Origin of the sequence: Mycobacterium persicum (assembly GCF_002086915.1) — a bacterium.
Classification (GTDB): Bacteria; Actinomycetota; Actinomycetes; order Mycobacteriales; family Mycobacteriaceae; genus Mycobacterium; species Mycobacterium persicum.
The window spans coordinates 4,293,738-4,341,264 of sequence record NZ_MWQA01000001.1 but is presented as its reverse complement, the minus strand read 5'-3'; the positions used below and the strand labels follow the sequence as shown (position 1 = coordinate 4,341,264).

The window sequence follows — 47,527 nt, the reverse complement described above, 5'->3', positions numbered from 1 at the left end:
CCGGCGCCACCGGCGGTATGGGTGGCGCCGGCGGCAGCCCCGCCAATCAAGGTGGTAACAGCGCTCTAGGCACCCAGGCGTACGGGGGCGGCGGCGGCACCGGCGGCAGCGGCGGAACCGGCGGAACCGGCGGGCACGGTGGCGCCGCGGGATCCGGCGGTGATGGCGGCGCCGGCGGCTGGCTGCTCGGCAACGGCGGCAACGGCGGCAACGGTGGCACTGGAGGCTTGGGCGGTGCCGGCGGCGACGGTGGCATCGGCGGGGACGGCGCCCTCGGCGGCAACGCCAAGAGCACGTCGTTCACCCCCTTCGACGCCCACGGCGGTAACGGTGGCTCTGGTGGTGACGCTGGCCATGGCGGAACCGGCGGCGACGGCGGTGACGGGGGGCATGCCGGCGCCGGCGGACGTGGCGGGTTGCTGGCCGGCCAGCAGGGCAACTCCGGCAATGGCGGTGGCGGCGGCACCGGCGGCGACGGCGGCATCCATGGCACCCCCGGCAGCGGAAAAGCAGGCGGCATCGGCACCGGTAACGCTGACAGCACCAACGGCGCCCCCGGCAAAGCCGGCCTCGGCGGCGATACCTTCAACGGCGCTCACGGCAGCGACGGCAACCCGGGCTAGTCACCAGCCGTTCCTGGGTGTCAGGCTCTCGGCGGGTGTGGCACATCGCCGATTTCACTGTCGGCGCCGAGGGTCAGCGGAAGTCGCGGGACCTCGAGCCCACCGCCAGGCTGATGGGGCCCAGCCGCTCGGCCACGACGGTGATTGCGCCGCTGGCGTTTTGGAGCTGGCCGCGGATCAGCAGCGCCGGCGCCGTATTCGCCAGCTTGCGGTGCCGTGCCCACACCCCCGGTGTGCAGAGCACGTTGACCATCCCGGTCTCGTCTTCGAGGTTGATGAAGGTCACCCCTTGGGCCGTCCCAGGCCGCTGCCGATGGGTCACCGCACCGGCGATCAGCACCCGGTCGCCGTCGGGCACCGATCCCAGCGTGTCGGCGGGGAGCACCCCCATCGCGTCCAGGTCGGCCCGCAGGAACTGGGTGGGATAGCTGTCCGGGGAGATTCCGGTGGCCCACACGTCGGCGGCGGCCAGCTCCAGCTCGCTCATTCCCGGCAACGCCGGGATGTGCGACCCATCAGCACCGTGGGCACCCACCCCGGGCAGCCGGTCCGGCCGTTGGGTGGCGGCGGCGCCGGCGGCCCACAGCGCCTCCCGCCGCGACATCCCGAAGCAGCCCAGTGCTCCGGCCGTCGCGAGCGCTTCGGTCTGCGGCACGGAAAGTTGCACCCGGGATGTCAGGTCCAGCAGCGAGGCGAACGGGCCGTTGACTTTACGCTCGTCGACCAGCTTCTCGGCGAGGTCGTCGCCGATGTAGCGGACGGCGCCCAGTCCCAGCCGGACCTCCATACCCGCGTTTTCCAGAGTCGCGTACGCCAGGCTGGCATTGACGTCGGGACCGTGTACCACCACACCGTGCCGGCGCGCGTCGGCCACCAGCGACTGGGGTGAATAGAAACCCATCGGCTGGGCGCGCAGCAGCGCCGCGCAGAACGCCGCCGGGTGGTGCAGCTTGAACCACGATGAGTAGAACACCAGCGACGCGAAGCTCAGCGCATGGCTTTCCGGGAAGCCGAAATTGGCGAACGCTTCCAGCTTTTCGTAGATCCGGTCGATCACCTCGTCGGGGGCGCCGTGCAGCGCACGCATGCCGTCGTAGAACCGCCCGCGCAGCCGCTGCATGCGTTCGGTGGAGCGCTTGGACCCCATGGCACGACGCAGCTGGTCGGCCTCGGCGGCGGAAAAGCCGGCGCAGTCGACCGCAAGCTGCATCAACTGTTCCTGAAAAAGCGGTACTCCCAGCGTCTTCCGCAATGCCGGCGCCATCGACGGATGTTCGTAGACGACCGGGTCGACGCCGTTGCGCCGCCGGATGTAGGGGTGCACCGACCCTCCCTGGATGGGTCCGGGACGGATCAGTGCGACCTCGACCACCAGGTCGTAGAACTCCCGTGGTCGCAGCCTGGGCAAAGTGGCCATCTGTGCACGCGACTCCACCTGGAACACGCCGACGGAATCGGCGCGGGCCAGCATTTCGTACACCGCCGGTTCGGCAAGATCGAGCTTGGCCAGGTCCACCTCGAGGCCCTTGTGTTCGGCCACCAGGTCTATGGCGTAGTGCAGTGCCGAGAGCATGCCCAGCCCGAGCAGGTCGAACTTCACCAAACCGATTGCCGCACAGTCATCTTTGTCCCATTGCAGGACGCTGCGGTTTTCCATGCGCGCCCACTCCACCGGGCACACGTCGGCGATCGGACGATCGCAGATCACCATGCCGCCGGAATGAATGCCCATATGCCGCGGCAGATTCCGGATCTGGGTGGCCAGGTCGATCACCTGCTCGGGGATGCCGTCCACCTCAGCGGCCTGCCCGTTCCAATGACTGATCTGCTTGCTCCACGCATCCTGCTGGCCCTGCGAGAAGCCCAGCGCGCGGGCCATATCGCGCACCGCACTGCGTCCCCGGTAGGTGATGACATTGGCGACCTGGGCGGCGTAGTCACGGCCGTATTTGTCGTAGACGTACTGGATGACCTTTTCCCGCTGATCCGACTCGATGTCGATGTCGATGTCGGGTGGGCCGTCGCGGGCCGGTGATAAGAAGCGCTCGAACAACAACTCGTTGGCCACCGGGTCGACGGCCGTGACGCCGAGGGCATAACAGACCGCGGAGTTGGCCGCCGATCCCCTGCCCTGACACAGAATGTTGTTGTTCCGACAAAACTGGGTGATGTCGTGCACCACCAGGAAGTAGCCCGGAAATCTCAGCCGGGCGACGACTTTCAGCTCATGCTCGATTTGGGCGTACGCGCGCGGCGCACCGTCGGGTGGTCCGTAGCGGTGACGGGCGCCCACCATGACCAACTGCCGTAGCCAGCTGTCCTCGGTGTGCCCGTCGGGTACGTCGAACGGCGGCAGCGCCGGCGCGATGAGCGCCAACTCGAACGCGCACTGCTCGCCCAGCTCGGCGGCGGCGGTCACCGCCTCGGGGCGCCAAGCGAATAGCCGAGCCATCTCCTCGCCGGACCGCAGATGCGAGCCACCCAGCGGCGCCAGCCACCCGGCGGCGGAATCCAGGGACTGCCGGGCGCGGATCGCGCCCATCGCCATGGCCAGCCGGCTGCGTGACGGGTGGGCGAAATGCGCTCCGGTGGTAGCGACGACGCCGACGCCGAAGCGTGGCGCCAGCCCGGCCAGCGTCGCGTTGCGTTCGTCGTCGAGCGGGTGACCATGGTGGGTCAACTCGACGCTGACCCGATGCGCACCGAACCGATCCACCAAATCGGTCAGCGCCCGCTGCGCCGCGTCCGGGCCGCCTTCGGAGAGTGCTTGGTGCACATGGCCTTTCCGACATCCCGTCAGGATGTGCCAGTGGCCGCCGGCGGCCTCGGTCAACGCGTCGAAGTCGAAGCGCGGCTTGCCTTTCTCACCGCCGGCCAGATGGGCTGCGGCCAGTTGCCGGGACAGCCGCCGGTAACCCTCGGGGCCGCGGGCCAGGACCAGCAGGTGCGGGCCGGGCGGGTCCGGCTGCTCGGTGCGGGCCTCCGATCCCAGCGACAGCTCGGCGCCGAACACGGTACGCATATCGAGTTCGGCAGCCGCTTCGGCGAAGCGAACCGCCCCGTACAGGCCGTTGTGGTCGGCGAGCGCCAGTGCGCGCAGATCTAGCCGGGCGGCTTCTTCGACCAGTTCCTCGGGCGTACTGGCCCCGTCGAGGAAGCTGTACGCCGAATGCGCATGCAGCTCGGCATACGCGACCGGCGAACGGACCCGAGCATTCTCTGGCGGCCGGTACGTCCCGCGCTGACGCGACCAGGGGCCCTCCAAGCCGGCATCATCGGCCGGCTCGGCCGCAACCGGCGCACCGGCATGGCGCGGCTTGCCGTCCAGCACCCGCTCCATTTCCGCCCAGCTCGGCGGCCCGTTGCCCCAGCCCATGCGAGAAGTGTATCGAACATTTGTTCGATTGTCGATGCCATCCCGCCGCCGCCCGTTCGCCGCCGTAAACCCTTCGTTAACTCGCAAAACGCGTTCTTAACCTGGCAGGCCTATCGCAGCCGGGCGCTCACGACGGATACTGGACGGATTCACAAAAGGCGGTGGGGAACCCGGCATGGCACAACTGACCACATTAGACACCGGCTGGCTCAAGGCCGGGGATTCGCAGTGGCACCCGAGCCTGGCGACCGGTGCGGTGGCGGTCGTCAACGGCGTCGTGCCTGACTTCGATCTACTCAAAGACGTTCTGGCCCAGCGGCTTCGATCAATGCCACGATACGCGCAGGTGCTCCGGGCCGAGTGGGTCGAACATCCGCAATTCGATCCGGCCCAGCACATGCAACGGATGGCGCTGCCCAGCCCGGGCGACGACGCCGAATTGTTCCGGGCGATTGCTCACGCCCTGACCCGGCCCCTCGACGTGGACCGCCCGCTGTGGGAATGCTGGATCATCGAGGGCCTCAACGACAATCGCTGGGCGATCCTGCTCAAAATCCATCCATGCATGGCGGACGGCATCTCGGCCGCGCAGCTCCTCACCGGCCTCTGCGACGATGCCGACGACGACACCTTCGCCAATCGCGGTGCCGTGACACCGCTTCCGGCTCCGCACACCGGCGCGCGCAGCCGGTCCGATGCGCTGTGGCGAACTGCCGCCGCCGTCACCACAACCCTGTTCCAGGCGGCCGCCCGCACTGTGACCTGGCCGGTGCCGCGCACGTCGTTGACCGGACCGCTGATCACCATGCGGCGTTATCACACGGTGCGAGTTCCGCTCGCCGACGTCGACAGGGTGTGCCGCAAGTTCGGGGTCACCGCCGACGACGTCGCGCTCACGGCCATCAGTGAGGGCGTTCGGACCCTACTGCTGAACCGCGGCAACCAACCGCGTCCGGCGTCATTGCGGGTTCTCGACAAGACCGACCGCCAGATCGCCATCCAACTGCCGTATCTGCCCGTCGAGCAGGAAGACCTGATCAAGCGACTGCGCACGGTACACACCCAATTGCACCTGGGCCGGCAGAGCGGCCGGGACAACCCCGCAGGACTTTCGCAATACCCGCCTTTTTCACTGTGTACCAAGGCGATCCAAGCGTTGACCCGGCTCTCGCCGCGCAGTGTGGTGACCCTGGCAACCGACATGACCGGGCCGCGCCACCGGCTACGGCTGATGAGTCAAACGTTGGACCGGCTGCTGCCGATCCCACCGACCGCCCAGGAGTTGAGCACCGGGGTCGCGGTGCTGAGCTACGGCGACGAGCTGGTATTCGGCATCACCGCCGACTACGCCGCCGAGCCCGACATGGCGCGACTTGCCGCCGGTATCGAGCTGGGGATGGCGCGTCTGGTGGCACTCAGCCAAGACTCCGTTCTGCTGTTCTCCAGGGACCGCCGCAGGCGTGTGACCGGCGCCCGGACCGGCGGTGCGCGCGGCCGCACGGCCGCGGCCCCGGTGCGCCGCTGAGCCCGATCCGTCGGCATTGACCACCGTGAGAAGGTGGGATGATGTCGGTCACCATCGACCCGCGCCGCCACGATGCGGTCCTCTTCGACTCGTCAGCTGAGTCCGCCGAGCCGCTGATCGGGCAGCTACGCGAAGCCCGGGTCGGTACCGGGGTGTTTTCGTCCAGCGGTGATTGCCGAGACGCCCTGCGCGACGCGGCCGATCGGCTGACGGTGCGACCGGGCAGGTGCGTCGTCGTCGCCGTCGACCCTGCCGGCGCCACGGCGGCGCGCGAGAGCGGGTTCGCGCTGGTGATCGGCGTCGACTGGAACGGACACGGGGACGCGCTGCGTCGCTGCGGCGCCGACGCCGTCGTCACCGAACTGGCGGATGTGCGGGTGCGCACCGGCGACCGCCGGATGTCCGAACTTCCGGACGCACTGCAGGCACCTGGCCTCACCGCCCACCGGCCCGCGGTGTTCTACGACTTCGACGGCACCCTGTCCGACATCGTCAACGATCCCGACGCGGCCCGCCCCGTCGCCGGTGCGGCGGAGGCGCTCATTCAGCTGGCCGCGCAGTGCCCCGTCGCGGTGCTCAGCGGCCGTGATCTCGCCGACGTGACAGCACGGCTGGGCGTTCCCGGGATCTGGTATGCCGGCAGCCATGGTTTCGAGCTGACCGCACCCGACGGAACACACCACCAGAACGAGGCAGCGGCTGCGGCCATACCGGTGCTGGAGCAGGCGGCCGCAGGGCTACGCGAGCGACTCGGGTCCATTCCCGGTGTTGTGGTGGAGCACAAGCGGTTTGGCGTAGCCGTGCACTACCGCAACGCGGCACGCGACCGCGTCGGCGACGTCGCCGCGGCGGTGCGCAGCGCCGGCCAACGCGATGCGCTGCGGGTGACGACCGGCCGCGAGGTGATCGAGTTGCGCCCGAACATCGACTGGGACAAGGGAAAAACGCTGCGCTGGGTGATCGACCACCTGCGTTCAGGCGATGCTCCCCTGCCGGCTCCCCTGGTGCCGATCTACCTGGGTGACGACATCACCGACGAGGACGCGTTCGACGCCGTCCGGCCCGACGGGGTGCCGATCGTGGTGCGGCACACCGAAGATGGCGACCGGGCCACGGCGGCGCTGTTCGCACTGGACAGTCCGGCGCGGGTCGCCGAGTTCACCGCGCGGTTGGCCCGTCAACTTACTGACGCTCACGTGAATTAGCCGGTGGCGGTCGGTTTCCGTCAATCCCTGGGCTAACGAGTTCGCGAATGCCGGAACGAGTATGCAAGCGTTAATGGCGCTGCTCGTCCATCGCTTGCTGCATATGACGATCCGCTACACCACCCTTGCCTCGCCCGCCATGCGCGCCGCCTACGACGACGCCATGGGCAAGATGCGTCGCCAGTTCACTCTCACCCCGGTGGGTCGACCCATCCTGCCGGACAAGCTCAGTTTGCTCCATAGTGAGATAGTGAAAACCCTTGTTGGGCAAGGCTACTGCGCGCCACCCAACCCGTTGGCGCCTGCCCATATGCCAGCCCTTGCAAAGCCTGCGACAACTACGTCACCGCGCCCGAATTCCGCGGCACCCTCACCAACCAACTCGCCGCCGTCCAAGCCCTCAAAACCGACGCGGAGAACCGCGGCCGCGCCGACGAAGCAGCCCGCCATGACCGCGTCGCCCTTTCCCTCCCCGACCACCTCCAACGACTCGACCGTTGAAGCCGGCAACCCCACACCGGGATGACCACCGCCTTCGAGGGCCGGATAAAGGAGCGGCTCAATCGAGAGGGTCGGCTCCGGACCGATCGTCGTGGACATCTTCCTTGGCCGCACCGCATCATCGGCCTCGTCGGCGGCATTAGCTGAACAGCACGACGAATGGATCGAAGGCCGCAACGACCTGGGCCTCGATGTGCTCGCCCGCGCCCGCCCCGCACTGGCCGGCGCAGACGAACCCCAATCACCGACCAGCTCGTGCTGACGGCCTAAACTGCACCACGAAGGATCACGCAACGAGCGCTTTTACTCCACCCCCGTGGGCTTCGCCGCAGGCTGGGATCGGATAACGATCCCATCAAGCCCACACCCGTTGCCAGGCAACGATATTGGTGACCCCAGGAGGACCCGCCGTGTCATATGTGAGCATCGCGCCGCAAGCATTAGAATATGCCGCAACCGATTTAGCTGCCATCGGGTCGGTGTTTAGCGAAGCAAGCGCTGATGCGGCCATCCCGACCACAGGGCTACTGCCCGCCGGTGCTGATGAGGTATCGGCAGCGCTAACAGTTTTACTGACCCGCCAGAGCCTAACCTGGCAGGCTTTGAGTCGCGACTATGAGTGGCTGCACCAGAAATTTGTCGGCCTGCTCAACGGCAGCACCGAGAAATACTGGGTCACCGAGATCGACAACGCCGCGCACGATGCGATCTACACCGCCAACGCCGAAAGCGAATGGCTCCTCGGACGTCCGATGATCGGCAACGGCGCCAACGGGCTTAATGACACCGGACAAAACGGTGGGGCCGGTGGATGGCTCTGGGGCAACGGCGGCAACGGCGGATCAGGCGCATCCGGTCAGAACGGAGGAAACGGCGGAGCAGCCGGACTGTTCGGCCAAGGCGGCAACGGCGGCGCCGGCGGAACCGGCGGCACTGGCGGCAACGGAGGAAACGGCGGACTACTCTTCGGCAACGGCGGCAGCGGAGGAAACGGCGGAACCGGCGCCGTGGGATTCTTCGGCCACGGCGGCAACGGAGGAAACGGCGGAACAGCCGGACTCATCGGCAACGGCGGCGACGGCGGCAACGGCGGAACCGCGGTCCATGGTCCCCATGTCCCCAACCTCGGCGGCCAAGGCGGCCAAGGCGGCCAAGGCGGCCTAGTGATTGGCCATGGCGGCAACGGAGGAAACGGCGGAACCGGGCCCGTAGCCGGAGGTGGCGGTGGCAACGGCGGCAATGGCGGAGCAGCCGGACTCATCGGCAACGGCGGCCACGGCGGAGCAGGCGGAACCGGCCCAGTCGGCGGAGGCGGCGGTGACGGCGGCGAAGGCGGAATATTGATCGGCAACGGCGGAGTAGGCGGTAACGGCGGCAACGGCGGAGCAGGGGGGAACGGCGGCAACGGCGGAGCAGCCGGACTTATCGGCAACGGCGGCAACGGCGGAGCCGGCGGTGTGGGCAGATCAGGCGGTGGCGGCAGGGGCGGCAACGGCGGGGAAGCCGGACTCCTCGGCGACGGCGGCAACGGCGGAGCAGACGGAACCGGGACCCAGAGCTCCGGTAACGGGTGGTAACGGCGGTATGGGTGGAGTGTTGTATGGCAACGGCGTATCAGGCGCAACCCGTGGGCCTATGAGGTCACGGCGGTAACGGTGGACAAGCCGGAACGTCCGGCGCTGGAGGGAACGGCGGGGCGGCGGCGCTGGTAGTCATGGCACCGGTGGTGCCGCAGGGGTCCGGCCCTGGCGGGGCCGGCGGGTGGGGCGGTACGGGGTGGTATTGGCGGGATACTGTACGGCAACTCGGGATCAGAGGGGTTGACTTTCCCGGTCTCGGAAAGTCTTGAAGCGGACATTCGACCTGCGATATTGCGGGTGTGACGCGGGAGCGGTGTGGTTACGGGGCCGCATTGCTGACCCACCTAGCGCACGTACCGACGCCAACGGCAACGGCGGCAACGGCGGCAACGGCGGCAACGGCGGCGTCGGCGCCAACCCCGGAACCGGCGGGATTGGCGCCGCCGGCGGCACTGGCGGAACGTTGTTCGGCGTACCCGGGACCCACGGCGCCAACGGAACTTAACGCAACCCCGGCAACGGCGGGCGGTAACCCGCAATAAGTGCGCCCCGCGTCAATCTATGGCACCGTCGCACGTCCAGTGCTAACAAACGAGTGCTAACACTACGTGCAACGGCTGTCATGAGGAGGACCCGCGATCGGCAAACTTGGCTTCCGGAGCGTTGTGATGCTCGGGATCAACTCGATAATCGGAGCCGGCATCTTTCTTACCCCCGGTACGGTGATCAAGCTCGCGGGACCGTGGGCGCCCGTCGCCTACATCCTGGCGGGTCTTTTCGCGGGCATCATGGCACTGGTCTTTGCCAGTGCTGCCAGATACGTCAAAACCAATGGCGCATCATATGCCTACACGACAGCCGCTTTCGGGCAGAAAATCGGCATCTATGTCGGTGTGACCCATGCCATCGTCGCGTCCATCGCCTGGGGCGTGCTGGCGTCGCTGTTCGTCTCGACATTGTTGAAAGTGACTTTCCCGGAGAAGAATTGGGCTGACGCCAGCGAGCTGCTGAGCGTGAAGACGTTGGTGTTCCTCGGGTTCATCGTCGTGCTGTTGGTCATCAATATTTTCGGTAACCGGGCAATCAAATGGGCAAACGGAACCTCGACGATAGGCAAGATTTCGGCGCTGTCGGTCTTTATCATCGGTGGCCTGTGGCTCCTCGTCACACATCACCCGAGCCATTACGGAACGGCAAGTGCGTCAGGCGTTTACCAACCGGCCCCCTATGCGCTGTTCGGCGGGATCCAGCTTGCTCACGGTGCCGTCTCGGGATTGATCCTTGCCACCATCGCGGCGCTGTACGCATTTACCGGTTTCGAATCGATCGCCAACGCCGCCGAGGAGATGCACGAGCCGGAGCGGACGCTGCCTAAAGCCATACCGGTCGCGATCCTCGGTGTCGGCGCCGTCTACGTGCTTGCTGTCGCGGTGGCGATGCTGCTGGGATCGGACAAGGTTGTCGAATCCGACGCCACGGTGCGATTGGCGGCGGCCATCGACGACGGTCCGTTACGCACCACCGTCGTCCTCGGCGCCTTGGTCTCGATGTTCGGCATCAACGTAGCCGCCTCGTTCGGCGCGCCGCGGGTATGGACAGCGCTGTCGGACACCCGGATCCTGCCGGCACGCTTGTCGAGGCAGAACCGATTCGGCGTCCCGATGATCGCGTTCGCGATCACGGCATCGTTGGCCTTGGCTTTCCCACTGGCACTTCGCTTTGACAGCGTGAACCTGATCGGGCTTGCGGTGATCGCCCGGTTTATCCAGTTCATCATCGTCCCGGTCGCTCTGGTCGCCCTGGCTCGGGACACAGCCGGCAACCAGGCGGCGGCGGCGAAGCGAAACTTGTTGACCGACAAAGTATTACCGGTAGCTGCCGTCATCGTCTCGGTGGCGTTGGCGGTGTCTTTCGACTACCGGACCATCTTCGCCACACCGCAGGGGGGCGCCAACTATTTCTCGATCGCGTTGCTGGTGATCACGTTCCTGGTGGTACCGGCGATCGCCTATCTGCACTACTACCGAACCTGCGAATCGCTGGGCGCCGGGACGGAGCTGAGCTAGTGCCCCAGGGCGCAGGATGCAACCGGCCGGGGCACTCGACACCCGCATCGAGCGTCGCGCAATGATTCACAACTTGAGGACACGACCCGAGATCAGCAAGTGCACCTCGTCGCACACGTTTGCCACCCGTTGGTTGATCGTGCCCAGCAGATCGCGGAATATCATCCCCGAACGATGGGCGGGTACCACACCCAAGCCGACCTCATTCGTCACCACGACCGCATCGGATACTTCGGCCAGTGCCGCGCACAACTCGTCCAGTCGTTCCCCGACCGCAGCGTAGGCCTGGGCGGTCGTCGTGTTCCACAACGCCTCACGATCCATCAGAGCCGTGAGCCACGTGCCCAGGCAGTCCACCAGGACAGGGCACCGGATGTTGGACAAAGCCGTTGCGACGTCCGCGGTTTCGACCGTCAGCCAGGTCGGCGGGCGACGCGCGCGGTGTAGTGCGACCCGGGAATCCCAGTCCGGGTCGCTGCCATCGGCGCCGCGGCCCGGCGCGATGTAGACAGCCTCAACGGCAGTGGCCAACAACGCTTCGGCATGCCTGGACTTTCCCGAGCGGACGCCACCGGTGACCAGTATCCGCATCGCGTCATCGTAAGCACGTCGTTCGCAACCGATGATGGCCGTCGGGGCGGCTGGTGACGTCGATGGCTGCCCCGCCGCGACAAGATCCCCCCTACGAAGGTGGGTCATGGGGCGGCGCGGCATCGACGCCCCACGTGCCCGGCAGCATCGGCGCGCCCGGGCTGCTCGGAAATGTTTCGTTGGATAGCGTGATCAATCCTGCGGCCGGTTTGGAACCGGCCAGTTGCGTGGTTCCGGCGAACCCCAGGGGCGCTGCTCCCTGGTCTGGTGCCGCCGAGGTGGTCAGCTCGGTCGGGTCGTCGGCGTCCGGGCCCACATCCAGGTATTCATAACCGCGGCCGAGCCGTTTGGCTTTCACCCGTCGACGCCACTGCGGTCGAGGCTTTTCCTGAGGTGTGGCCGCGGCCGCCGGGGCCTCGGCGCTGTCGGGTTCTGGTGCCTTCCTTCGGGAACTGGCGGTTGTGGGCCTCTTGGCATCCGCGCTCAGCCCACCCACCAAGTAGCCGAAGTTGTCCATCCCCACACCCAGCCCGGCATCGCTCACCGGTGGCGCCGTGGGGGCCGGCGGCGGTGGTCCGGGCGTGGGCGCCGCGACGGTCACCTCCACGGACGCCTGAACCGGGGCCGTGGTCGAGCTCGGGGCGCCGGTGCCGAGGGCCGCAAGGGGCGGCGTGGTTGGTGTGACAGGTGGCGACGGTGGCGGCACGGCAGCCAGTGCCGCTAGCCCTTTGGCGCCGATCGGTGTCAGCACAGCACCGGCCGCCAACGGCACCAACGGGGCAGCCAGCAGCGGCGCCACCACCGTCAGCAGCACCGCAGTCTGCTCCAACAGCGTCTTAAGCAGCGCAATCGTGTCGGTGATGACCGTGCCGATGGCTTCGACACTGGTGAACAAAATGGTGAAACCGATCGTCACCGGGTTACCCGTAGCGAAGGCCGCGGCGAGATCTGCCCCGATAAACGCAAAGGTTTGCGACAACAGGGCCACATACGTGCCGATATCCATCGGGTAGCCGAGTGCGAACGCGATGTTCAACGGGCTCAGATAGGTAAGCGGGTTGCCGAGTATGACCAGGTAAGGGTCGATCCCCGCGAACATCGTGTGGAAGAACGGCAGGTTCGCCAGCCAATCGACAAACGGTTGAATGACGTTGTTGTAGAAGGCGGTATACATCTGCCACAGCCATTGCTCGAACTGGCGCAGCGGGTCCGCACTCGACATCCCTGCCTCAGCGGCCCTGACCAGCTCCGCGTCGGCTTTCATGATCGGCGGCGCCGGCGCGGCCTGCGGTGCGGCGCCAATAGCCGCAGTCGAGACCGCATGATAGGTGCCCATGACGGCGGCGGCCTGCACCCACATCCGTACGTAGTCGGCCTCGTTGAGCGCGATCGAGATGGTGTTGATGCCAAAGAAATTTGTCGCCGTCAATACCGCGTGCGCGGCATGGTTGGCGGCCAGCTCAGCCAACGTGGGCATCGCAGCCACTGCGGCGGTGTATGCGGTGGCCGCGGTTTGTTGGTGAGCGGCCATTGCGGCGCTGTCGGTGCTGGCCTGCGTCAGCCAATCAAGATAAGGGACATGGGCGGCCACATAGTCTTCGGCGCTCGGACCTGCCCAGCTGTCCGCCTGCGCCCCGGCCACTACCGCGGCCAGCTCGTCTGCCGTCTCGGCGTAGGCGGCGCTCAACGAATCCCATGCTGCCGCCGACGCCAGCAACGGACCCGGGCCGGGGCCGCTGCTGAGCAGCGCCGAATGGACCTCCGGGGGTGCGGCCAACCAGATGGGGGCGCTCATCGCCAGCCGCCCGCCAGTGGCCGGCGTGCGCAGTGCACCGCCGGCACCCGATCAGCGTTTGGACGAGGACGGCAACAGCCGGGCGGCCGGAAATTCGAATGCGTCATGACGGTTCGCTCTCTCCGGGGTACACCGCCCCAGGCTCGCCGGACGCGATGACGCGAGTCTCCTGGCTCTCGGATCGCCGCTCGCCTCGCCTTCCAGCCCGTGGCCGTGGCCGATGAGGGTCGCTCCCCGATTACAGTGGCGGGACCGCGCCGGTTTCGCACCGGCTTCCTGCATTCGTCATCGCCTTACGCGCAACATCATCGCACCCCGGCAGCACCGTCGCCATCCCATCGCGCACCTGCGTCTGCCGGCAAGGAGTACCCGATCTGGGGCGGCGCGGTTACCTATCCACCACACTGGGTCCAGCCCAGGGCGTTTCCCCACCTGATGTCACGGCATCAGGCGACGCCGCCGCGATGTACCCGCTCAAAGCCGGCAGCCGTAGCAGATAGCCAGCGGGACGGGCACTTTCGCCTATCAAACACCAGGGCCGGCTGAGTGGTCGCGCCCGAAAGTTCGTCGGGGGTCAGGCTGGTCCCGACGAGCACGCGCTGCGGCGCCCTGCCGGCGGTCGAGCAGAGCATGGGGTGGGCGCGTGCGGGGATCGCACACACCAATGCCCGCCGGGCTGGCTCGAAGTCGTTGTGCGCATGCGGATTCGTCGCGGGAGGTGCCCGAAGGCTGACCGACCCCGTCAATCGGGTTCGTCGTCGTCGGGCGCGAAGAGTTTCTCGGGATGATGGAAGGTGTTGACCCGCGGTTGGCCGTGATCGAGGTGGGCCGGCGGGAGCCATTCGGTGTCACCTTTTGCATTCTTGCGAGTCGTCCAACCTTTTTCGGCGAGACGATTGTCTGGGGCCAAAGGCCCCCAAAAGGCGGAGTCAGGTCGTTGATGTCGGTGCAGTGGGTGTTGCGCCAGCCCGAAACGTGATGCGCTTGGCTGTGATAGGCCGGGGCGTCGCAACCCGGCTTCGTGCAGCCACCGTGCTGGGCCAGCAGCATCAGTCGCTGCGCCAGCGAGGCGAACCGTTTGGTGTGAAACAGCGCCAAGGGCTTGGCCTGGTCGAACACCGCGAGATAGTGATGCGACGTGGCGGCCCAGCGGATCAGCTGCGACATGGGTACCCGGGTGCCCCCGCCGGTGCGGGCCCGCCCGGCGGCGGCTTCCAGATCCTTCAGCGTGGTGGTGACGACGATGGACACCGGCAGCCCGTTGTGGCTGCCCAGGTCCCCGGAGGCCAACAGCGCGCGCAGGCCGGCGATCAGCGCGTCGTGCTGGCGTTGGGGTTGGCTGCGGGTGTCGCGGCGGCCCGGGTCGGGCTCCGAGACTGGGGTGTCGTCCTCGGGATGGCACGCGCCGGGCGCGGCCAGTTTGGCCCAGGCGGCTTCGAGCAACGCCCGTAGTTCGGGGGTGATCAGGCCGCTGAGGCGCGACATACCGTCGTATTCCTGTCGACCGAGGATGAGGCCGCGTTTGCGGGCGCGTTCCTCATCGCAGTAGTCGCCATCGGGGTGCAGCAACGCCATCAACTCATGGGCGTACTTGGCCACCTGGTCGGGGCGGAAGTCACACGCCTTGCCGGCCAGATCTTTCTCGGCGGCCACGAAGGTGCCGGGGTCCACCGCGGCGGGCAGGTGGGAGACAAAGTCACGGATCACCCGGATGTGCGCGTCCCCGATCATCCCGTCGCGTTGGGCGGCGGCTGTCGCCGTCAGCTTGGGCGGCAGTGGTTCCCCGGTCAGGGCGCGACGCTCTCCGAGGTCCTCGGCCTCGGCGATCCAGCGGTTGGCTTCGCCTTTGGTGATGCGCAGCCGCTCGGCCAATGCCGCGGGGAGTTTGCCGCCAAGGTCTTCCTCGCTGGCCCGGGCGCGCAGTTGATTGATCAGCGTTTCCCGGCGTTCCAGGCGCTCCATCACCCGCAGCAGCTCCGGGGTCGTCAGCGCATCAAACGTCAACTCGCACAACTGGTCCTGGGAGTCGTCAGACGCATCGAGGACCGCCACGATCTCCTCACGCGTGCTCGCTGACATACCCCGGATTCTACGAGGGGGCACCGACACGTTCTGATCGGCGCGAAGGCCCAAACCTGTTGATATCGGCGGCGATATCGCGTTTCACGACCGAGTGCCGCCCAGCTCGCGTTACCCAAGTCACGACAGGGACGGCGCTCCGCAAACCGTGGCATCAATGTCCGCGGCGTCCGGCGCGCAGTCACCGGCACCGCGCACCAGCGTGGCCAACGCACTGACCGTATGAATCCGCGGCCCAAAGACCGCCATGAGCACACGTGGGGCGAGCCTCAGCCACGCCAGCGATGAGCTGGCACGCCAGCCCCGACGAACATACGGGCGCGACAACTACGCCACGTATTCCACCGCGCCGTCGTCGAGGACCACTCGCGCCTCGGAACCGGCCAGCCCGGACGCCTCGGTTCGATACACCGCCTTGCCCGGCTCGGTGCGCCAGATCAGCGTGGTCAGCGTCTCGCCGGGGAACACCGGCGAGCTGAACCGCGCCGCGATCGACGTGATGTTGGCGGCCACGCCGCCGCCGAGCTCGGCGACCAGCGCGCGTCCGGACACGCCGTAGGTGCACAGCCCGTGCAGGATTGGTTTGGGAAAGCCGGCCATCTCCCGCGCGAACCACGGGTCGCTGTGCAACGGGTTGCGGTCGCCGGAGAGCCGGTAGATCAACGCTTGATCCTCACGCGTGGGCAGGGCGACCCGGGCGTCGGGCTCGCGGTCGGGGAATTCCGGGGCGGCCGGCCGCTGACCCGGCTCCCCCCCGAAGCCGCCTTCGCCGCGGATCACCAGGGTGGTCAGTGTTTCGGCGATCAGCGCGCCGCTGTCCGGGTCGCTCCCGCGGCCGCGCAGCATGATGATGGCGTTCTTACCTTCGCCCTTGTCCTGGATGTCGGCCACTTCGGAGACCACCGACAACTTTCCGGCCGGCGGCAGCGGCGCATGCAGCCGCACGGTCTGCGAGCCGTGTAACAGCTTGGCCCAGTTGAACTTTCCCACCTTGCCCGCCGCCCCGAAGGCCGGGCAGCAGATCACCGCGTAGGTCGGCAGCACCTGCTGGGCAATACCGTGGCTGTTCTCCGTCGTGAACGACAGGTCCTCGGTCCCGGCACCCACTCCGAGTGCGTAGAGCAACGTTTCCCGGTCGGTCCATTCGAACAACATCGGCTCGGTCACCGCACCGACGGCGCCGGGGTCAATGGCCATGCGAGTCTCCTCTCGATTCCAAATCGAAGCTTTTCCGCACTCAACCATCGCAAACCCTTCCCAGCGACGGCATCGGCAGGGCAGGCTATCGCCATGGCCAAGCGCACCATGATCTGGAAGATGACCTGGAAAACCTCCCACGTCCTAGCTGTGCTCGCCTCGGTCATGATCGTCGGCGCCTGCGGCGGCGGCGGCACGCAGGCCCGCAACATCACCGTGACCTTCATCCGCAACGCGCAATCGCAGGCCAACGCCGACGGAGTGATCAACACCGAGATACCCGGCACCGGGCTCACTGCCGACGGCAAGGGACAAGCCCAGCAGCTCGCCCATCAGGTCGCGCACAACGAATTCGACAGCATCTACTCCTCGCCGATGGCCGAAGCCCAGCAGACCGCCGCACCGTTGGCAAGCGAGATGGGCAAGCAGGTCGAGATCATCGACGATCTGCAGTCCATCAATGCCGGCTGGTACAACGGCGAACCCGAATCAAGGGCCAACTCGACGTATCTGCTGGCGCCTACGGGTTGGATCAACGGCGATGCCACGCACTGCATCCCGGGGTCGATCACCGGCGACCAATTCAACAGCCGGTTCAGCAGTGCCATTCGCAAGATCTACGACAGCGGCCACAACAAGCCGGTGGTGTTCTCCCAGGGCACGGCGATCATGGTGTGGACGCTGATGAACGTGAAGAACCCCAAGCTCAACCTGTTGAACAACCATCCGCTGCCCAACATCGGTCGGGTCGTGGTCACCGGCAACCCGATCGACGGCTGGAAGCTGGTGGACTGGGATGGCATCCGCAACTTCACCTGACCGGTTGACGGGTGCTGCCGCCAGCCGCCACGATGGGCTGCATGCGATATGTCGTTACCGGCGGTACCGGGTTTATTGGTCGCCGGGTCATCTCCCGGCTGCTCGATACCCGGCCCGACGCGCAGGTGTGGGTGCTGGTCCGCCGTCAGTCGCTGGGACGTTTCGAGCGCCTGGCGGCCGACTGGAGTGAGCGGGTCAAGCCGCTGGTCGGCGAGCTTCCGGAACTCGCGCTGAGCGATGAGACGCTCGACGAGCTGGGCCGGGTGGACCATGTCGTGCACTGCGCGGCGATCGGCCACCGCACCGCCATCACCGCGGGCGAGCCCGAGCAGCGCGCCACCAACGTGGCGGGCACCCGGGCCGTCAGCGAATTGGCGCGACGGCTGGACGCCACCTTCCACCACATGTCGTCGATCGCGGTGGCCGGCGACTTCGCCGGCGAGTACACCGAGGACGACTTCGACGTCGGCCAACCGCTGCCCACGCCGTATCACCGAACGAAGTTCGAAGCCGAGCAGCTGGTGCGCTCGGCGCCCGGGCTGCGCTACCGCATCTACCGCCCGGCGGTGGTGGTGGGCGATTCGCGCACCGGCGAGATGGACAAGGTCGACGGGCCGTACTACTTCTTCGGGGTGCTGGCCAAGTTGGCGCTACTGCCCACGCTGACCCCGATCCTGTTGCCCGACAACGGACGCACCAACATCGTCCCGGTCGACTATGTCGTAGACGCGCTGGTGGCGCTGATGCACGCCGACGGTCTCGATGGTCGGACGTTTCACCTCACCGCACCGAAAACCATTGGCCTGCGCGGCATTTACCGCGGCGTAGCCCCGGCGGCCGGGCTGCCGCCGCTACGCGGGACACTGCCCCGCTCGGTGGCCGCCCCGGTGCTGAAGGTGCGCGGGCGGGCCAAGGTGCTGCGCAACATGGCCGCCGCCCAGCTCGGCATCCCCGCCGAAATCTTCGGCCTGGTCGACCTCCAGCCCACCTTCGCCGCCGACGAAACCCGGAAGGCGTTGCACGGCACCGGGATCGAAGTTCCCGAGTTCGCGGCGTATGCACCCCGGCTGTGGCGGTACTGGGCGCAGCACCTCGATCCCGATCGCGCCCGCCGCGACGATCCACGAGGACCGCTGCATGGCCGGCACGTCGTCATCACCGGGGCCTCCAGCGGCATCGGGCGGGCGTCGGCCATCGCCGTCGCGCAGCGCGGCGCAACGGTGTTCGCGCTGGCCCGCAACGCCGACGCGCTGGACCGGCTGGTGGCCGAGATCCGGGCAAGCGGCGGGCAGGCGCACGCCTTCACCTGCGATGTCACCGACTCGACGTCGGTGGAGCACACCGTCAAAGACATCCTGGGCCGCTTCGGCCATGTCGACTATCTGGTGAACAACGCCGGCCGGTCGATTCGCCGCTCGGTGGTCAACTCCACCGACCGCCTCCACGACTACGAACGGGTCATGGCGGTCAACTACTTCGGCGCGGTGCGGATGGTGCTGGCGCTGCTGCCCCACTGGCGCGAGCGCCGGTTCGGTCACGTGGTCAACGTCTCCAGCGCCGGGGTGCAGGCCCGCAACCCGAAGTACAGCTCGTATCTGCCCAGCAAGGCGGCGCTGGACGCGTTCGCCGACGTGGTCGCCTCCGAGACGCTCTCCGACCACATCACCTTCACCAACATCCACATGCCGCTGGTGGCCACACCCATGATCACCCCGTCACAGCGGCTCAACCCGATGCGGGCGATCAGCGCTGAGCATGCGGCGGCCATGGTGGTGCGCGCGCTGATCGAGAAGCCGGCGCGGATCGACACCCCGCTGGGCACGCTGGCCGAGGCCGGCAACCACTTCGCGCCCAAGGTTTCGCGGCGCATTCTGCACCAGCTGTACCTGGGCTACCCCGATTCGGCTGCGGCTCAAGGACTGCCGTCCGCCCCGGCGATGCCCCCGAGACGTATGCCGAAGCGCCCGGCGCGTGCCGTCACCGGCGGCATCCGGACACCCCGGCCGGTCCGGCAGCTGGCACGGTTGGTGCCCGGCCTGCATTGGTAGACCGACGGTTCGGCGGCTTCAACGGCGCCGGATCGCGGTAGCAGCGGATGTCACATCGCACAGGTAAATTGGTTGACGTCGATGTACCCGATGCGGAACATTTCGGCGCAGCCGGTCAGATACTTCAGGTATCGCTCGTAGACTTCCCGCGATTGCAGGGCAATGGCCTGGTCTTGGTGGGCCTGCAATGCCGCCGACCAGATGTCGAGGGTTTTCGCGTAGTGCGGCTGTAACGACTGAACCCGGGTGACGGTGAAACCGTTTGCGGTGGCGCGTTCTTGGACCATTGGGATCGACGGCAGCCGCCCGCCCGGAAAGATCTCGGTGACAATGAATTTGAGGAACCGGGCGAAGGTGAACGACATCGGCAGGCCGCGTTCGTGTATTTCTTTCGGGTGCAGCCCGGTGATGGTGTGCAGCAGCATGATGCCGTCATCGGGTAACAGCCGGTGCGCCAGCGCGAAGAACGCGTCGTAGCGCTCATGCCCGAAATGCTCGAAGGCGCCGATGCTGACGATCCGGTCCACGGGCTCGTCGAACTGCTCCCAGCCCTGCAGCAATACCCGCTGGATGCGCGGGCTTTCCGAGGTGGCGATCAATTGCTCGACATGGCGGGCCTGGTTGCGGCTCAGGGTGAGACCGACAACGTTGACGTCGTAGGTGTGCACCGCGCGCATCATGGTGGCGCCCCAACCGCAGCCAACGTCGAGCAATGTCATGCCCGGCTGTAATCCAAGCTTGCCTAGCGCCAAGTCGATCTTGGCGATCTGCGCCTCTTCCAGTGTCATGTCGTCGCGCTCGAAATACGCGCAGCTGTAGGTCTGGGTCGGGTCGAGGAACAGCCGGAAGAAGTCGTCGGACAGGTCGTAATGCGCCTGCACATCCTCGAAGTGTGGTTTCAGATCATCGGGCATTGGGTCAGCCTAATCGGGCGTATCCTTACCGCGGTGAGCGCGGTTTTCGCCGACGTCGACACCGGCATCGACGACGCGCTCGCCTTGATCTATGTGCTGGCCAGCGCCGACGCGGATCTGGTCGGTATCGCATCGACCGGCGGCAACGTCGGTGTGGACCAGGTGTGCGCCAACAACCTGGGCTTGCTCGAATTGTGCCGCGCCCCCCACATACCGGTGTCCAAAGGCGCCGACCATCCAAGCCGTGGAAACATCCACGGCCCCAAGGGTTTAGGCTATGCCGAACTGCCGGCCACCGATCGCGGGGCCACCGGTCACGATGCCGCGACGGCGTGGGTGCACGCAGCGCACAACCATCGCGGGGACCTGATCGGACTGGTCACCGGCCCGCTGACCAACCTGGCGCTGGCGCTGCGCGCCGCACCGCAGCTGCCGAAACTGTTGCGCCGGCTGGTGATCATGGGCGGCGCTTTCGAAGGCGAGACGGCCGCCGAGTGGAACATCAAGGCAGACCCCGAGGCAGCAGCCCAGGTGTTGGCCGCATGGTCCGCTGAAGCCGTTGAGCCGCAAGCGCTTCCGATCCTCTGCAGCGTGGACCTCACCCGGCAGGTGGCGATGACGCCGCAAATCCTGGCCCGGCTGACGGCAGCCTGCGGCCGGTCGGTTCCGTTGACCCGGTTCATCGAGGACACCATGCGGTTCTACTTCGAGTCTCACCGGGACCGCGGATGCGGGTATCTGGCGTACCTGCACGATCCGCTGGCCGCCGCGATCGCCCTGGATCCCGAACTGGTCACCACCCGGCGCGCCACTGTCGACGTCGACGTGACCGAAACCCCGGCCCGCGGCAGAGCGGTGCCCGACTGGTCGGGAAAGCGAGCACCCAACGCGCAGGTCGGCATCGACGTCGACCCGGGGGTGTTCTTCGACCGGTTCGTCGCGCGGGTTGGAACGTTCGCGCGCCGGGTAACTGGGAGCACATGAAAGTTCGCCGCATCGAGCTGCTGCGCGCCGGGTGGGGCGCCGTGCTGCTCACCGCCCCCACTGTGGTGCTGAACCGGATTCACGGGGTTCACGTCGATCGGAAAGCAGTCGTCGTCACCCGGGTGCTGGGGGCACGTCACCTGGTGCAGGCACTGGCGTCGGGTCTGGATCCCAGCCCGGTGATGCTGGCGGCCGGCGTGTGGGTCGACACGGTGCACTCGCTGACCGCATTCGGGCTGGCCGCGCTCGACCGTCGCCGAATCCGTGGCGGTGTCGCCGACGGGCTCGTCGCGGCAGTCTGGGCGGGGCTGGGCTGGCATCACCTCTACACCACGCGAGGGACGCGCCCAGCGTGACGTCACTGCGAGTTTCGCGCGGAATTTTCGCAGTGACGTCACGCTCGGCGGCCAGCGCGGCGCGACGTCACGCGACCCGATAGTCCTCCAGATCGGCGTGTTTGACCGTCAAGCCGTGCCCGGGCGCGCCGCGGTCCGGACGCAGTAGACCGTCGGGTTCGGGGTCGATGGTGCCGTCGAACGCCAGTCCCTCGATGCGCACATGGTCGTGGAAGTACTCCAAGTGGCGCAGGTGCCACACGGCGGTGCCGACGTGGGCGCTGATCTGTGGGGCGCAGTGCAGCGAGAGGTCCATGCCGCGCGCGTCGCACAGCGCGGCGACCTTGAGGACACCGGTGATGCCGAGGGCGCGGGTGACGTCGGCCTGTAGGCAGTCCACTGCGCCCGCAGCCAGCATCTGGTGGAAATACGGGAGCTGATAGCCGTATTCGCCGGCGGCGATGTCCATGCCGGCCGGTCCGTGCTCGCACAGCCGGCGCAGGCCGTCGAGATCGTCGGAGCTGACCGGCTCTTCGAACCACCGCACGTCGTAGTCGGCGAAGCGCCGCGCCCACAGCAGCGCTTGTTTGCGGTGGTAGGCGCCGTTGGCGTCGACGAACAGTTCGGCGTCGTCGCCGATGGCCGACCGGGCCGCCGCCACCCGGCCCAGGTCGGCATCCGGGTCGCTACCCACCTTCATCTTGATCCGCGGAATGCCGGCCTCGACCCACCCGCACAGCTGTGCGCGCAGCGTGTCGTTGTCGTAAGAAGTGAAGCCGCCGCTGCCGTAAACCGGGGTGGCGTCGTGGACCGCGCCGAGCGCGACAACCAGCGGTTCGTCGAGCAACCGCGCCCGTAAGTCCCACAGGGCGATGTCGACCGCCGAGATCGCACAGGCCACCACGCCCGGCTTGCCCAGGTTACGCACCGCATGCTGCATCTGCGCCCACCTGGCCGGCGGCTGCAAGGCGTCGGCACCGGTCACGACGTCGGCGAGCTTGGCGCCCACCGCCGTCGCCACCGCGGTGCCGCCGTAGGTGTAACCGGTGCCCACCTGGCCGCCGGCCCGCACACTCACCAGGACGAAAGTGGTCGAGTCCCAGGCCAGGGTGCCATCGGACTCCGGGGCGTCGGTGGGAATCGTGTAGGCGGAGGCCTCGACGGATTCGACTGGGATGGGTTCACCCGCGCGCAATGTCATGCCCGGGTGACTACCCGCAACCCAAACGGGGTATGCCGCTTCGCGTGGACGACAGACCACCGGTGGCCGAACTGCTGTCGCCGCATGTGTTGCGCGAATACGCGCTGCTCGCCGACGGGGAACGCGGAATCATCATCGGACCGCGAGGGGACTGCTGCTGGATGTGCCTGCCGCGGTGGGACAGCCCGGCGGTGTTCGGCTCGCTGCTGGGCGGCAACGGGGTGTACGCCGTCTCGCCGGATCATCCGCGGTTCGTGTGGGGCGGACGATACGAGCAGGGGTCACTGATCTGGCGGTCGCGCTGGGTGACCACCGACGGGATCGTCGAGTGCCGGGAGGCGCTGGCGTTCCCCGGGGACCCGCGCACGGCGGTGGTGTTGCGCCGCATCCGCGCCCTGGACCGGCCGGCGCGGATGCGGGTCGCGCTCGACGTGCGCGCCGGCTTCGGCGCCACGCCGATGTCGGGGTTGCGCTGCCGCGACGGGGTGTGGACCGGGCGCTCGGGGCCGCACCGGTTCCGCTGGACCGGGGCCGGCGATGCCACCCGAAGCGGCGACGGCCCGCTGCAGGCGGTGATCGAGGTGGTTCCCGGACGCGATCACGACCTGGTCCTCGAGCTGTCCGATCAGCAACTGCCCACCGCCGCCGCCCGGCCCAACGACGCTTGGCGGGACACCGAAAGTGCTTGGGCGGCAGCGGTTCCGACCATATCGGGCTCGTTGGCCGACGCCGACGCGCAGACCGCCTACGCGGTGTTGCGCGGAATGACCAGCAGCGGCGGGGGCATGGTGGCCGCGGCCACCATGTCGCTGCCGGAACGGGCCGAGCAGGGCCGCAACTACGACTACCGCTATTGCTGGATCCGCGACCAGTGCTACGCCGGACAAGCTGTCGCCGCCGCCGGAGCCCACCCGTTGATCGACGACGCCGTCGGGTTCGTCAGCGAACGCGTCCTGGCCGACGGTCCCGGCCTCAAGCCGGCCTACTGCATCACCGGCGACCTGGTGCCCGAAGAACAGGACCTGGATCTGCCGGGCTACCCCGGCGGCACCGTCAAGACCGGCAATTGGGTGACCGACCAATTCCAGCTGGACGCATTCGGTGAGGCGCTGCTGTTGCTGGCCGCCGCCGGGCGCCTCGATCGGCTGGACACCGGGCATTGGCGCGCCGTGCAGACCCTGGTGGAGTCCATCGAAAGGCGCTGGCGCGAACCCGACGCCGGAATATGGGAGATTGACGACCGGCGTTGGGCTCATTCCCGGCTGACGTGTGCGGCGGGGCTGCGGCGTATCAGCGAGGTGGCGCCGCCGCGGCAGGGCTCGCAATGGCAGCGTCTGGCCGATCAGCTTGTCGCCGATACCAATTCCGATTGCTTGCACCGCTACGGACGCTGGCAACGGGCGCCGGATGATCCGCGAATCGATGCGGCGCTGCTGATACCGTCGATTCGCGGCGCGATCCCGGCGACCGATCCGCGAAGCGTCGCCACTGTGGAGGCGGTACGCACCGACCTCGGCCGGCACGGGTTCGTGTACCGGTTCCAACCGGGCGAGCAACCACTCGGCGAAGCCGAGGGCGCCTTTCTGCTCTGCGGATTCCTGATGGCGCTGGCCGATCATCAGCAGGGCAACAACCTGGCGGCCGTGCGCTGGTTCGAACGAAACCGCACCGCCTGCGGTCCGCCCGGCCTGTTCACCGAGGAATTCGACATCGGTCAGCGCCAACTGCGCGGCAACCTGCCCCAGGCCTTCGTCCATGCGCTGTTGTTCGAAGCGGCGCATCGGCTGACCGACGGGTACGGGCCATGCGTCGGCACCGGGACCGGATAACTCGGCCATCTGGGCCGTTTGACTCGCGAAGCGACGGGTAGACCCACATTGTGACCACCGGCAATCGTCGCCGCTGCAAGTTCCCCGACCGGTCGGCGGTGACGATCCGGTGGTCCACCCGCGTAGTTGCCGAACCGGAGGAGCACCATGCCCAAGACCGCCGACTTTATCGTTGATCGCCTGCGACAGTGGGGAATTCACCGAATCTTCGGATACCCCGGCGACGGGATCTTATCGATGCTCGGCGCTTTGGACCGGGCCGGCGGCGACCCGGAACTGATCCAGCCGCGCCACGAGGAGATGGCCGCCTTCATGGCCACGGCGCACGCCAAGTTCACCGGCGAGATCGGCTGCTGCCTGGCCACCTCCGGCGGCGGGGCCATCCATCTGCTCAACGGCCTCTACGACGCCAAGCTCGACCACTATCCGGTGGTCGCCATCGTCGGTCAGCAGAAGCGGATGTCACTCGGCGCGGCGTTCCAGCAGGAGATCGACCCGAATTCGCTGTACAAGGACGTCTCCTCGGACTTCGTCCAGACCTGCATGGCACCCGAACAGGCGCGGCATCTGGTGGATCGAGCATGCAAGGTGGCGCTGAACAACCGGACGGTGGCGACCATCATCCTGCCCGAGGATGTGGGTGAATCCGACGCGGTGCCCTCGCCGCCGCGGATGCACGGCGCGGTGTTCAGCAGCATCGGCTGGACCAAGCCCCGGGTGATTCCGCCGAAGTCCGAACTCGAGAAGGCGGCGCAGATCCTCAACGCCGGGCACAAGGTGGCGATCGTCGTCGGGCAGGGTGCGGCCGAGGCCGCCGACGAGGTCGTGCAGGCGGCGGAATTGCTCGGCGCCGGGGTGGCCAAGAGTTCGCTGGGCCGTGCCGTGCTCCCCGACGACCTGCCCTATGTCACCGGCCCGATCGGGCTGTTGGGTTCCACCGCCAGCCAGGCCATGATGTCGGACGCCGACACCCTGTTCTTCATCGGCACCAGCTTCCCCTACGCGGAATGGTTACCCAAGGAGGGGCAATGCCGCGGCGTCGAGATCAATATCGACGGCCGGATGATCGGAACCCGTTACCCGATGGAGGCCAACCTGGTCGGGGACTCCAAAAACACGCTGCGCGAGCTGATTCCGCTGCTGCAACGCAAGGACGACAGGTCGTGGCAAGACAAGATCGAAAAAGAGGTCAAACAGTGGTGGGCGGTGCTGGACAAGCGGGCCCACGACAAGGCCGATCCGCTGAACCCGGAGCTGGTGGTGCACGAGCTGTCGAAGCGGTTGCCCGACAACGCGATCCTGACCACCGACGCGGGTTCGGTCGCCAACTGGTGGGCCCGCCACCTGCGGCTGCGCCCGGGCATGGCCGCTTCGCTGGCCGGCAATCTGGCCACCATGGGACCGGGCACGCCGTATGCGATCAGCGCCAAACTGGCCCATCCCGGACGTCCGGTGATCGCGCTGGTCGGTGACGGCGTGTTCCAGATGAACGGGCTGGCCGAGATGATCACCGTCAAGCGCTATAAGGACCGGCTTTCCGACGGCCCGCTGATCTTCTGCGTCTTCAACAACGAAGACCTCAATCAGGTGACCTGGGAGCAGCGGGCGATGGGCGGAGAGCCGAAATTCGAAGGATCCCAATATATTCCAGACGTGCCCTACGCGGAGTTCGCGAACCTGCTGGGGCTGACGGGGATTCGCTGCGACGACCCGGCCAAGATCGGCCAGGCCTGGGACCGGGCGCTGGCGGCCAGCACTCCGGTGGTGCTGGAGGTGGTCGTCGACAAGGACATTCCACCCGTCCCGCCGCACATCAAGACGATGATGGCGAAAAAGACCGCCAAGGCGGTGCTGAAAGACCCGGACCGGGTCAGCATCACCAAGAAGGGCGCCAAGCAGAAAATGCACGAGTTCACCGAGTCGATCAAAAGCGTTGGCGGGCGGAGCTCTGAGGACGGGGAGGAATGAGCCTGCTTCGCGCCGACCAGGAGCGGACGATCCCGGCCCGGCCGGACAGCCGTTTCGTGGCCGGAATGGCCACCGTCGACAAGGTCAACGTCACCGGGCTGGAAAACCAGCTACGCCGCCATGTCAGCGGCGAAGTGCGCTTCGACACCGCCACGTTGGCGATGTACGCCAACGACGCGTCGAACTTCCGTCAGGTTCCGATCGGTGTGGTGATCCCCAAGACGCTCGACGACGTCGTGCACACGATCCGGGCCTGTCACGCCTACCACGCCCCGGTGCTGTGCCGCGGCGGCGGGACGAGCCTTTCCGGTGAGACGGTCAATGTCGCTGTGGTGATCGACTTTTCGAAATATCTCACCGACATCGTCGACATCGACCCGCAGTGCCGGCTGGCCACCGCGCAGACCGGAGTGATCAACGAGCAGCTCAACAAGGCCACCGGCGAATACGGATTGGTGTTCGGCCCCGACCCGTCGTCGCATTCGCGGTGCACGCTGGGCGGCAACATCGGCAACAACTCGTGCGGCGTACACTCGATCCAATCGCAGTTCTACGGGCCGGGACCGCGAACGTCGGACAACACCTATGCGCTCGACATCGTCACTTACGAGGGCGCGCGGTTCACCGTCGGCGTCGACGAGGAAAAGGATCTGGACGCGATCATCGCCGCGGGCGGCCGCAAGGGCGAAATCTATGCGGCGCTACGGGATTTGCGTAACGAGTACGCCGACGACATCCGCAACGGCTTCCCCTCGGTGGACGAGCTGCCGCGGCGGGTTTCCGGCTACAACCTCGACGAGTTGCTGCCCGAGAAGGGATTCAACGTTGCCCGCGCTCTGGTCGGCACCGAAAGTACCTGTGCGGTAGCGCTTACCGCCACGGTGATGCTCACCCCGGCCATGACGCACCGCACCGTGGTCGTGGTCCACTTCGAATCCCTCGGCGAGGCCGGCGACATGGCGCCGGAGATGATGGAGTGGAAACCGATCGGCCTCGAGGCCGTCGACCATCTGCTGGTGCATGATCAGGAATTGACCGGCACCAACCCGGCCGGCCGCGCGGCCTTACCGCGTCCGGACTCCACCGGCGCCTGGCTGATGGTGCAGTTCGGCTCCGACGATCCTGGCGAATCACTGGACCGCGCCGAAGAATTCGTGCGGTGGCTGAGGAAGAAAAAGCGGGTCGATGACGACCGCATCGTGCTGGCCCGCAGCAAGCAGGACGGCGGCAACAGCGCCGAGCTCTGGGCAATCCGCGAGGCCGGCCTGGGGTCCACCGCTTTTCCCATCGACAGCGGCAACCACTGGCCGGGCTGGGAGGACTCCGCGGTACCGTGGCGGCGCGTCGGCGACTATGTGCGCGATCTACAACAGCTGTACGCCAAGTACCAGCTGCGCGGCGCCATGTATGGACACCTCGGTCAGGGATGCATCCACTCCCGGGTGAAGTTCGACCTGCGCCACCGGGACGGGCTGCAGACCTATCGCAATTTCCTGGAAGCCGCCGGCGATCTGGTGGCCTCCTACGGCGGCTCGATGTCCGGCGAGCACGGTGACGGGCAACAGCGCGCCGAACTGCTCGGCAAGCAGTACGGCCCGCGGCTGCTCGAAGCGATGCGAAAATTCAAACTGATCTGGGATCCCGAGTGGAAGATGAACCCGGGCAAGGTGATAGATCCCTATCGGTTCGACGAGAACCTCAAGCTGGGCACCGACTACAACCCGCCGCGGCCCAAGGTGAAGTTCGCCTACCCCGAGGACCATGGCGATTTCTCGCATGCGGCGCTGCGCTGCGTCGGGGTCGGCAAGTGCCGGGTGCCCGAGGCGCAGACCACCATGTGCCCCAGTTATCAGGTGACCAGGGAAGAGAAGCACTCTACCCGCGGACGGGCCCGGCTGCTGTTCGAAATGCTGCGCGGCGAGGTGATCACCGACGGATGGCAGTCTGCCGAGGTGGCCGACGCACTGGATCTGTGCCTGGCGTGTAAGGGCTGCACCAGCGACTGTCCGGTCGACGTGGACATTCCCACCTACAAGGCCGAATTCCTCTACCATCATTTCCGGTCGCTGCGACGCTGGCGCCCTCGGTATGCCTACGCGTTCGGGTTTATCGATCAGGCCGCCAGGTTGGCCAGTGCCATGCCGGAGTTGGCGAACTTCGCCACTCAAACGCCGGTCCTGTCCCGAATTGCCAAGGCGATAGCCGGAATCGACCGGCGTCGGCCGCTGCCCACCTTCGCGCCGATGACGCTGCAACAGTGGTTTTTCGCCCGACCAGTGGTCAACTCCGGGGGTCCGCGTGTCATCCTGTTTCCCGATACCTTCAACAACCGGCTGCACACCGATGTCGGGGTGGCCTGCGTGCAAGCCATTGAGGCGGCCGGCTGGCAGGTCGTGATGCCCATGGGCCACATCTGTTGCGGCCGCCCGCTGTATGACTACGGCTTCCTCGACATCGCCGAGCGTTACCTGCGGCATGTCATCGGGCGGCTGCGCAGCGAAATCCGTGCTGGCACACCGATCGTCGGGATGGAGCCGAGCTGCCTGGCGGTCTTCAAAGACGAACTTCCCAAACTGCTGCCCAACGACGACGACGCGGACCGGTTGGCGCGCAACAGCTATCACTTCGCGCAGTTCTTCACCGAGTTCGACGTCGAGGTGCCCAAAGTCGCCGGCGCGCGGGCGCTGCTGTGGGGTCACTGCCACCAGCGGGCCACCGACGGGGTCGACGCCGATCAGCAAGTGCTGCGGCAGATGGGCATCGATGTCCAACCGGTCTCCGGCGGGTGCTGCGGGCTGGCCGGGTCCTGGGGATTCGAGCAAGGCAAGTACCAGCTTTCGCTCGAATGTGGCGAACAGGCGCTGTTGCCGGCCATCCGGAAAAATCGCGATGCGCTTGTGGTGGCCAACGGATTCTCCTGCCAGACCCAGATCAGCGATTCGGGATCGGCGAACGCGCTGCACCTGGGGCAACTGATGGCCATGGCCAACGCATCGGCTGACATCGGCTCCGCGGCTCCCCCGGGCCGGCCCGCGCCGGACTCGCGCACCCGCGCCACCCGGGCGGCGGTTCCGACGGCGGCGCTGGGCGCCGCAGCGGTGGGCGGCGCCGCCCTGGCGCGGAAATTTTGGACCGGCCGCCGAGCCTCCTAGGAGGGGGCCCCGCGACGGCACCGCCCGACGTATTGCATACCGCCGCTGTGACACCGATCACAGGCGACGCGGCCGGTCCGGGATGCTCGTCCTAACCGGCTCACTCGAAAATTTCATGGGCAGCACGAATGCTGCTGGTCAACAATGTCTTCTTGCGCAGCCTTGGATGCCTGGCTCTGTTTTCCGCGCGCCGATACCACACCGTCGCTCAAACCGCTCGTGCTGGCAGGCGTCCGGGAATGTCTCACGTGCTTACCGAATCGGCTGTCAGGCCGCCGGTTTCGAGTGTGCAGTGACGGCTTTGACTGTGTATCTAGGGCGGGAACCGCCGCGATCGGCCGCCCTGACGGCACACTCGGCGCCACCAGCACACACTCGGCGCCATCAGCCCCGCAACCAACCGCTTCAGCACGCGATTTCCATCTCCCCATACCGGAGCTGCTGCCCCACGACCGCTCACGGCGACAAGCCATGGCGCCCAACGGCGTCGTCGCGACGAGGTGGGCAAACTGCACACCCGCCTCGGCGCCGGGGTAGGTGTGACGGGTGTGGTGCAGCCGACTCCAGGGCGTCGCCGAGCGAACCCGCGGCGGCGACGCCGTCGCCGAGAACCGTTGCCGACCGCACGGCGGCGTCGTTTGGCCAACAGCTCGCGGGGTATCCGAAGGCCATGGGGTTCGCCGAATATCAGAACGAGCTCTATCAACAGGGACAGGCCGGCCGCCAGCCGCCGTACCCGATCGACTTCGCCGAGCTAGAGGCCAAGGCAGCGGCGGCCATGCCGGCGAAAGTGCTGGGGTACGTCGCCGGTGGCGCCGGAGACGAGCACACCCAGCGCGCCAACGTCGAAGCCTTCAAACGCTGGGGTGTGTTCCCCCGCATGGGGATTGCTCCCACCGAACGCGATTTGTCCATCGAGTTGTTCGGCATCAGGTTGTCGTCCCCGGTCTTCATGGCCCCCATCGGTGTCATCGGTGTGTGCGCCCAGGACGGCCACGGCGACCTGGCCGCGGCACGGGCCTCGGCCCGCACCGGGGTGCCGTTCTTTGTGGGGACACTGACGGCCGACCCGATGGAAGACGTCGCCGCCGCACTCGGCGACACGCCCGGATTCTTCCAGCTGTATACGCCACCGGACCGCGAGATGGCCACCAGCCTGGTGCGCCGGGCCGAAGCATGCGGCTTCAAGGCCATCGGGGTCACCCTCGACACCTGGGCCACCGGTTGGCGGCCGCGCGACCTGAGTGCCGGCAACTACCCGCAGGTGCCCAGCGGTTGCCTGAGCAACTACACCTCCGATCCGGTTTTTCGCGCCAGTTTGCATCCGGGCGAGGACGCCACAGAGGCGGCAGTGCGCAAGTTACCGATCTTCGGCGGCCCGTTCCGCTGGGACGACCTGGAGTGGCTGCGGTCGCAGACCGACTTGCCGCTGATGGTCAAGGGCATCTGTCACCCCGACGACGTGCGTCGCGCCAAAGACCTTGGAGTCGACGGCATTTACTGTTCCAACCACGGCGGCCGGCAAGCCAACGGCGGACTGCCCGCACTGGATTGTCTGCCTGGTGTGCTCGCAGCCGCCGACGGGCTGCCGGTGCTGTTCGACTCGGGCATCCGCGGCGGCGCCGACATCATCAAGGCCCTGGCGATGGGAGCAACCGCGGTGGGGATCGGCCGGCCCTATGCCTACGGGCTGGCGCTTGGCGGTGTCGACGGCATCGTGCACGTGTTGCGCTCGCTGCTGGCCGAGGCGGACCTGATCATGGCGGTCGACGGCTATCCCTCCCGCAAGGACCTGACGCCCGAGGCATTACAACGCGTCGAGGTTTACTCATAGCTTCCCTCGAGATACCAGCGCCGCTGGCGGTAGCACAGCAGCAACGCGCGCTCACTCTCCAGCAGCACCTGGGCGCGGGCGGTGCGGCTTCCCCCTTGACCGGCTTCGGGCCGGTCATCCCACCACCGCTCGTCGACCGGCCATGGTCCGGCCCACCAACGCAGCCGATCGTCTCGACCACGGGACGTCAATCGCGCCGGGTCGGCGGAGAACATCCCCCGGCCGGTTACCCGTACCGGATTACCTTGGGCGTCAAGCAGTTCCACCGGATCGTCGAGCAGCACCGCCGGCGACGGCTCGGGTAGTTGGCCCGGCCACGGCTGACTCGGGTCGGATTGCGGCACCGGCTCGTCGCCCCGCGGGGTCAACGTGATGCGCTCGGCCGGCCCGCGACCGCCGGACAGCACCGGCACCTGCACCGCCTCCGGGCCCAGCAGACCTTGCACCCGCACCAGCGCCCGACGTGCCCGCAGCCGGTCTTCTTCACCCAGGCCACCCCATAGCGGCAACTGCAGCGCCCCGGCGGACACCACCTCGATCGCCTGCAACCGCAGCCGTGTCACCGGCGCGGTGGGCCGGTCGCGGGCGGTCCGGTTGGTCAGCCATCCGTCCAGTTGCCAACGCACCCGGTCGGCGGTGGCATCCTCGGTCAGCGGTTCGGCGCAGCGCCACACCCGGCTGCGCTCTTCGCCGTTGGCGGTCACCGCGTGAATGGCCAGTCGGGTACATCCCACGCCGGCGGCCATCAGCGCCTGATGCAGCATTCCGGCCAGCGACCGCCCGGCAAATGCCGCGGCATCGATCCGGTCGATCGGTGGATCGCAGTCCAGTACGGCGTCGAGTTCCGGCGGCGGTTCGCGTCCGGAGGGAAGACGTTCGGGTTCACCGCGGGCGAACCGGTGCGCGGCCACCGCGTCGGCTCCGAACCGGGATGCGATATCGGTGCGGGATAATGCGGCGAACTGACCAATGGTCCGAATCCCCAACCGCCACAACAGATCCGTCAACTCCTCTCGCCCCGGCCCGGACAGGCTCGGCTCGGTGGCAAGCTGGCGGATCGACAACGCCGACAGGAACCGCGCGTCCTGCCCGAGCTCCACGACGCGACCGGCACGCGCGGCGTAAACCGCGGTGGACAATTCGTCGGCGATCCCGACCTGACACTCGGCGCCCGCCACCGCCACCGCGTCGATCAGCCGCTCGGCCGCCTGCTGCTCGGACCCGAAAAACCGCGCCGCGCCACGCACCGGCAACACCAAGAGCCCGGGCCGCAACACCTCGGCGCGGGGCACCAGATCATCTACCGCCGCGATCACCCCTTCGAAGAAACGAGCGTCGCGGTCGGCGTCGGCGGTCGCGATGTGCAATTGCGGACAACGGGCCGCCGCCTCCCGGCGCCGTAGCCCACGGCGTACTCCGGCCGCACGCGCCGTCGCCGAGCAGGCAATCACCCGGTTGGCCAAAGTGACCGCGACCGGAGCCGTCGCCGGCTGGCCCGCGGCTGCGGCCGCCGCGACCGCGGGCCAGTCCATGCACCAGATCGCCAGCACTCGGGACGAGGCCACCAGGTTCACCCCATTCGCACTCGGTCGACCGGCTGCCCCCGCGAGCATCCGCTGACCTGTAGCCGCACCCGGCTGATCCGCCCGAATCCGGGTGTGGGTGTGCCCCGGCTGCCCGCCGTGATCTCATAGCCGCAGACCCGGGCTTCCAACCGGGTTGACGCCCCTTCCCAGTCGCCGTCGGTGACCAGCAGCGTGCACCCCTTGTTGCGAGCCCGCGCCACCACGGCCCGCGCCCGGGTCCGCGTCACCCGGCATCCGCCCAGGCCGAGGACCACCAGATCCATGCCGTCGAGGAGCACTGCGGCCACTTCCACCGGATCGGTCCCGGGATCCGGTATCACCGCGAGGCGGCTCAGGTCGGCTCCCATCTCCACCGCGGCCAGCAGCCCGATATCCGGTTGGCCGACGATGGCGGCGTTGCCCCCGGCCGCCGTCACCGCGGCCACCATGCTCAGCAGCAGCGAACGGGCTCCGGACAGCATCGCCACCGCTCCCCGGGGCAGCAGTGCCGGCAACTCCGGGACGGCCAGCGTGGATTCCGATTCCGGCAGCAGGTCATCGGAACGAACGAGGTCTTTTCCGGACAGCACGGCGATCTGCCGGCGCAACGATTCCAGCTGCTCAGCACGGCTTCCATGCGGTGGGCGGGAGGCGAAAGCCGCAGTCATGACTCGCCCTCCTACCAGCTCTTGAACTCATATTTTCGAATGTATGTTCGATACAGTCGAGTAAACACCCACCCGGCGACAGCCGTCAAGCAACGTGAGAAGCTGCTGTGTGCGTTCGGTGCTGGTGTGGCTGATGGTGTGTTCGGGCAGCGTTTTCGCACCGGCCAGCAGCGCTGCCGGATCCTGTCAACCGGCGGAGCTGTTCGCCACCGACAACACCTGGGTCATCACCGGTCCCGATGCCCAGGCAGCCGGCCAATTGCACGACGACCTGGAGCCCTTCGAGCGTCAAGCCGCGATAACCATCGCCCAGACCGGCGCCGAGGTGACGGGATCGACCTTGGTCGACGGCGTGTTCTGGTCGGCTACGCTGCAGCAGATCGCCTACGAGCGCGCCCGCCAGTTCCATCTCTGCGTGGTCGACGAACCCGCGCTGCACATCGCCGCGGAGGCGATGAATCGCCAGTTCCACCAGGAAACGGCGCTGACCTTCGAATACCTTCCGCAAGGTGCGCCCGAAGCCGACGCGATCCTCATTGCGGTGCCCCACATTGACATCGCGCGCTTCGGCGATGCGTTGATGGCCGATTCGGCCGCACGCCAGCGACTGCTGGGCGGATCTGTCACCACGGCCGACCACACCTTGCTACTAGTCGCCGCCAACCGCGATCTCGATATCGCCCGCCAACTCGTCGAGCAGGCCGGCGGGTCCTGGGCCGCGGCCACAATCGACTACGGCAGGCGCGAACTCGTCCAGACGTAACGCCGAGATCGCCGCCATGGCTGCGGTCGATGTCCGGGCCACGACCGTGGCGGCAATTTCGGTGCCCGACCCCGATGTGAAGTGACTCCCGGCTACTCCCACTCGATGGTGCCCGGCGGCTTGCTGGTGATGTCCAGCACCACGCGGTTGACCTCGGGCACCTCGTTGGTGATGCGGGTCGAGATCCGCTCGAGCACCTCGTAGGGCACCCGGGTCCAGTCGGCGGTCATGGCGTCCTCACTGGATACCGGGCGCAGCACAATCGGATGCCCGTAGGTGCGGTTGTCGCCCTGCACACCGACCGAACGGATATCGGCCAGCAGCACCACCGGACACTGCCAGATCTGGTTGTCCAAACCCGCGGCGGTCAGTTCCTCACGCGCGATCGTGTCCGCGCGCCGCAGCGTCTCCAGCCTGGCCGCGGTGACCTCACCGACAATCCGGATACCCAGGCCCGGTCCCGGAAACGGCTGGCGCGCAACGATTTCCTCCGGCAGACCCAACTCCCGTCCCACCGCGCGCACCTCATCTTTGAACAACAGCCGCAGCGGCTCAACGAGTTTGAACTTCAGGTCCCCGGGCAGGCCGCCTACATTGTGGTGGCTCTTGATGTTCGCGGTGCCACTGCCACCGCCGGATTCCACCACGTCGGGATACAACGTGCCCTGCACCAGGAACTCAACCTCACGCCCGTCCAACACATCTCGCACCGCACCCTCGAAGGCCCGGATGAACTGCCGGCCGATGATCTTGCGCTTGCCCTCGGGGTTGTGCACCCCCGACAGCGCCGCCAGGAAAGTGTCCGCCGCGTCGACGGTGACCAGGTTGGCCCCGGTGGCGGCTACGAAGTCACGCTCCACCTGCGCACGCTCACCGGCGCGCAACAAGCCGTGGTCGACGAAGACACAGGTCAGTCGGTCCCCGATCGCGCGCTGCACCAGCGCCGCGGCTACCGCGGAATCCACTCCCCCGGACAGACCGCAGATGGCATGCCCATCGCCGATCTGCACACGCACCTGCTCGATCAGCGCGCTGGCGATGTTGGCCGGCGTCCACTCCGCGCCGATCCCGGCGAACTCGTGCAGAAACCGGCCCAGCACCTGTTGCCCGTGCGGAGTGTGCAGCACCTCCGGGTGGTACTGCACACCGGCCAGGCGCCGTTCCCGGTTCTCGAAGGCAGCCACCGCCGCCCCCGCGCTACTGGCCACCACCTCGAATCCCTCCGGGGCGGCTGTCACCGCGTCACCGTGGCTCATCCACACCGGCTGGACCTGTGGCAGGTCCGAATGCAACTTGCCGCCAAGGACTTTCAGTTCAGTCCGGCCATACTCACTGGTGCCGGTGTGGGCGACCGTCCCGCCGAGCGCCTGTGCCATAGCCTGAAACCCGTAGCAGATACCGAACACCGGCAGACCCAGCTCGAACAGCGCCGGATCCAGCTTGGGAGCGCCGTCGGCGTAGACGCTCGCCGGTCCGCCGGACAGCACCAGCGCCCGCGGATTACGGGCCTTGATCTCCTCGACGGCGGTGGTGTGCGGAACCACCTCCGAAAAAACCCGGGCTTCTCGGATCCGGCGGGCGATCAATTGGGCATATTGCGCACCGAAGTCCACTACCAACACCGGCCGCGGCGGCACATGTCCAGCTGCTTCGGGATCGTCAGGTTTCGCCACGCCGCAAGTTTAGTGGTGCCGCCACCCGGTTCCCGCCGCACGGTGTGCCCGGCCGCACTGCGCGCCCTCCGACCCGCCGCGCGGCCGGGCACCATGCCGCCAATCTCGTTGCTAGCCGGACGGCAACGAAAATGCCTGGCGCACCGCGTCGATCGCGTCGTGGTCGCCGTCGAATCGGATTCGGCGCAGCGCCGCCTGGCGGTCGGCCTCACCGGCACCGAGGCGGGCGGCGACCAGATCCGCCGCGTCGGCGGTGATCGTGACCGATGGCTCGCCGCGCGCGCCGCCGAGACGGCCGTGTGTCACGGCGAACTCGAACCGGCGGCCGTCGACCTCGACGCGGCAGGTCGCCTCCACACCCGCGGCCTTCAGCGGGTCGAAGCCCAGCAGTATCCCGGCCAAAAATCCGTTCAACGGCGACATCTGGCCGTCGTCGACGGGATCGAGCAGGTCCAGTCCGAACCGCGCGATGCTTCCCAGGACGGGAGGCACCCGCTGCCAACCGACGTCGCTGAGGGTGTAGACGGTGCGCCCGATCGGAGGTGGTAAGTCGGTGCGCTCGACCAGCCCGAAGTCCTGTAGTTGTTTGAGCCGCTCGGCAAGCAGGTTGGTGGCGATGCCGGGCAGTGCGGCGCGCAGATCGCCGTAGCGGCGGGGACCGCCGACCAACTCACGCAGAACCAGCAGGGTCCACCGCTCACCGAGGATGTCGAGCCCGCGCGCGATGGGGCAGTTCTGGTTGTAGTTGCGGGTCGCCATTGCGCCAGCCTATCGACAGTAGACATCTTTTTCCACCATATACTTGATCATCTTGTCTTATAACTTTATTATCTTGTCCATGACTCTTCCGGCCTTCCGCAACCATCCCGTTCCGGCGCTCGCCGTCATCTGCCTCGGCGTCTTCGTCATCAGCGTCGACGCCACGATCGTCAACGTCGCCCTGCCCACGCTGTCGCGCGACCTGAGCGCCGACACCGCGCAGCTGCAATGGATCGTCGACGCCTACACCCTGGTGATGTCCGGCCTGTTGCTGTCGGCCGGCAGCCTCAGCGACCGCTACGGCAGGAGCGGCTGGCTCAACGCCGGCCTCGTCCTGTTTGCGATCACCTCCGGCGTTGCCGCACAGGTGAATTCGGCGGACGCGCTGATCGCGGCGCGGGCCGCCATGGGTGTCGGCGCGGCGGTGATCTTCCCGACCACCCTGGGCCTGATCACCAACATCTTCACCGACCCCGTCCCCCGGGCCAAGGCGATCGGTGTGTGGGCGGCCATGGTGGGCGTCGGGGTGGCCGTCGGGCCGATCAGCGGCGGCTGGCTGCTCGAACACTTCTGGTGGGGCTCGATCTTCATGGTCAACATCCCCATCGCGATCATCGCCAGCGCCGGCGGAATGCTGTTCGTCCCGACCTCGCGCGACCCGGCGGCACCCCGGGTCGACGTCCCCGGCCTGCTGCTGTCCGCGGTGGGTATCACAATGTTGGTCTACACCGTCATCGAGGCACCCACCTGGGGCTGGACCAGCACCCGAACCGCCATCGGATTCGCTTTGGCCACCACGGTTCTCGTTGGCTTCGCGCTGTGGGAACGGCGCAGCGGCCACCCGATGGTGGACGTGTCGGTATTCGCCGACCGTCGTTTCTCCGGCGGCAGCCTGGCGGTGACCGCAGGCTTCCTGACGCTGTTCGGGTTCATCTTCGTCATCACCCAGTACTTCCAATTCATCAAGGAATACCGGGCATTCGAGACCGGGGTGCGGCTATTGCCGGTGGCGCTGTCGATCGCGCTGGCCAGCGTCCTGGGGCCGCGGCTGGTCGAGCGGGTCGGCACCACCGCCGTCGTCGCCGCCGGTCTGGGCGTGTTCGCCGCGGGCCTGGCCTGGGCGTCCACGGCCGATGCCGCCACGCCGTATCGCGAGATCGCGATGCAGATGCTGCTGCTCGGCGGCGGGCTCGGCCTCACCACCGCACCGGCCACCGAGGCGATCATGGGCTCCCTTTCGGCGGACAAGGCCGGGGTCGGCTCGGCCGTCAACGACACCACCCGCGAACTCGGCGGTACCCTCGGCGTGGCCATCGTGGGCAGCGTCTTCGCGTCCGTGTATTCGGGCCGGCTCGGCGCCAGCGCGGCGCTGACGACGCTGCCCGCCGACGTCCGCGCAGCCATGCGGCACTCAATCGCGGCCGCCTACAACGTGATCGGGCGGCTGCCGGCAGACCATGCCGTCGCCGTCCGCGGCACTGTCGACCGCGCCTTCCTCGACGGCCTGCAGGCCGGATCCCTGGTCTGCGCCGGCATCGCGCTGGCCGCCGCCGTCGTCGTCGCGGTGTTCTTGCCGGCACGCGCGCCACACCCAACCGCGCCCACCCCGGCAGCTGCACTGACGCGAACGTAACGGCTTGCGACTCAACACACCACAACCCCGGAAGACAGGAGACCAACACGATGAGTAGCACCTATGTCTTGGGCCACAACGACATCGAGGTGCAACGGTTGCTGCTGCAGGGACGACTGTACAACGACTACACCGAGCATGCGCTCCGGCTCGCCGGGCTGCGGCCGGGCATGCGGGTACTCGATGTCGGCTGCGGGCCCGGTGACGTGTCGTTCATCGCGGCCCGGCTGGTCGGCCCCACCGGAACCGTTCTCGGCGTGGACGCCGCGCCCGAGATGATCGGGCTCGCCCGCGCCCGTGCCGCCGAACAAGGTTTGCCTACAGTGCGATTCAAGCAAGCCGCCATCGACGCGGTCAGCGAGGACGAACCAGTCGACGCGGTCGTCGGCCGGTTGATCCTGATGCACCTGCCCGACCCGGCCGCCACGCTGCGACACCTCAGCTCATTGGTGCGCCCCGGCGGCATAATCGCCTTCTCCGAGAACGACATCACCGGGACCCGCAGCGTTCCGGAGCTGCCGCTCTTTCGGCGCGTGACGACGCGGATCGCCCGCGCCTTCGAGGCTATCGGGCTGCCGCCGAGTTTCGGCACCAGCCTGCACACGGTGTTTCAGGACGCCGGTCTGGGCGCACCACGTCTTACCCTCGGCACCCCCATCGGTACCGCCGCCGACACCGAGATCTTGGCCTACGCCGCCGAAGTATGGCGGTTGGTGTCTCCGACAGCACAACGGCTGGGCTTCGCCATCGACGAGCTCGCCGACATCGACGAATTCGTGCCGAGATTCCGCCGCGAGATGTTGGCGGTCAACGCCGTCGTCACCATGCCTCCGCTGATCACCGCGTGGGCCCGGGTGCCGAAATGACCGACAGCCAGATCCATACCCAGTATTCGACTGGGCTGACTCAGGCCAATATCCGGCAGGCTCTGCTGGCCGCCGGAAAAGATCTCGAGCACCTGCGGCCCGCGGACCTGACCATGCTGGAGGACTTCCACACGATGGGCCGCTTTGCCACCACGGAATTGGTGGACCTGATCGGGATTACCGCCGACATGCGGGTTCTCGACGCCGGCAGCGGGATCGGCGGTACCGCCCGCTTCGTCGCCGATCGGTGCCGGTGCCGGGTGACCGCTGTCGACCTGACCGATGAGTACTGCCAAACCAATCGTTGGCTCAATCGACTTGTCGGGCTCGACGAGCGGATTAGCGTCTGGCAGGCAGATGTCACCGAACTACCCTTTGCCGAAGCCACTTTCGACGTTGTCTTCAGCCAGCATGTCCAGATGAACGTGGTCGACAAGACCCGCCTCTACCGGGAAACGCGTCGGGTAACCGTCGCCGGTGGCCGACTTGCCCTGTGGGACATCACTATTGGCGAGCCGGGTGAACTCGATTATCCGCTGCCCTGGGCCGACCAACCCGGACGTAGCCACCTGGTCACTGCCGGCGAGTTGCGCGCCGTCGTCGAGTCGGCAGGGTTCGCGGTCGAGCACTGGAGCGATCTCACCGAGCAGGCCACCGCGACGATGCAGCTGCTGCTGTCACTGCCCGCCAACCCGCTTGGGCTGCACGCCTTCGTCGCCGACTTCGCACAGAAGGCCGAGAACCTCACCCGTGCGCTCGCTGACGGACGGCTGCGAGCGATCCGGGGGATCGCCAGAGCCGGAGCCGGGGCCAGAGCCGGGGCAATCAGTTAACTCGTTGCCGCCAAAGGGTTTCCATTGCGAAGCGCACCCATCGGCACCAGCGCTGACGCGTCGTTTGAGGCGTCGAGGTCTCGGATCATTGTCGGATCATTGCACCGCGCGGGATCGCCACTCACCGGGTCGTCCGGGGCCGCGGCGGTAACCGCGCCGCCACCATGTTCGCCACCTCCGCGGGCGCGCCGGCGCCGTCCGCCTCAACTCGGACCCGCGGCGCCGGGATGCCCGATCCACATGAACGTGTCAGGGTCACGCGCTAAGGTGCCGTCATCGCCAGGGTGAGATGGTGGACTGGTATCACCCAAATAACTGTGAGCGGGAGCGAGGTTGCCTGTGCTGGGTCTGCCGGAGAAGGTGCGTGCCTGTTTGTTCGACCTCGACGGTGTCCTCACCGATACCGCCAGCGTGCATACCAAGGCCTGGAAGGCCATGTTCGACGCGTACCTGTCCGAGCGGGCCGAGCGCACCGGGGAACCCTTCGTCCCCTTCGATCCGGCCACCGACTACCGCCGGTACGTCGACGGCAAGAAGCGCGAGGACGGGGTGCGGTCCTTCCTGGACAGCCGGGGAATCCAGCTGCCCGACGGAAATCCCGACGACCCCGGCGAAGCCGAAACGGTTTACGGGCTGGGCAACCGCAAGAACAACATGTTCCAGCAGGTGCTGCGCGACGAGGGGGTCGAGGTGTTCGACGGGTCGCGGCGCTATCTGGAAGCGGTCGCGGCGGCCGGGCTGGGCATCGCCGTGGTGTCGTCGAGCGCCAACACCCGCGACGTGCTGCAGATCACCGGCCTGGACCGGTTCGTCCAGCAGCGGGTGGACGGCGTCCGGCTGCGCGAAGAGCACATCGCCGGCAAGCCGGCCCCCGACTCCTTCCTGCGCGGGGCCCAGCTGCTCGACGCCGACCCGGACACAGCCGCCGTATTCGAGGACGCGTTGTCGGGCGTGCAGGCCGGAAGGGCCGGTAATTTCGGGTTCGTGGTAGGTGTCGACCGAGTGGGCCAGGCCGAGGACTTGCGGCGCAACGGCGCCGACGTGGTGGTCAACGATCTCGCCGAACTGCTCCAGTCATGATTACTGAAGAAGCCTTCCCCGTTGAACCGTGGCGGGTTCGCGAGACCAAGCTCGACCTGAACCTGCTGGCGCAGTCGGAATCGCTGTTCGCGTTGTCCAACGGACACATCGGCCTGCGCGGCAACCTCGACGAGGGCGAGCCGTACGGCCTGCCCGGCACCTACCTGAACTCCTTCTTCGAGATCCGGCCGCTGCCCTACGCCGAGGCGGGATACGGGTACCCCGAGGCCGGCCAGACGGTCGTCGACGTCACCAACGGCAAGATCCTGCGCTTGTTGGTCGACGACGAGCCGTTCGACGTCCGCTACGGCACGCTGATCTCCCACGAGCGGGTTCTCGACCTGCGCGCCGGGACACTGACCCGCCGGGCCCACTGGCAGTCGCCGGCGGGCAAGCAGGTCAAGGTGGTATCCACCCGGCTGGTGTCACTGGCCCACCGGGCCGCCGCCGCCATTGAGTACGTGGTGGAGGCCGTCGGCGAATTCTCGCTTGTCACAGTGCAATCCGAACTCGTCACCAACGAGGACCAACCGGAGACCTCCGCCGACCCGCGGGTGTCGGCGATCCTGGAGAAACCACTGGAGGCCGTCGACCACGAATGCACCGAGTGCGGCGCGCTTCTCATGCACCGCACCCGCAGCAGCGCCCTGATGATGGCCGCCGCGATGGACCACGAGGTCGAGGTTCCCGGCCGGGTCGAAATCACCACCGACGCCCGCGCCGACTTGGCCCGGACCACGGTGATCTGCGGGCTGCGCCCGGGACAGAAGCTGCGCATCGTCAAATACCTGGCGTATGGCTGGTCCAGCCTGCGCTCCCGCCCGGCGCTGCGCGACCAGGCTGCCGGGGCGCTGCACGGCGCGCGCTACAGCGGGTGGCAGGGGCTGCTGGATGCGCAACGCGCCTACCTCAACGACTTCTGGGAGAACGCGGACGTCGAGGTGGAAGGCGATCCCGAGTCCCAGCAGGCGGTCCGGTTCGGGCTGTTCCACCTGTTGCAGGCCAGCGCGCGCGCCGAACGCCGCGCCATCCCGAGCAAAGGCCTCACCGGCACCGGCTACGACGGACACGCCTTCTGGGACACCGAGGGTTTCGTGCTGCCGGTGCTGACCTACACCGCGCCGCACGCGGTCGCCGACGCGCTGCGGTGGCGGGCCTCGACGCTGAACCTGGCCAAGGAGCGGGCCGCCGAGCTCGGCCTCGACGGCGCCGCGTTCCCCTGGCGGACCATCCGCGGGGAGGAGTGCTCGGCCTACTGGCCGGCCGGCACGGCCGCCTGGCATATCAACGCCGACATCGCGATGGCGTTCGAGCGGTACCGGACCGTCACCGGCGACCACACGCTCGAAAAGGATTGCGGCCTGGCCGTACTGGTGGAAACCGCCCGGCTGTGGCTCTCGCTCGGCCACCACGACCGGCACGGCGTGTGGCATCTCGACGGGGTCACCGGCCCCGACGAGTACACCGCCGTCGTGCGTGACAACGTCTTCACCAACCTGATGGCCGCACACAACCTGGTTACCGCCGCCGACGCCTGCCTACGCCACCCGGAGACGGCCGAAACCATGGGCGTCACGACCGAAGAGATGGCCGCCTGGCGCGACGCCGCCGACGCCGTGAACATTCCCTACGACCAGGAGCTGGGGGTTCACCAGCAGTGTGAAGGGTTCACCACGTTCGCCGAGTGGGACTTCGAGGCCAATACCACCTACCCGTTGCTGCTGCACGAGGCTTACGTGCGGCTCTACCCCGCGCAGGTGATCAAGCAGGCCGACCTGGTGCTGGCCATGCAGTTCCAAAGCCATGCCTTCACCGCCGAACAGAAGGCGCGCAACGTCGACTACTACGAGCGGCGGATGGTGCGTGACTCGTCGCTGTCGGCCTGTACCCAGGCGGTGATGTGCGCCGAGGTCGGACACCTGGAGCTGGCCCATGACTATGCCTATGAAGCGGGCCTGATCGACCTTCGCGACCTGCACCGCAACACCCGCGACGGGTTACACATGGCCTCGCTGGCCGGCGCCTGGACGGCGCTGGTCGGCGGCTTCGGCGGGCTGCGCGACGACGAGGGCGTGCTGTCCATCGATCCCCAACTGCCCGACGGCATCTCGCGGCTGCGCTTCCGGCTGCGGTGGCGGGATTTCGGGGTGACCGTCGACGCCAATCACTCCGACGTCACCTACACGCTGCGCGACGGGCCCGGCGGCGAGCTGACGATCCGGCACGCCGGCGAGGACATCAAACTGGACACGTCGTCGCCGTCGACCATTGCCGTGCGCCCGCGCAAGCCGCTACTACCGCCTCCGCCGCAGCCGCCGGGCCGCGAACCGGTCCACCGCCGGCGCATCGCCGGCCACTGAGGCGGGGCTCAGCGCGGTTCGAGTATCCGCTCGACCTCGGCTTGCACCGCGCGCCGCAGTTCGTCGTCCGACAATTGCACACCGGTCGCCGAACGCAGCATAGGCTCGAATAGCCGCCAACCCAGCCGCAGCGCAACGGCATTGGCGACGGCCAGGCGCGCGCTGGCATCGTCGTGGTGGCGGGTTCGCACATAGTCGAGCAGTTCGGCGAGGTTGGGAAAACGCGCCTGCAGTTGCTCGGCCGAATATCCGTCGAGCAGTGTCCGGGCCCACACCCGCGTCTGGCGGTCGAGCGCGCGGTCGAGCGCCTCGGCGGGTGCCCCGGAGCGCAGCAGCGCGGTCAGCTTGGCGCCGAGATGATTGAGCACGGCGCCGACGAGCTGTTCCTTGGTCCCGAAATGCCGAAACACCAACCCGTGGTTGACCTTTGACCGGGCGGCGATGTCCCGGATCGACGTTGCGGCCGGACCGCGTTCGGCGAACAGGTCGGCGGCCGCCTCCAAAACCGCGGCGGCCACCTCGTCGCGCCCCGAGGGTGCCGCCAGGCGATCGGTTGCCGGTAGTGTAGTCATGCGACTACACTACCGGTGTAGTCAATTGACTACACCGGTCTTCTCGAGGATGACAGCAATGACCAACTTGATTGCAGTGCACAAACTGAGCAGCCGTATCGGTGCCCGAATCGACGGCGTCCGCCTTGGCGGCGACCTCCCACCGGCCGCGGTCGAGCAAATCCGCACCGCGCTGTTGACCCACAAGGTGATTTTCTTCCGTGACCAGCACCACCTCGACGACCAACAGCAGCTCGCATTCGCCGGCCTGCTGGGCACCCCAATCGGCCACCCGGCCGCCTCTGTTCTGGCCGCCGAGAACGCGCCGATCATCACCCCGATCAACTCCGAATACGGCAAGGCCAACCGCTGGCACACCGACGTCACCTTCGCCGCCAACTACCCTTCGGCCTCGGTGCTGCGCGCGGTCACCCTGCCCGGCTACGGCGGGTCGACGCTGTGGGCCAACACCGCGGCGGCCTACGAAGGACTGCCCGAACCGCTCAAGTGCCTGGCCAAAACCCTGGGGGCGCTGCACACCAACCGCCACGACTACCTGCATGCCGAACCACTGACCGAGGCCCAGCGGGCGCACCGGCAGGCGTTTCAGAAACCCGATTTCCAGACCGAGCATCCGGTGGTGCGGGTGCACCCGGAAACCGGTGAGCGCACCCTGCTGGCCGGCAGCTTCGTGCGCAACTTCGTCGGCCTGGACAGCCACGAGTCAAGCGTGCTCTTCGAACTACTACAACAGCGAATTACCATGCCGGAGAACACGATTCGCTGGAACTGGGAGCCGGGCGATGTCGCCATCTGGGACAACCGGGCAACCCAGCACCGGGCCATCGACGACTACGACGACCAGCATCGGCTGATGCACCGGGTCACCCTGATGGGCGACGTGCCCGTCGACGTGCACGGCCGGCGCAGCCGCGTGGTCAGCGGGGCACCGCTGGCTTTGGCCGGCTGAGGAGCCGGCTGATCAGCCTGTCTTGCTGACCGGATCGACCGGCAGCCACCGCAGCGCCCCCGGCGCGCCGGCGGGCACCACCGGATGCTCCGGCTCGATGGGCTCCAGCCGACGGTAGGCATCCCCCTGCAGCGGCCGCTGGTCGTTTTGGCCCTTGTTGGGCCAGAGCGACGCGGCGCGCTCGGCCTGAGCGGCGATGGACAGCGACGGGTTGACACCGAGGTTCGCCGAGATCGCGGCACCGTCGACCACAAACAGCGTCGGATAGCCGTAGACCCGGTGATAGGGGTCGATCACGCCGTTCTCCGGGCTGTCCCCGATCACCGCGCCACCGAGGAAGTGCGCCGTCAGCGGGATGTTGAACAGCTCGCCCCAGGTGCCCCCGGCTACGCCGTCGATCTTGGCGGCAATGCGGCGGGTGACCTCGTTGCCGATCGGGATCCAGCTCGGGTTCGGCTGGCCGTGTCCCTGCTTGCTGGAATACCAGCGGATACCGAGCTTCCCCCGCTTGGTGAACGTGGTGATCGAGTTGTCCAGGTGCTGCATCACCAGCGCGATCACGGTCCGCTCGCTCCACTGCCGGGGGTTGAGCAGCCGGATCATCTTGCGCGGATTCTCGCCGGCCTGCACCAACAGCTGTTTCCAGCGCGGCACCTCAGTGCCCTCGGGACCGGTACCGTCGGTCATCAGCGTCTGCAGCAGCCCCATCGCGTTGGATCCCTTGCCGTAGCGGACCGGCTCGACGTGGGTGTCCGGTGTCGGGTGGATCGACGACGTGATCGCCACCCCGTGGGTCAGGTCCAGGTCCGGCGAGACCTTCAGCCGCGCGGCGCCGACGATCGACTCGGAGTTGGTCCGGGTCAACACGCCCAGGCGCTGGGAAATTCGGGGCAACTTGCCTTTGTCGCGCATCTTGAACAGCAAATGCTGGGTGCCCCAAGTGCCCGCCGCCAAGATCAGGTACGTGGCGGTGAAGGTGCGCCGGTCGCGGCGTGTCCAACTGCCGGTGCGCACGGTGCGAACCTCCCACAGCCCGTCGGCCCGTTGTTCGAATCCCTTCACCGTCGTCATCGGAATCACTTGCGCCCCAGCCGATTCCGCCAGCCCAAGGTAGTTCTTCAGCAACGTGTTCTTGGCGCCGTGGCGGCAGCCGGTCATGCACTCACCGCATTCGATGCAGCCGGTGCGGGCCGGCCCGGCGCCGCCGAAATAGGGGTCGGGCACGGTTTTGCCCGGCGCCTTGGTGCCGTCGGGGCCGAAGAACACCCCGACCGGCGTCGGCACCCAGGTGTCACCGAATCCCATCTCGTCGGCGACTTCCTTGACGATGCGGTCGGCGTCGGTGAAGGTCGGATTTTTCACCACGCCCAGCATCCGCTGCGCCTGCTCGTAATGCGGCATCAGCTCGTCGCGCCAGTCACTGATGTGCTGCCACTGCTGATCCTTGAAGAACGGCTCCGGCGGCACGTACAGGGTGTTGGCGTAGTTCAGCGACCCGCCGCCCACCCCGGCACCGGCCAGGATCATCACGTTGCGCAGCGGGTGGATCCGCTGGATGCCATAGCAACCCAATCTGGGTGCCCACAAGAACTTCCGCAGATCCCAGGACGTCTTGGCGAACTCCTCGTCGGAGAACCGGCGGCCCGCCTCCAGCACACCTACCCGGTAGCCCTTCTCCGTCAGCCTCAGCGCACTGACGCTGCCCCCAAAACCTGAACCGATAATCAGGACGTCGTAATCCGGCTTCATCGATGCAGTATGACCTTCTTTACACTCGCCCCGTCAAGGGGCCACCCCGCCACCGGCGGGCTGATGGTGCCGTGGCCTCACCCCCGCGCGTGTCGAGACCGACGACGAGTTGCCCGTGATCCGGGTTTCGGCCGGCACACCACCGGTCACCCCCGAGATGATTCGGCGCGCCGCCGACGAGGACTGACCCGGGCGTGGCGCTGCTCGATGTCAATGCCCTGGTCGCGCTGGCGTGGAATTCACACATCCACCAGGTGGACCGCCAGGTGATCGATGCGCACCTGCTGGCGCTGGCCCGCCGCCGGGGAATTCGCCTGATCACCTTTGGCGCCACCCTGGTCGCCCTGGTCGCTCTGGGGGAAGGGCGCGACGTCGAGTTTCTGACGCCGCTGTAGACCACCCGCCAGCAGACGCAGAATCGCACAGCGCGGGGCC

Annotated in this window: 33 protein-coding genes, 5 pseudogenes and 1 riboswitch; of the genes and pseudogenes, 25 read left to right on the top strand and 13 right to left on the bottom strand. The window is 67.5% G+C overall.

All coding sequences use genetic code 11. The features are described 5' to 3' along the window. A pseudogene (locus B4U45_RS19860) lies at positions 1-623 on the top strand (PE family protein); the annotation flags it as partial. A 73-nt stretch (positions 624-696) separates the two neighbouring features. Here the strand turns inward: B4U45_RS19860 and B4U45_RS19855 are convergent. Continuing rightward, positions 697-3,999 (bottom strand): error-prone DNA polymerase, encoded by a 3,303-nt coding sequence (locus B4U45_RS19855; RefSeq protein WP_075547152.1) that lies wholly within the window; start codon positions 3,997-3,999, stop codon positions 697-699. A 175-nt stretch (positions 4,000-4,174) separates the two neighbouring features. Here B4U45_RS19855 and B4U45_RS19850 point away from each other — a divergent pair, with 175 nt between their 5' ends. From B4U45_RS19850 to B4U45_RS19820, 7 genes and pseudogenes are all read left to right on the top strand, one after another. Further along, the gene (locus tag B4U45_RS19850; protein ID WP_075547151.1) at positions 4,175-5,524 is read left to right on the top strand and encodes a wax ester/triacylglycerol synthase domain-containing protein; all 1,350 of its coding nucleotides are present in this window, start codon (positions 4,175-4,177) and stop codon (positions 5,522-5,524) included. Positions 5,525-5,565: 41 nt separating this feature from the next. Next, entirely contained in the window at positions 5,566-6,729 is a 1,164-nt protein-coding gene (gene otsB, locus B4U45_RS19845; protein WP_075547187.1) for a trehalose-phosphatase, read from the top strand. A 73-nt stretch (positions 6,730-6,802) separates the two neighbouring features. After that, positions 6,803-7,255, top strand: coding sequence for a hypothetical protein (locus tag B4U45_RS29475; RefSeq protein WP_183155242.1), 453 nt, complete (start codon positions 6,803-6,805; stop codon positions 7,253-7,255). A gap of 23 nt (positions 7,256-7,278) precedes the next feature. Then, positions 7,279-7,492: pseudogene (locus B4U45_RS19835) on the top strand (hypothetical protein); the annotation flags it as partial. Between the two features lie 127 nt (positions 7,493-7,619). Then, positions 7,620-8,807, top strand: coding sequence for a PE family protein (locus B4U45_RS29950; protein WP_306770945.1), 1,188 nt, complete (start codon positions 7,620-7,622; stop codon positions 8,805-8,807). Positions 8,808-9,075: 268 nt separating this feature from the next. Continuing rightward, positions 9,076-9,315, top strand: a complete 240-nt coding sequence (locus tag B4U45_RS30720) for a hypothetical protein (protein ID WP_183154964.1) — start codon at positions 9,076-9,078, stop codon at positions 9,313-9,315. Positions 9,316-9,448: 133 nt separating this feature from the next. Further along, positions 9,449-10,876, top strand: a complete 1,428-nt coding sequence (locus B4U45_RS19820; RefSeq protein WP_255246029.1) for an APC family permease — start codon at positions 9,449-9,451, stop codon at positions 10,874-10,876. A gap of 66 nt (positions 10,877-10,942) precedes the next feature. Here the strand turns inward: B4U45_RS19820 and B4U45_RS19815 are convergent, their stop codons facing one another. From B4U45_RS19815 to B4U45_RS19800, 4 genes and pseudogenes are all read right to left on the bottom strand, one after another. Then, positions 10,943-11,467 carry a bifunctional adenosylcobinamide kinase/adenosylcobinamide-phosphate guanylyltransferase gene (locus tag B4U45_RS19815; protein ID WP_075547146.1) on the bottom strand — a complete coding sequence of 175 codons (525 nt, stop codon included), beginning with the start codon at positions 11,465-11,467 and terminating at the stop codon, positions 10,943-10,945. A gap of 91 nt (positions 11,468-11,558) precedes the next feature. Next, positions 11,559-13,262, bottom strand: a complete 1,704-nt coding sequence (locus tag B4U45_RS19810; RefSeq protein ID WP_075547145.1) for a PPE family protein — start codon at positions 13,260-13,262, stop codon at positions 11,559-11,561. A 142-nt stretch (positions 13,263-13,404) separates the two neighbouring features. Next, a riboswitch (cobalamin riboswitch) is annotated at positions 13,405-13,585 on the bottom strand. Positions 13,586-14,004: 419 nt separating this feature from the next. Beyond that, a pseudogene (locus B4U45_RS19805) lies at positions 14,005-15,341 on the bottom strand (HNH endonuclease signature motif containing protein). Between the two features lie 327 nt (positions 15,342-15,668). Then, complete coding sequence (locus B4U45_RS19800; RefSeq protein ID WP_075547144.1) at positions 15,669-16,538, bottom strand: MaoC family dehydratase; 870 nt, start codon at positions 16,536-16,538, stop codon at positions 15,669-15,671. A gap of 93 nt (positions 16,539-16,631) precedes the next feature. On the opposite strand from B4U45_RS19800, the gene B4U45_RS19795 reads away from it, so the two are divergent. Together B4U45_RS19795 and B4U45_RS19790 are read left to right on the top strand one after the other, a co-directional pair. Then, a complete protein-coding gene (locus B4U45_RS19795; RefSeq protein ID WP_075547143.1) occupies positions 16,632-17,357 on the top strand; it encodes a histidine phosphatase family protein in 726 nt (241 codons plus the stop codon). A 41-nt stretch (positions 17,358-17,398) separates the two neighbouring features. Beyond that, positions 17,399-19,405, top strand: coding sequence for an SDR family oxidoreductase (locus tag B4U45_RS19790; protein WP_075547142.1), 2,007 nt, complete (start codon positions 17,399-17,401; stop codon positions 19,403-19,405). Positions 19,406-19,455: 50 nt separating this feature from the next. Here B4U45_RS19790 and cmaA1 read toward each other — a convergent pair whose 3' ends face one another. After that, positions 19,456-20,319 (bottom strand): cyclopropane mycolic acid synthase CmaA1, encoded by an 864-nt coding sequence (gene cmaA1, locus B4U45_RS19785; protein ID WP_075547141.1) that lies wholly within the window; start codon positions 20,317-20,319, stop codon positions 19,456-19,458. Positions 20,320-20,352: 33 nt separating this feature from the next. Between cmaA1 and B4U45_RS19780 the strand changes: the two genes are divergently transcribed. Then, positions 20,353-21,303, top strand: coding sequence for a nucleoside hydrolase (locus B4U45_RS19780; protein WP_075547140.1), 951 nt, complete (start codon positions 20,353-20,355; stop codon positions 21,301-21,303). Next, a complete protein-coding gene (locus B4U45_RS19775; protein ID WP_240316579.1) occupies positions 21,300-21,659 on the top strand; it encodes a hypothetical protein in 360 nt (119 codons plus the stop codon). The genes B4U45_RS19780 and B4U45_RS19775 overlap by 4 nt, the downstream gene beginning before the upstream one ends. Positions 21,660-21,726: 67 nt before the next feature. Here the strand turns inward: B4U45_RS19775 and B4U45_RS19770 are convergent, their stop codons facing one another. Beyond that, positions 21,727-22,839, bottom strand: a complete 1,113-nt coding sequence (locus B4U45_RS19770) for an enolase C-terminal domain-like protein (RefSeq protein ID WP_075547139.1) — start codon at positions 22,837-22,839, stop codon at positions 21,727-21,729. 32 nt (positions 22,840-22,871) lie between these two features. Between B4U45_RS19770 and B4U45_RS19765 the strand changes: the two genes are divergently transcribed. From B4U45_RS19765 to B4U45_RS19750, 4 genes are all read left to right on the top strand, one after another. Further along, the gene (locus tag B4U45_RS19765) at positions 22,872-24,668 is read left to right on the top strand and encodes a glycoside hydrolase family 15 protein (protein WP_122510403.1); all 1,797 of its coding nucleotides are present in this window, start codon (positions 22,872-22,874) and stop codon (positions 24,666-24,668) included. A gap of 147 nt (positions 24,669-24,815) precedes the next feature. Next, on the top strand, positions 24,816-26,636 hold the full coding sequence (locus tag B4U45_RS19760) for a thiamine pyrophosphate-requiring protein (protein WP_075547138.1): 1,821 nt from the start codon (positions 24,816-24,818) through the stop codon (positions 26,634-26,636). Beyond that, the gene (locus B4U45_RS19755) at positions 26,633-29,788 is read left to right on the top strand and encodes an FAD-binding and (Fe-S)-binding domain-containing protein (protein ID WP_075547137.1); all 3,156 of its coding nucleotides are present in this window, start codon (positions 26,633-26,635) and stop codon (positions 29,786-29,788) included. Before B4U45_RS19760 ends, B4U45_RS19755 begins: the two co-directional genes overlap by 4 nt. A gap of 670 nt (positions 29,789-30,458) precedes the next feature. Beyond that, positions 30,459-31,622, top strand: coding sequence for an alpha-hydroxy-acid oxidizing protein (locus B4U45_RS19750; RefSeq protein ID WP_075547136.1), 1,164 nt, complete (start codon positions 30,459-30,461; stop codon positions 31,620-31,622). Here B4U45_RS19750 and B4U45_RS19745 read toward each other — a convergent pair. Next, on the bottom strand, positions 31,613-33,190 hold the full coding sequence (locus B4U45_RS19745; RefSeq protein ID WP_219859576.1) for a DNA polymerase Y family protein: 1,578 nt from the start codon (positions 33,188-33,190) through the stop codon (positions 31,613-31,615). The two genes, B4U45_RS19750 and B4U45_RS19745, sit on opposite strands and share 10 nt — an antisense overlap. Before the next feature lie 2 nt (positions 33,191-33,192). Then, entirely contained in the window at positions 33,193-33,855 is a 663-nt protein-coding gene (locus B4U45_RS19740) for a hypothetical protein (protein ID WP_075547135.1), read from the bottom strand. Positions 33,856-33,964: 109 nt separating this feature from the next. On the opposite strand from B4U45_RS19740, the gene B4U45_RS19735 reads away from it, so the two are divergent. Next, positions 33,965-34,618 carry a hypothetical protein gene (locus tag B4U45_RS19735; RefSeq protein WP_371686876.1) on the top strand — a complete coding sequence of 218 codons (654 nt, stop codon included), beginning with the start codon at positions 33,965-33,967 and terminating at the stop codon, positions 34,616-34,618. Positions 34,619-34,710: 92 nt separating this feature from the next. On the opposite strand, the gene guaA is transcribed toward B4U45_RS19735, so the two are convergent. Together guaA and B4U45_RS19725 are read right to left on the bottom strand one after the other, a co-directional pair. Then, a complete protein-coding gene (gene guaA / locus B4U45_RS19730) occupies positions 34,711-36,291 on the bottom strand; it encodes a glutamine-hydrolyzing GMP synthase (RefSeq protein WP_089024953.1) in 1,581 nt (526 codons plus the stop codon). A gap of 111 nt (positions 36,292-36,402) precedes the next feature. After that, entirely contained in the window at positions 36,403-37,050 is a 648-nt protein-coding gene (locus B4U45_RS19725) for a winged helix-turn-helix transcriptional regulator (protein WP_075547134.1), read from the bottom strand. Between the two features lie 79 nt (positions 37,051-37,129). Between B4U45_RS19725 and B4U45_RS19720 the strand changes: the two genes are divergently transcribed. The 5 genes and pseudogenes from B4U45_RS19720 to B4U45_RS19700 all read left to right on the top strand — a co-directional run bounded on the left by B4U45_RS19720 (position 37,130) and on the right by B4U45_RS19700 (position 43,822). Continuing rightward, a complete protein-coding gene (locus B4U45_RS19720) occupies positions 37,130-38,683 on the top strand; it encodes an MFS transporter (RefSeq protein WP_122526378.1) in 1,554 nt (517 codons plus the stop codon). Positions 38,684-38,733: 50 nt separating this feature from the next. Further along, the gene (locus B4U45_RS19715; RefSeq protein ID WP_075547132.1) at positions 38,734-39,549 is read left to right on the top strand and encodes a class I SAM-dependent methyltransferase; all 816 of its coding nucleotides are present in this window, start codon (positions 38,734-38,736) and stop codon (positions 39,547-39,549) included. Further along, positions 39,546-40,382, top strand: coding sequence for a methyltransferase domain-containing protein (locus B4U45_RS19710; RefSeq protein WP_075547182.1), 837 nt, complete (start codon positions 39,546-39,548; stop codon positions 40,380-40,382). Before B4U45_RS19715 ends, B4U45_RS19710 begins: the two co-directional genes overlap by 4 nt. 289 nt (positions 40,383-40,671) lie before the next feature. Beyond that, positions 40,672-41,462 (top strand): annotated as a pseudogene (locus tag B4U45_RS19705) (beta-phosphoglucomutase family hydrolase). Continuing rightward, positions 41,459-43,822 carry a glycoside hydrolase family 65 protein gene (locus B4U45_RS19700; protein ID WP_075547130.1) on the top strand — a complete coding sequence of 788 codons (2,364 nt, stop codon included), beginning with the start codon at positions 41,459-41,461 and terminating at the stop codon, positions 43,820-43,822. The pseudogene B4U45_RS19705 and the gene B4U45_RS19700 overlap by 4 nt, the downstream one beginning before the upstream one ends. An 8-nt stretch (positions 43,823-43,830) precedes the next feature. Here the strand turns inward: B4U45_RS19700 and B4U45_RS19695 are convergent, their stop codons facing one another. Then, complete coding sequence (locus tag B4U45_RS19695; protein WP_075547129.1) at positions 43,831-44,394, bottom strand: TetR/AcrR family transcriptional regulator; 564 nt, start codon at positions 44,392-44,394, stop codon at positions 43,831-43,833. 58 nt (positions 44,395-44,452) lie between these two features. Between B4U45_RS19695 and B4U45_RS19690 the strand changes: the two genes are divergently transcribed. Further along, positions 44,453-45,343, top strand: a complete 891-nt coding sequence (locus B4U45_RS19690) for a TauD/TfdA dioxygenase family protein (protein ID WP_219859486.1) — start codon at positions 44,453-44,455, stop codon at positions 45,341-45,343. Between the two features lie 12 nt (positions 45,344-45,355). Here B4U45_RS19690 and B4U45_RS19685 read toward each other — a convergent pair whose 3' ends face one another. After that, positions 45,356-47,092, bottom strand: coding sequence for a GMC oxidoreductase (locus B4U45_RS19685; RefSeq protein WP_075547127.1), 1,737 nt, complete (start codon positions 47,090-47,092; stop codon positions 45,356-45,358). Between the two features lie 70 nt (positions 47,093-47,162). Between B4U45_RS19685 and B4U45_RS19680 the strand changes: the two are divergent. Together B4U45_RS19680 and B4U45_RS19675 are read left to right on the top strand one after the other, a co-directional pair. Next, a pseudogene (locus B4U45_RS19680) lies at positions 47,163-47,279 on the top strand (antitoxin); the annotation flags it as partial. A 7-nt stretch (positions 47,280-47,286) separates the two neighbouring features. Continuing rightward, a complete protein-coding gene (locus B4U45_RS19675; RefSeq protein WP_075547126.1) occupies positions 47,287-47,487 on the top strand; it encodes a hypothetical protein in 201 nt (66 codons plus the stop codon). Positions 47,488-47,527: the final 40 nt, after the last annotated feature.

Excerpts from the sequence above, each read along its gene's own strand:
- B4U45_RS19695 (WP_075547129.1), bottom strand. The coding sequence starts at position 44,394 with ATGACTACACTACCGGCAACCGATCGCCTGGCGGCACCCTCGGGGCGC.
- B4U45_RS19775 (WP_240316579.1), top strand. The coding sequence starts at position 21,300 with ATGAAAGTTCGCCGCATCGAGCTGCTGCGCGCCGGGTGGGGCGCCGTG.
- B4U45_RS19795 (WP_075547143.1), top strand. The coding sequence starts at position 16,632 with ATGGCCAAGCGCACCATGATCTGGAAGATGACCTGGAAAACCTCCCAC.
- otsB (WP_075547187.1), top strand. The coding sequence starts at position 5,566 with ATGTCGGTCACCATCGACCCGCGCCGCCACGATGCGGTCCTCTTCGAC.
- B4U45_RS19700 (WP_075547130.1), top strand. The coding sequence starts at position 41,459 with ATGATTACTGAAGAAGCCTTCCCCGTTGAACCGTGGCGGGTTCGCGAG.
- B4U45_RS19690 (WP_219859486.1), top strand. The coding sequence starts at position 44,453 with ATGACCAACTTGATTGCAGTGCACAAACTGAGCAGCCGTATCGGTGCC.
- cmaA1 (WP_075547141.1), bottom strand. The coding sequence starts at position 20,319 with ATGCCCGATGATCTGAAACCACACTTCGAGGATGTGCAGGCGCATTAC.
- B4U45_RS19715 (WP_075547132.1), top strand. The coding sequence starts at position 38,734 with ATGAGTAGCACCTATGTCTTGGGCCACAACGACATCGAGGTGCAACGG.
- B4U45_RS19710 (WP_075547182.1), top strand. The coding sequence starts at position 39,546 with ATGACCGACAGCCAGATCCATACCCAGTATTCGACTGGGCTGACTCAG.
- B4U45_RS19740 (WP_075547135.1), bottom strand. The coding sequence starts at position 33,855 with ATGACTGCGGCTTTCGCCTCCCGCCCACCGCATGGAAGCCGTGCTGAG.
- B4U45_RS19685 (WP_075547127.1), bottom strand. The coding sequence starts at position 47,092 with ATGAAGCCGGATTACGACGTCCTGATTATCGGTTCAGGTTTTGGGGGC.
- B4U45_RS19720 (WP_122526378.1), top strand. The coding sequence starts at position 37,130 with ATGACTCTTCCGGCCTTCCGCAACCATCCCGTTCCGGCGCTCGCCGTC.
- B4U45_RS19725 (WP_075547134.1), bottom strand. The coding sequence starts at position 37,050 with ATGGCGACCCGCAACTACAACCAGAACTGCCCCATCGCGCGCGGGCTC.
- B4U45_RS19800 (WP_075547144.1), bottom strand. The coding sequence starts at position 16,538 with ATGGCCATTGACCCCGGCGCCGTCGGTGCGGTGACCGAGCCGATGTTG.
- B4U45_RS19855 (WP_075547152.1), bottom strand. The coding sequence starts at position 3,999 with ATGGGCTGGGGCAACGGGCCGCCGAGCTGGGCGGAAATGGAGCGGGTG.
- B4U45_RS19750 (WP_075547136.1), top strand. The coding sequence starts at position 30,459 with ATGGGGTTCGCCGAATATCAGAACGAGCTCTATCAACAGGGACAGGCC.
- B4U45_RS19850 (WP_075547151.1), top strand. The coding sequence starts at position 4,175 with ATGGCACAACTGACCACATTAGACACCGGCTGGCTCAAGGCCGGGGAT.
- B4U45_RS19770 (WP_075547139.1), bottom strand. The coding sequence starts at position 22,839 with ATGACATTGCGCGCGGGTGAACCCATCCCAGTCGAATCCGTCGAGGCC.
- B4U45_RS19815 (WP_075547146.1), bottom strand. The coding sequence starts at position 11,467 with ATGCGGATACTGGTCACCGGTGGCGTCCGCTCGGGAAAGTCCAGGCAT.
- B4U45_RS19755 (WP_075547137.1), top strand. The coding sequence starts at position 26,633 with ATGAGCCTGCTTCGCGCCGACCAGGAGCGGACGATCCCGGCCCGGCCG.
- B4U45_RS19765 (WP_122510403.1), top strand. The coding sequence starts at position 22,872 with ATGCCGCTTCGCGTGGACGACAGACCACCGGTGGCCGAACTGCTGTCG.
- B4U45_RS29475 (WP_183155242.1), top strand. The coding sequence starts at position 6,803 with ATGGCGCTGCTCGTCCATCGCTTGCTGCATATGACGATCCGCTACACC.
- B4U45_RS19760 (WP_075547138.1), top strand. The coding sequence starts at position 24,816 with ATGCCCAAGACCGCCGACTTTATCGTTGATCGCCTGCGACAGTGGGGA.
- B4U45_RS19790 (WP_075547142.1), top strand. The coding sequence starts at position 17,399 with ATGCGATATGTCGTTACCGGCGGTACCGGGTTTATTGGTCGCCGGGTC.
- B4U45_RS19810 (WP_075547145.1), bottom strand. The coding sequence starts at position 13,262 with ATGAGCGCCCCCATCTGGTTGGCCGCACCCCCGGAGGTCCATTCGGCG.